General features: G+C 58.3%; 56 protein-coding genes and 1 riboswitch (2 of these 57 cut by a window edge). Of the genes, 29 read left to right on the top strand and 27 right to left on the bottom strand.

The window, feature by feature from the left end:
* On the bottom strand, window positions 1-140 hold the 5' end (the start) of the coding sequence (locus IFU29_RS07610; RefSeq protein ID WP_191933388.1) for a DUF3772 domain-containing protein. 2,293 nt of this gene lie to the left of the window's left edge; 140 of the gene's 2,433 nt are visible here — the first part of the coding sequence; it begins with the start codon at window positions 138-140; its stop codon lies beyond the left edge, outside the window.
* A 187-nt stretch (window positions 141-327) separates the two neighbouring features.
* Here IFU29_RS07610 and IFU29_RS07615 point away from each other — a divergent pair, with 187 nt between their 5' ends.
* Window positions 328-843 (top strand): GNAT family N-acetyltransferase, encoded by a 516-nt coding sequence (locus IFU29_RS07615; RefSeq protein WP_191933389.1) that lies wholly within the window; start codon window positions 328-330, stop codon window positions 841-843.
* Between the two features lie 53 nt (window positions 844-896).
* Here IFU29_RS07615 and pbpG read toward each other — a convergent pair whose 3' ends face one another.
* Both pbpG and IFU29_RS07625 read right to left on the bottom strand, forming a co-directional pair.
* A complete protein-coding gene (gene pbpG, locus IFU29_RS07620) occupies window positions 897-1,850 on the bottom strand; it encodes a D-alanyl-D-alanine endopeptidase (RefSeq protein ID WP_191933390.1) in 954 nt (317 codons plus the stop codon).
* Window positions 1,851-2,017: 167 nt separating this feature from the next.
* On the bottom strand, window positions 2,018-2,605 hold the full coding sequence (locus IFU29_RS07625; protein ID WP_191933391.1) for a Yip1 family protein: 588 nt from the start codon (window positions 2,603-2,605) through the stop codon (window positions 2,018-2,020).
* A 223-nt stretch (window positions 2,606-2,828) separates the two neighbouring features.
* Between IFU29_RS07625 and IFU29_RS07630 the strand changes: the two genes are divergently transcribed.
* Complete coding sequence (locus tag IFU29_RS07630) at window positions 2,829-3,398, top strand: DedA family protein (protein WP_191933392.1); 570 nt, start codon at window positions 2,829-2,831, stop codon at window positions 3,396-3,398.
* 17 nt (window positions 3,399-3,415) lie between these two features.
* Here the strand turns inward: IFU29_RS07630 and IFU29_RS07635 are convergent, their stop codons facing one another.
* Entirely contained in the window at window positions 3,416-4,066 is a 651-nt protein-coding gene (locus IFU29_RS07635) for a DUF1028 domain-containing protein (protein WP_191933393.1), read from the bottom strand.
* Window positions 4,067-4,215: 149 nt separating this feature from the next.
* Here IFU29_RS07635 and IFU29_RS07640 point away from each other — a divergent pair, with 149 nt between their 5' ends.
* The 7 genes from IFU29_RS07640 to IFU29_RS07670 all read left to right on the top strand — a co-directional run bounded on the left by IFU29_RS07640 (window position 4,216) and on the right by IFU29_RS07670 (window position 13,357).
* Entirely contained in the window at window positions 4,216-5,787 is a 1,572-nt protein-coding gene (locus IFU29_RS07640; RefSeq protein WP_191933394.1) for an ABC transporter substrate-binding protein, read from the top strand.
* A 15-nt stretch (window positions 5,788-5,802) separates the two neighbouring features.
* Window positions 5,803-6,750: an ABC transporter permease gene (locus tag IFU29_RS07645; RefSeq protein ID WP_191933395.1), complete on the top strand. Its 948-nt coding sequence runs from the start codon at window positions 5,803-5,805 to the stop codon at window positions 6,748-6,750.
* Window positions 6,747-8,516 (top strand): dipeptide/oligopeptide/nickel ABC transporter permease/ATP-binding protein, encoded by a 1,770-nt coding sequence (locus IFU29_RS07650; protein WP_191933396.1) that lies wholly within the window; start codon window positions 6,747-6,749, stop codon window positions 8,514-8,516. The genes IFU29_RS07645 and IFU29_RS07650 overlap by 4 nt, the downstream gene beginning before the upstream one ends.
* Window positions 8,513-9,328, top strand: coding sequence for an ATP-binding cassette domain-containing protein (locus tag IFU29_RS07655; RefSeq protein ID WP_191933397.1), 816 nt, complete (start codon window positions 8,513-8,515; stop codon window positions 9,326-9,328). The genes IFU29_RS07650 and IFU29_RS07655 overlap by 4 nt, the downstream gene beginning before the upstream one ends.
* Window positions 9,329-9,341: 13 nt before the next feature.
* Window positions 9,342-10,109, top strand: coding sequence for a FadR/GntR family transcriptional regulator (locus tag IFU29_RS07660; protein ID WP_191933398.1), 768 nt, complete (start codon window positions 9,342-9,344; stop codon window positions 10,107-10,109).
* Between the two features lie 40 nt (window positions 10,110-10,149).
* Window positions 10,150-11,970 carry a glycoside hydrolase family 15 protein gene (locus IFU29_RS07665; RefSeq protein WP_191933399.1) on the top strand — a complete coding sequence of 607 codons (1,821 nt, stop codon included), beginning with the start codon at window positions 10,150-10,152 and terminating at the stop codon, window positions 11,968-11,970.
* A gap of 181 nt (window positions 11,971-12,151) precedes the next feature.
* Complete coding sequence (locus IFU29_RS07670) at window positions 12,152-13,357, top strand: L,D-transpeptidase family protein (protein WP_191933400.1); 1,206 nt, start codon at window positions 12,152-12,154, stop codon at window positions 13,355-13,357.
* 366 nt (window positions 13,358-13,723) lie between these two features.
* Here the strand turns inward: IFU29_RS07670 and IFU29_RS07675 are convergent, their stop codons facing one another.
* Window positions 13,724-14,752, bottom strand: coding sequence for a CorA family divalent cation transporter (locus IFU29_RS07675; RefSeq protein ID WP_191933401.1), 1,029 nt, complete (start codon window positions 14,750-14,752; stop codon window positions 13,724-13,726).
* Window positions 14,753-14,806: 54 nt separating this feature from the next.
* Here IFU29_RS07675 and IFU29_RS07680 point away from each other — a divergent pair, with 54 nt between their 5' ends.
* The 4 genes from IFU29_RS07680 (at window position 14,807) to IFU29_RS07695 (ending at window position 18,384) form a co-directional block, all read left to right on the top strand.
* On the top strand, window positions 14,807-14,950 hold the full coding sequence (locus IFU29_RS07680; protein WP_191933402.1) for a hypothetical protein: 144 nt from the start codon (window positions 14,807-14,809) through the stop codon (window positions 14,948-14,950).
* Entirely contained in the window at window positions 14,947-16,548 is a 1,602-nt protein-coding gene (locus IFU29_RS07685; RefSeq protein WP_191933403.1) for an inorganic phosphate transporter, read from the top strand. Before IFU29_RS07680 ends, IFU29_RS07685 begins: the two co-directional genes overlap by 4 nt.
* A 14-nt stretch (window positions 16,549-16,562) precedes the next feature.
* Complete coding sequence (gene ppk2 / locus IFU29_RS07690) at window positions 16,563-17,480, top strand: polyphosphate kinase 2 (RefSeq protein ID WP_062746503.1); 918 nt, start codon at window positions 16,563-16,565, stop codon at window positions 17,478-17,480.
* A 157-nt stretch (window positions 17,481-17,637) separates the two neighbouring features.
* Window positions 17,638-18,384: an SDR family NAD(P)-dependent oxidoreductase gene (locus IFU29_RS07695; protein WP_191933404.1), complete on the top strand. Its 747-nt coding sequence runs from the start codon at window positions 17,638-17,640 to the stop codon at window positions 18,382-18,384.
* Between the two features lie 29 nt (window positions 18,385-18,413).
* Here IFU29_RS07695 and dusC read toward each other — a convergent pair whose 3' ends face one another.
* Both dusC and rhlE read right to left on the bottom strand, forming a co-directional pair.
* A complete protein-coding gene (dusC, locus tag IFU29_RS07700; RefSeq protein ID WP_191933405.1) occupies window positions 18,414-19,358 on the bottom strand; it encodes a tRNA dihydrouridine(16) synthase DusC in 945 nt (314 codons plus the stop codon).
* A gap of 55 nt (window positions 19,359-19,413) precedes the next feature.
* Window positions 19,414-20,853, bottom strand: a complete 1,440-nt coding sequence (gene rhlE / locus IFU29_RS07705) for an ATP-dependent RNA helicase RhlE (protein ID WP_191933406.1) — start codon at window positions 20,851-20,853, stop codon at window positions 19,414-19,416.
* 271 nt (window positions 20,854-21,124) lie between these two features.
* On the opposite strand from rhlE, the gene IFU29_RS07710 reads away from it, so the two are divergent.
* Window positions 21,125-22,264, top strand: a complete 1,140-nt coding sequence (locus IFU29_RS07710) for an MFS transporter (RefSeq protein ID WP_191933407.1) — start codon at window positions 21,125-21,127, stop codon at window positions 22,262-22,264.
* Window positions 22,265-22,297: 33 nt separating this feature from the next.
* On the opposite strand, the gene IFU29_RS07715 is transcribed toward IFU29_RS07710, so the two are convergent.
* The gene (locus IFU29_RS07715) at window positions 22,298-22,687 is read right to left on the bottom strand and encodes a YbhQ family protein (RefSeq protein WP_191933408.1); all 390 of its coding nucleotides are present in this window, start codon (window positions 22,685-22,687) and stop codon (window positions 22,298-22,300) included.
* 182 nt (window positions 22,688-22,869) lie between these two features.
* Here IFU29_RS07715 and IFU29_RS07720 point away from each other — a divergent pair, with 182 nt between their 5' ends.
* Genes IFU29_RS07720 through IFU29_RS07730 form a run of 3 tightly spaced genes read left to right on the top strand, consistent with a single transcriptional unit; the run spans window position 22,870 to window position 25,822 of the window.
* Window positions 22,870-23,631: an endonuclease/exonuclease/phosphatase family protein gene (locus IFU29_RS07720; protein ID WP_191933409.1), complete on the top strand. Its 762-nt coding sequence runs from the start codon at window positions 22,870-22,872 to the stop codon at window positions 23,629-23,631.
* Window positions 23,628-24,872 (top strand): cardiolipin synthase ClsB, encoded by a 1,245-nt coding sequence (gene clsB / locus IFU29_RS07725; RefSeq protein WP_191933410.1) that lies wholly within the window; start codon window positions 23,628-23,630, stop codon window positions 24,870-24,872. Before IFU29_RS07720 ends, clsB begins: the two co-directional genes overlap by 4 nt.
* Window positions 24,872-25,822 carry a lysylphosphatidylglycerol synthase domain-containing protein gene (locus tag IFU29_RS07730; protein ID WP_191933411.1) on the top strand — a complete coding sequence of 317 codons (951 nt, stop codon included), beginning with the start codon at window positions 24,872-24,874 and terminating at the stop codon, window positions 25,820-25,822. The genes clsB and IFU29_RS07730 overlap by 1 nt, the downstream gene beginning before the upstream one ends.
* A 75-nt stretch (window positions 25,823-25,897) precedes the next feature.
* Here IFU29_RS07730 and IFU29_RS07735 read toward each other — a convergent pair whose 3' ends face one another.
* Window positions 25,898-26,608, bottom strand: a complete 711-nt coding sequence (locus IFU29_RS07735) for a Bax inhibitor-1/YccA family protein (RefSeq protein ID WP_062746483.1) — start codon at window positions 26,606-26,608, stop codon at window positions 25,898-25,900.
* A 246-nt stretch (window positions 26,609-26,854) separates the two neighbouring features.
* On the opposite strand from IFU29_RS07735, the gene IFU29_RS07740 reads away from it, so the two are divergent.
* A complete protein-coding gene (locus IFU29_RS07740; RefSeq protein ID WP_191933412.1) occupies window positions 26,855-28,801 on the top strand; it encodes a methyl-accepting chemotaxis protein in 1,947 nt (648 codons plus the stop codon).
* Between the two features lie 113 nt (window positions 28,802-28,914).
* On the opposite strand, the gene IFU29_RS07745 is transcribed toward IFU29_RS07740, so the two are convergent.
* From IFU29_RS07745 to moaA, 6 genes are all read right to left on the bottom strand, one after another.
* The gene (locus IFU29_RS07745; protein WP_191933413.1) at window positions 28,915-30,003 is read right to left on the bottom strand and encodes a DUF1615 domain-containing protein; all 1,089 of its coding nucleotides are present in this window, start codon (window positions 30,001-30,003) and stop codon (window positions 28,915-28,917) included.
* 35 nt (window positions 30,004-30,038) lie between these two features.
* Window positions 30,039-30,497, bottom strand: coding sequence for a molybdopterin synthase catalytic subunit MoaE (gene moaE, locus IFU29_RS07750; protein WP_191933414.1), 459 nt, complete (start codon window positions 30,495-30,497; stop codon window positions 30,039-30,041).
* 1 nt (window position 30,498) lies between these two features.
* Window positions 30,499-30,744: a molybdopterin synthase sulfur carrier subunit gene (moaD, locus tag IFU29_RS07755; RefSeq protein ID WP_191933415.1), complete on the bottom strand. Its 246-nt coding sequence runs from the start codon at window positions 30,742-30,744 to the stop codon at window positions 30,499-30,501.
* A complete protein-coding gene (moaC, locus tag IFU29_RS07760; RefSeq protein WP_191933416.1) occupies window positions 30,737-31,222 on the bottom strand; it encodes a cyclic pyranopterin monophosphate synthase MoaC in 486 nt (161 codons plus the stop codon). Before moaC ends, moaD begins: the two co-directional genes overlap by 8 nt.
* Window positions 31,223-31,738: a molybdenum cofactor biosynthesis protein B gene (moaB, locus tag IFU29_RS07765; RefSeq protein ID WP_191933417.1), complete on the bottom strand. Its 516-nt coding sequence runs from the start codon at window positions 31,736-31,738 to the stop codon at window positions 31,223-31,225.
* Window positions 31,739-31,752: 14 nt separating this feature from the next.
* Window positions 31,753-32,739, bottom strand: coding sequence for a GTP 3',8-cyclase MoaA (moaA, locus tag IFU29_RS07770; RefSeq protein ID WP_191933418.1), 987 nt, complete (start codon window positions 32,737-32,739; stop codon window positions 31,753-31,755).
* Window positions 32,730-32,865, bottom strand: a riboswitch (molybdenum cofactor riboswitch). (Overlaps the previous gene by 10 nt.)
* Window positions 32,866-33,030: 165 nt before the next feature.
* On the opposite strand from moaA, the gene IFU29_RS07775 reads away from it, so the two are divergent.
* Complete coding sequence (locus tag IFU29_RS07775) at window positions 33,031-33,939, top strand: gluconeogenesis factor YvcK family protein (RefSeq protein ID WP_191933419.1); 909 nt, start codon at window positions 33,031-33,033, stop codon at window positions 33,937-33,939.
* 113 nt (window positions 33,940-34,052) lie between these two features.
* Here the strand turns inward: IFU29_RS07775 and uvrB are convergent, their stop codons facing one another.
* Window positions 34,053-36,077, bottom strand: a complete 2,025-nt coding sequence (gene uvrB, locus IFU29_RS07780; protein ID WP_191933420.1) for an excinuclease ABC subunit UvrB — start codon at window positions 36,075-36,077, stop codon at window positions 34,053-34,055.
* Between the two features lie 912 nt (window positions 36,078-36,989).
* Between uvrB and IFU29_RS07785 the strand changes: the two genes are divergently transcribed.
* Window positions 36,990-37,706 carry an ABC transporter ATP-binding protein gene (locus IFU29_RS07785; protein ID WP_191933421.1) on the top strand — a complete coding sequence of 239 codons (717 nt, stop codon included), beginning with the start codon at window positions 36,990-36,992 and terminating at the stop codon, window positions 37,704-37,706.
* Between the two features lie 76 nt (window positions 37,707-37,782).
* Here IFU29_RS07785 and bioD read toward each other — a convergent pair whose 3' ends face one another.
* Genes bioD through bioB form a run of 4 tightly spaced genes read right to left on the bottom strand, consistent with a single transcriptional unit; the run spans window position 37,783 to window position 41,368 of the window.
* A complete protein-coding gene (gene bioD / locus IFU29_RS07790; protein WP_191933422.1) occupies window positions 37,783-38,451 on the bottom strand; it encodes a dethiobiotin synthase in 669 nt (222 codons plus the stop codon).
* Window positions 38,444-39,202, bottom strand: a complete 759-nt coding sequence (bioC, locus tag IFU29_RS07795; protein WP_191933423.1) for a malonyl-ACP O-methyltransferase BioC — start codon at window positions 39,200-39,202, stop codon at window positions 38,444-38,446. Before bioC ends, bioD begins: the two co-directional genes overlap by 8 nt.
* Window positions 39,183-40,337, bottom strand: coding sequence for an 8-amino-7-oxononanoate synthase (gene bioF / locus IFU29_RS07800; protein ID WP_191933424.1), 1,155 nt, complete (start codon window positions 40,335-40,337; stop codon window positions 39,183-39,185). Before bioF ends, bioC begins: the two co-directional genes overlap by 20 nt.
* On the bottom strand, window positions 40,337-41,368 hold the full coding sequence (gene bioB / locus IFU29_RS07805) for a biotin synthase BioB (protein ID WP_191933425.1): 1,032 nt from the start codon (window positions 41,366-41,368) through the stop codon (window positions 40,337-40,339). The genes bioF and bioB overlap by 1 nt, the downstream gene beginning before the upstream one ends.
* Before the next feature lie 89 nt (window positions 41,369-41,457).
* Between bioB and bioA the strand changes: the two genes are divergently transcribed.
* From bioA to IFU29_RS07825, 4 genes are all read left to right on the top strand, one after another.
* On the top strand, window positions 41,458-42,750 hold the full coding sequence (gene bioA / locus IFU29_RS07810; RefSeq protein WP_191933426.1) for an adenosylmethionine--8-amino-7-oxononanoate transaminase: 1,293 nt from the start codon (window positions 41,458-41,460) through the stop codon (window positions 42,748-42,750).
* A gap of 86 nt (window positions 42,751-42,836) precedes the next feature.
* Window positions 42,837-43,883, top strand: coding sequence for an NADP-dependent oxidoreductase (locus IFU29_RS07815; RefSeq protein WP_191933427.1), 1,047 nt, complete (start codon window positions 42,837-42,839; stop codon window positions 43,881-43,883).
* Window positions 43,880-44,560 carry a type 1 glutamine amidotransferase domain-containing protein gene (locus tag IFU29_RS07820; protein ID WP_191933428.1) on the top strand — a complete coding sequence of 227 codons (681 nt, stop codon included), beginning with the start codon at window positions 43,880-43,882 and terminating at the stop codon, window positions 44,558-44,560. The genes IFU29_RS07815 and IFU29_RS07820 overlap by 4 nt, the downstream gene beginning before the upstream one ends.
* A gap of 56 nt (window positions 44,561-44,616) precedes the next feature.
* A complete protein-coding gene (locus IFU29_RS07825) occupies window positions 44,617-45,093 on the top strand; it encodes a kinase inhibitor (RefSeq protein WP_062746450.1) in 477 nt (158 codons plus the stop codon).
* A gap of 56 nt (window positions 45,094-45,149) precedes the next feature.
* Here the strand turns inward: IFU29_RS07825 and ampC are convergent, their stop codons facing one another.
* A complete protein-coding gene (ampC, locus tag IFU29_RS07830; protein ID WP_191933663.1) occupies window positions 45,150-46,265 on the bottom strand; it encodes a class C beta-lactamase in 1,116 nt (371 codons plus the stop codon).
* A 135-nt stretch (window positions 46,266-46,400) separates the two neighbouring features.
* Between ampC and ampR the strand changes: the two genes are divergently transcribed.
* The gene (ampR, locus tag IFU29_RS07835; protein ID WP_191933429.1) at window positions 46,401-47,279 is read left to right on the top strand and encodes a LysR family transcriptional regulator AmpR; all 879 of its coding nucleotides are present in this window, start codon (window positions 46,401-46,403) and stop codon (window positions 47,277-47,279) included.
* Between the two features lie 77 nt (window positions 47,280-47,356).
* Here ampR and IFU29_RS22785 read toward each other — a convergent pair whose 3' ends face one another.
* Together IFU29_RS22785 and pgl are read right to left on the bottom strand one after the other, a co-directional pair.
* Complete coding sequence (locus IFU29_RS22785) at window positions 47,357-47,512, bottom strand: DUF943 family protein (RefSeq protein ID WP_191933430.1); 156 nt, start codon at window positions 47,510-47,512, stop codon at window positions 47,357-47,359.
* A 99-nt stretch (window positions 47,513-47,611) separates the two neighbouring features.
* Window positions 47,612-48,604, bottom strand: a complete 993-nt coding sequence (pgl, locus tag IFU29_RS07845) for a 6-phosphogluconolactonase (protein WP_191933431.1) — start codon at window positions 48,602-48,604, stop codon at window positions 47,612-47,614.
* 147 nt (window positions 48,605-48,751) lie between these two features.
* On the opposite strand from pgl, the gene IFU29_RS07850 reads away from it, so the two are divergent.
* Window positions 48,752-49,570 carry a pyridoxal phosphatase gene (locus IFU29_RS07850; RefSeq protein WP_191933432.1) on the top strand — a complete coding sequence of 273 codons (819 nt, stop codon included), beginning with the start codon at window positions 48,752-48,754 and terminating at the stop codon, window positions 49,568-49,570.
* Here IFU29_RS07850 and modC read toward each other — a convergent pair whose 3' ends face one another.
* From modC to IFU29_RS07870, 4 genes are all read right to left on the bottom strand, one after another.
* Window positions 49,571-50,629: a molybdenum ABC transporter ATP-binding protein ModC gene (modC, locus tag IFU29_RS07855; protein WP_191933433.1), complete on the bottom strand. Its 1,059-nt coding sequence runs from the start codon at window positions 50,627-50,629 to the stop codon at window positions 49,571-49,573.
* Entirely contained in the window at window positions 50,629-51,318 is a 690-nt protein-coding gene (gene modB, locus IFU29_RS07860; RefSeq protein ID WP_191933434.1) for a molybdate ABC transporter permease subunit, read from the bottom strand. The genes modC and modB overlap by 1 nt, the downstream gene beginning before the upstream one ends.
* Window positions 51,315-52,088: a molybdate ABC transporter substrate-binding protein gene (modA, locus tag IFU29_RS07865; protein WP_191933435.1), complete on the bottom strand. Its 774-nt coding sequence runs from the start codon at window positions 52,086-52,088 to the stop codon at window positions 51,315-51,317. The genes modB and modA overlap by 4 nt, the downstream gene beginning before the upstream one ends.
* A gap of 153 nt (window positions 52,089-52,241) precedes the next feature.
* Window positions 52,242-52,406 (bottom strand): AcrZ family multidrug efflux pump-associated protein, encoded by a 165-nt coding sequence (locus tag IFU29_RS07870; RefSeq protein ID WP_072277518.1) that lies wholly within the window; start codon window positions 52,404-52,406, stop codon window positions 52,242-52,244.
* 146 nt (window positions 52,407-52,552) lie between these two features.
* Here IFU29_RS07870 and modE point away from each other — a divergent pair, with 146 nt between their 5' ends.
* From modE to galT, 3 genes are all read left to right on the top strand, one after another.
* Window positions 52,553-53,332, top strand: coding sequence for a molybdenum-dependent transcriptional regulator (modE, locus tag IFU29_RS07875; protein ID WP_191933436.1), 780 nt, complete (start codon window positions 52,553-52,555; stop codon window positions 53,330-53,332).
* Between the two features lie 74 nt (window positions 53,333-53,406).
* Window positions 53,407-54,885 carry a molybdate ABC transporter ATP-binding protein ModF gene (gene modF / locus IFU29_RS07880; RefSeq protein ID WP_191933437.1) on the top strand — a complete coding sequence of 493 codons (1,479 nt, stop codon included), beginning with the start codon at window positions 53,407-53,409 and terminating at the stop codon, window positions 54,883-54,885.
* A 315-nt stretch (window positions 54,886-55,200) separates the two neighbouring features.
* Window positions 55,201-55,229: the 5' portion of a galactose-1-phosphate uridylyltransferase gene (gene galT / locus IFU29_RS07885; protein ID WP_191933438.1), read on the top strand. The gene runs 1,015 nt beyond the window's last position; the window shows 29 of its 1,044 coding nt (coding positions 1-29); the start codon lies at window positions 55,201-55,203; its stop codon lies off the right edge, out of view.

The following is a 55,229-nucleotide window of genomic DNA, read 5'->3' on the forward strand; positions in this document are numbered from 1 at the left end:
GGCAGTTCAACGGCAGCATTGACCTTTGGAGGGGCATCGGTTTGCTGTGCGTCATCGCCCTCCGCAGCCATAACCAGCTGGGGCGATAGCGTCACGAGCGCCAGCAGACAAACGCGAAGAAAAGTTAACAAGCCAGACATGTGCAGGTTCCTGATACTAAGGCAGCGCCGGGCGGCGCCTGACAATTGCCGGCTAGTTTATGCTTTTGCCCTGGCCGGCACTATAGGATTTGTGATGTAAAAATGAGGTCGTTATCATAAGAATATTCTATGACTATCGTCGACGGTGAGTATGGCAAATTAAGAAGAAAACACGCATGGAGAAAACATGTCTCTTCCCCACGCTGACCTGACGGTCCGCGACGCCGTCCTCGCCGATATCGACGCCCTCACCCGTATTTATGCCTGGCATGTCCTGCACGGCTGCGGTTCCTTTGAAGAAACGCCGCCTGACGCGGCAGAAATGGCCGATCGCTATCGAAAAGTCGCTTCATTCGATCTGCCGTGGCTGGTAGCAGAGAGGGACGGACAGGTGGTGGGATATTGCTACGCCGCCCAGTATCGCCCCCGTCCGGCTTATCGCTTTACCGTCGAAGACTCAGTTTATATTGATGCCGATCAGGGCGGACGAGGCATCGGCACCGCACTGCTCGCCGCGCTGATTAGCCGCTGTCAGCAGGGGCCGTACCGGCAGATGCTGGCCATTATCGGCAATGGTGAGCGTAATGCCGGCTCACTTAACCTGCATAAGAAAATGGGCTTTGAGATCGTCGGCAACTTTCGCGCCGTGGGTTTCAAACACGGTGAATGGCGCGATACGTTATTAATGCAGCGGGCGCTATAACCGGGGCTATCGGGGGCGAGTGTAAAAAGGATCGCCCCCGACAGGAGCGCAGGTCACTCTACCGCGCTGTCATCGACCACACGGTTACCTGCCAGCTGTGAGGCTTTTTGCTTTTTATAACTCAAAGCTGCAGGCGGAACCGGGGAAATTTTACCGGTTTCAATCCACTTACGCAGGCGGTTTGCGTCGGCAAAATGCGTGTATTTGCCAAACGCATCCAGCACGACCAGGGATACCGGGCGGTGATTGATCACCGTACGCATCACCAGGCAGTGCCCCGCTTCATCGGTATAACCGGTTTTCGTCAGCTGAATATTCCAGTCCGGTCGATATACCAGATGGTTGGTATTGCGGAACGGCAGGGTGTAATTCGGGTTACGGAACGTTGCCATATCTTCATGGGTGGTGCTCAGTTCACCCAGCAGCGGATAGCGTTTCGAGGCAATCAGCAGTTTACTCAGATCGCGCGCCGTGGAGACGTTTTTAATCGACAACCCGGTGGGTTCCACGTAGTGCGTGTTGCTCATGCCCAGCGAGCGCGCTTTGGCGTTCATCGCGCGAATAAACGCATCATAGCCGCCCGGGTAGTGGTGCGCCAGGCTGGCCGCTGCGCGGTTTTCCGAGGACATCAGCGCCAGCAGCATCATGTTCTTGCGGCTGATTTCGCTGTTAAGACGTACGCGGGAATAGACGCCGCGCATCTCCGGGGTATGGCTGATATCGACTGTCAGCATTTCATCCATCGGCAGATGGGCATCCAGCGTCACCATGACCGTCATCAACTTAGTGATCGAGGCGATCGGCCGCACCAAATCAGGGTGGCTGGCGTAGATCACCTTCTGGGTATTCAGATCGACGATCATTGCACTGCCTGAGGCAATTTCAGGCTGGGCGGCGGTCGTCACAACGGCAGGCGTCTGCGACCGCGCGACAGCCTGAGTCAGAATGCCCTGCGCAGACAGCAGCAGAGCCACACTTAATAGAGACAAACGAATTTTTGCAGGCATCGTAAACTTAACGGCTGGTAAGGTGGGTGTGGAAGCCACACACCGCGTCCCGCACGCGTTGCGGGGGCTGGCCGACGCATAATACGCCGAAGGTTAAGGATTTTCCTACAGGATATTCGTTTCCGGGCGTTACCAGCAAACCGCCGGTTTCCCGGCGGTACCGGTGGTCAGAAAAGCTGATAGCCATAGCCCCAAATCACCACGGTCATCGCCAGTAACACTTCAAACACCAGGATGCCAATAGCCAGGGTGGATCCGGAAAGCCGCAGACTCTCTTCACGGTCAATATTCAGGAACAGCGGGATGCCGACGTACAGCAGGTAGCCGGTGTAGGCTAACGCCAGCGCACCGACCAGTACGCAGAGCCATACCAGCGGATAGAGCGCGACCAGCCCGCTGATAAACAGCGGCGTAGCCACATAGCCGGCGAACACCCGACAGCGGGAGAGCGAGGGCCGCTGCGGGTAATCCCGCGCCATCCACCAGATAACCCGCCCCATCACCGCCACGCCCAGCAGGATCAGGGCATAGAACAGCACAGCCAGTGAGAAGGCGGTGGCCAGCGACAGGGGGATAGTGCGTTCTATCCCTATATCCCAGCCGATCTGTGTGGTGCCGATAAAGGCGCAGAGCACCGGGATCAGCGCCATCAGCAGGACGTGGTGAGTGTAATGGTGCGAGAGCGTTTCATTCTCTTGCTTAATGTCGCGCATCTCCCGACCCGGATGCGCAAGCAGTCCCCAGACATGGTTCATAGCATCACTCCTCTGTACGACGGACCGCCAGCAGGCACTGTTCAGGGCGGCATCTCTTCAAGTATAAGCGGCTCTGAATAGTTTGTTTTTTAACCCGACATGAAATGTATTAAGCACTTCATTACATGCAAAAAATAAAGCGTCTGAAAGCACTGAAGCTGCAAGATCTGTTAAAAGGGTTAGACTTAGCGGCACAAATACAATGAGGAGTACCGGTTCTCTGATGGATGTGAATACGCTGATTTCCCAGTATGGCTACTGGGCATTATTTATTGGTTGTCTGGCAGAAGGCGAGACTTTTACCCTGCTGGGTGGTGTCGCCGCCCATGAAGGTTTGCTGCACTATGGCTGGGTGGTGCTGGTGGCGATGTGCGGTGGGATTCTGGGTGATACTGCCCTGTTCTTTATTGGCCGCCGCTACGGGGAGCCGATCCTCCAGCGGTTCAGAAAGCATCAGCAGCAGATCGATCGCGCTAACCGCTTGATCCGCAAGCGGCCGGTTCTGTTCGTGATCGGCGTGCGTTTTATGTACGGGCTGCGCATTGTCGGGCCGATTATTATTGGTGCCAGCAGGCTGTCGCCGCGTAAGTTTTTACTGTTTAATCTGGTCGGCGCGGCGCTGTGGGCGGTCATTTTTGTCACCCTCGGCTACCTGGGTGGACGGGTGATTGCCCCCTGGCTGCATCAGCTCGATCATCACCTGAAGCATCTGTTCTGGCTGCTGCTGGCGGTGGTCGTCGTATGGGGAGTCCGCTGGGCGGTGAAACACCGCAACAGCAATAATAAACAGTAAAGGTCAGCGATGCGGGATCAGGATGAGGGGCTCCCCGGCAGCTGCCGGAAAAAGTCCGCATAGGCCGGTGCTCTGACCTGCTCCAGCACTTCCGCCAGCTGCGCCAGCGGCGCTTCCGACCAGTCCACGCGCAAATCAATATCCGCATAAGGGCGGCTGTCCCACACCTTCAGTGCCGCAGAGCGGATGCCCCGCCCATCCCCTCCGGCCTGCTGTGCCGCGTTCAGTGCCGCCAGCATCCGGTCCGCCAGCGGCAGGCGTGCGGCACGTTCAAACGCCGCCTGCATCGACACCAGCACACCATCGCCCGCCAGCATATTGCCCGCCACCGCCATCTGCACGCCCGCCACGCTGCTGAACCAGCGCCCGCAAAGGCTGCCGCTCCAGTGCGCCGTCGCTCCGGCATGGTCGACGATCAGCAGCTGACGCCGTTCGCGCGCCTCATCCTCTTTCAGCAGCAGGTGCAGCGTCTGCTCCGCGCTCAGTCCCGCCGTCAGCAGCTCCAGCCCGCGAATGCCGTAAAGGGGGTTGGTCAGGGCCTGGGTGGCAATGGCTCCGGTGCGGGCCCGGCCGTGGATCACCAGCGCCCCCACTGCCGGGCCGCCCGTGGCGGTGGCCGCCGCCAGCGCGCCGCTTTGCGCATCGCGTGCCACAATGGAAAAGGTCATTGCGCCCTCCTTCTGTCAGGCAGATCAAATTTATATGGATAAATTATTGCACTTAACTCTATTTATACGCATAAATAACAAACAGGACAAACTTTGTTCATCCGCATGTCACACAGGTGCGGTGATCGCTCTGCTTAACGAGGACCGCTATGTTCAAATCGCTACGCACCGGGTTGCACTGTCTTACTGCCTGCTTCGCCCTGCTCACCCTCGCCCCCCAGGCCGGGGCTGAGTCACCTCCCGGCGTGCTGGTGGTAGGCCAGGTGGCCGAGCCGCAGTCGCTTGATCCTCAGGTGGCGACCGCCGCTAACGATTCGCGCATTCTGGTGAATATTTACGATGGTCTGGTCCGTAATGCTCCCGGCTCACTCACCATTGAGCCGGCGCTGGCCAGCCGCTGGGAGATCAGCCCGGACGGGCTGCGCTATACCTTCCACCTGCGCGAAGGGGTGACCTTCCAGGACGGCACGCCGTTTAACGCCGGGGCGGTGAAATTCACCTTTGAACGCATGCTCAATAAGCAGCATCCCTACTATCACACCGGCCCGTTCCCGCTGAGCTTCTTCTTCTCCTCTATCGATACCATCACCACGCCGGACGCCCAGACGGTGGTCTTTACGCTGAAGCAGCCTTTTGCTCCGCTGCTCTCCAATCTTGCCACGCCCGCCGGGCTGATTGTCTCCCCGGCCGCCGTGAAAAAATATGATAAAGACGTGGGCCGTCATCCGGTTGGCACCGGGGCCTTCCGTTTTGGTGAATGGCAGGCGAATCAGCGCGTTGTACTGACCGCGAATAAAGATTACTGGGACGGTGCGCCGAAGCTGGAGGCCGTGGTATTCCGTCCGATCACCGATGGCAACACCCGCACCGCAGAGATGCTCTCAGGAGGTATTGATGCCATGGTCGAGGTGCCACCGGATACGGTTAACACCTTTGCCGGTAATCCCCAGTTTCAGCTTCACCAGGCCGTCGGTCCGCACGTCTGGTTTCTGCTGCTGAACACCCGCGAAAAGCCGTTTAACGATAAGCGCGTCCGCCAGGCGGTGAACTACGCGGTCAACAAGCAGGCGCTGGTCGACAACGTGTTGCAGGGATCCGCGCAGGTGGCTGACGGCCCCATTCCCTCGGCGTTTACGTGGGCCGCGAACAAAGATGTCAGTCCTTATCCGTATGACCCGGCCAAAGCCCGCGCGCTGCTGAAGGAAGCCGGGGCCGAAGGTGCCACGCTGAACTTCTCTGTCACCGAGGGCGGGTCAGGCATGCTGGATCCGGTACCGATGGCAACGGCCATTCAGGCCGATCTGAAAGCCGTGGGGCTGAACGTGAAGATCCAGACCTGGGAATGGAACACCTACCTGGCGAAAGTGAACGCCGGGCTGACGCCGCAGACCCAGATGGCAGAGATGGCGTGGATGACTAACGACCCGGATACGCTGCCCTTCCTGACACTGCGACGCGATGCCTGGCCGGATAAAGGCGGCTTTAACTCCGGTTACTACAGCAATCCGCAGGTCGACACCCTGCTGGATGAAGCCCGCAGGACCAGCGATCAGCAGAAGCGTGGTGCGCTGTATCGCCAGGTGCAGGCCATTGTTCACGACGACGCACCCTGGCTGTTTGTCGCCAACTGGAAACAGAATGCCGTCACCACCCGCCAGGTGCAGAACTTTGCCCTGCAACCCAACTTCAACCTGATCCTGCATCAGGTTAGTAAACCCTGACGGAGGAGGCCTGCTATGTGGAGCTTTTTATTACGGCGTCTGATCGGGGTGATCCCGGTAATAATCGGGCTGTCGCTGATTGTTTTTCTGTTGATGGCGATGATCCCCGGCAACCCGGCACAGGCGCTGCTGGGGGCGTTTGCCACCCCGGAGAACGTCGCCCGCGTCAGCGCCGAGCTGGGTCTGGATAAACCGCTGTGGCAGCAGTATTTTATCTGGGTCAACAACCTGCTACACGGCGATTTCGGGCGCTCTTACGTCCTGAATCGCCCGGTGATTGATGAAGTACTGGAGCGTCTGAACGCCACTCTGCTGCTCGGCGGCTGCGCCCTGCTGTTAAGCGTTGTTTTCGGCCTGCTGGCGGGTGTGACCTCCGCCGTACGTCAGTTTGGCTGGGGCGACAGAATCATCACCCTGCTGGTACTGATCGGCATTTCACTGCCCTCTTTCCTCATTGGCCTGCTGATGATTATGCTGTTTGCCGTCAGCCTGCGCTGGTTCCCGGCCTCCGGGATGTTTGCCATTTACGGCGGCGGCGATGCGCTGGATCTGCTGCATCATCTGACCCTGCCCGCTATCACCCTGGCCATTGTCGCAACCGGGGTGATCGCCCGTCTGACACGTACCGCAATGCTGGAAGTCCTGCGCCAGGATTATATCCGCACCGCCCGTGCCAAAGGCGTCAGCGAGCGCCGGGTGATCTGGCGTCACGCCTTTCGCGTGGCCCTGGTGTCGGTGATCCCGGCCATCGGTATTCAGGCCGGGTTTGTGCTCGGCGGGGCAGTGTATATCGAAACCGTGTTCCAGTGGCCGGGCCTGGGGGCCATGCTGGTTAAAGCGGTCTCCACGCGCGATCTGCTGCTGGTGCAGGGCGGCGTGCTGGTGGCGGCCATTTCCTACGTACTGATTAATCTGCTGACCGACATCGTTCAGGCCTGTCTTGACCCGAGGGTAAAATCATGACTGTTAACACCGCCCCTCCCGCACGACGCACCGGCTGGTCGCTGTTGCTGCATAACCGCCTGGCGGCGCTGGGACTGCTGCTGCTGATTGTCACCATCACGGCAGCGCTGCTCGCGCCGCTGCTGCCGCTGCCGGACCCGGATGCCACCGATCTGCTTAAACGGCTGGCTCCGCCGCTGACGCCGGGTCATCTGCTGGGCACGGATGCGCTGGGACGCGATATGCTGTCGCGCCTGCTGTGGGGCACGCGGGTGTCGGTGGCCGTCGGCCTGAGCGCCACCCTGCTGGCGGCGGTATGCGGCACGCTGGTCGGGCTGATTGCCGGTTACGCCGCCGGGCGCACCGACAATATTCTGATGCGGTTGATCGATATGATCATGGCCTTCCCGTATATATTATTGGCCCTGGCGATCGTCGCCGTCCTCGGCCCGGGCCTGCTGAATGCGCTGTATGCCATAGCGCTGGTCAATATTCCTTTCTTTGCCCGCAACGTGCGTGGCCTGACCCTCGGCCTGCGCGGGCGCGACTTTATTCAGGCAGCCAGGCTGTCCGGTAAAAACCACACCCAGATCCTGTTAACGGAAGTGCTGCCTAACGTCCTGCCGCTGATTGTTGTCACCCTCTCTACCACTATCGGCTGGATGATTCTGGAAACTGCGGGGCTGTCATTTCTCGGACTGGGAACCCAGCCACCGGATGCAGATTTAGGATCGATGCTCGGTCAGGGGCGCAGCCAGCTGTTTATCGCTCCCCACGTCGCCCTGGTGCCAGGGGTAATGATCTTCCTGCTGGTGATCGGCTTTAACCTGCTTGGCGACGGCGTACGCGACCTGCTGGATCCGCGCCTCAAGTCCGGTGCCCTGCTGCGTTCGCAGGCCATGACCACCGTTGACCGCGCGCAGATCCCGGCACGCACCCACCCGGAGGCGCTGCTAGAAGTGGCCGGTTTACAGGTGGCCTTCAGCCGGGGTCAGCAACGCGTCCCGACGGTAAAAGGCATCAGCTTCCATCTACACGCCGGGGAGTGCCTCGGTCTGATCGGTGAAAGCGGCTCCGGCAAAAGCGTCAGTGCGCTGGCGATTATGGGGCTGGTTGCTTCCCCGCCCGGCGTGATCACCGGCGGTAGCGTCTGGCTGGGCAACGAAGAGCTGCTGTCGCTCTCACCGGCAGCCATGCAACAACGCCGTGGCGTGCGGGTGGCCTATATATTCCAGGATCCGCTGACGTCACTGCATCCGCAGATGCGCATCGGCCAGCAGCTGGTTGAGGCTATCCAGTGCCACCAGCCGCTGAGCGCAGCGGCGGCGCGGGCTAAGGCGATTACCCTGCTGGAGGATACCGGCATTCAGCAGGCCGCAGAGCGCTTTGACGCCTGGCCACATCAGCTGTCCGGCGGCCAGCGCCAGCGCGTCGGTATTGCCATCGCCCTGGCCAACGATCCGCAGGTGATTATTGCCGACGAACCCACCACCGCGCTGGACGTGACGGTACAGGCACGCATTCTGGCGCTGCTGAACGATCTGCGCCACAAACGCGGGCTGGCGCTGCTGTTTATCACCCATGACTTTGCTGTGGTCAGCGAGATGTGCGATCGGGTGGCGGTGATGCGTCACGGGGAAATTGTTGAGAGCGGCAGTACCGCCTCGGTACTGCAGGCTCCGCGCCACGACTACACGCGGCGGCTGATTGCCAGCGTGCCGCAGCGCGGCCAGGGCCGGGCCTTCCTGCAACAGATCCGTCAGCTGCACGCGCGGGAGACATCATGAAAAAAGTGATTGAAATACACGATCTGAAGAAAACCTATCACGGCCACGGTGGCTGGTGGCAGCGCAGCGCTTCCGTCGATGCCGTAAAGGGCATCAGTCTGGATCTCTGGCAGGGGGAAACGCTTGCCGTGGTGGGGGAAAGCGGCAGCGGGAAAAGCACCCTGGCACGGATGCTGGTCGGGCTGGAGTCTCCGACTTCAGGCAGCCTGACCCTGCAGGGCGAGGATGCCCGCGTTCTGGCGCAGCGCGGCGTTCAGGCCTTTGGCAAGACCATCCAGTATGTGTTTCAGGACCCGGTGGCCTCACTGAACCCACGCAAAACGATTCAGCAAATCCTCAGCGTCCCGCTGCAGCGCCTGTGCGGCTATCAGGCCAGTGCCTGTCTGCCCCGTCTGCAGCAGCTGCTGACGGCAGTCAATATGCCTCACGACGCCCTGCACTGCTATCCTCATGAGTTTTCAGGCGGTCAGGCCCAGCGGCTGGCCATTGCCCGTGCCCTGGCGGCAGAGGCCCGGATCCTGGTGCTGGATGAGCCCGTCAGTGCGCTGGATGTCTCCGTACAGGCCCAGGTTCTACTGCTGCTGGAGGATCTCAAACAGCAGTTTGGCCTTTCTTACCTTTTCATCAGTCACGATCTGGCGGTAGTGGAATCGATTGCCGACCGCGTGGCGGTGATGAATTCTGGTACTATCGTCGAGTGCGCCGCCACGCAAACGCTGTTCAGTGCCCCCAGGCATGAGTACAGCCGCCAGCTGCTGGCCAGCGCGCCGGCCTGGCAGGCCACGCCGCCAGGCGTTCAGCCCACTTTCTGATATACAGGTGACCATGTCCTCAGTCTCCACGCCGCCCGATGCGGTAAAGCGTAAGCGAACCGACACCATTATCGATGCCATTAAGCAGAGCATTGTTGATGACAATCTGCTGCCTGGCGATCGCCTGCCCCAGGAGAAGGATTTGATGACCCGCTTCTCTGCAGGAAAAAGTACGGTGCGCGAGGCGTTAAAAGCGCTGGAAGCCCAGGGGCTGATCCGCACGCGTACCGGCCCCGGTGGCGGCGCATTTATCGACAGCATGCCGGAGGCCCGCGCCATGAGCCTGCTGTCAAACTACCTGTTTACCCGGGAACTGAGCATCAGTCATATCTACGCACTGCGTAAAACGCTGGAACCCCAGGTCGCGGTCAGCGCCATCGGCCAGATTGACGAAGCTGGTTTTCAACATTTGCATCAGTTGATCCGCGTCTACGATCATGCGCCCACCAGCGAACAGGAGCGCTGGGATCAGCGTATGGCGGAGCTGGACTTTCACAGCGTGGTCGCCAGTTATTCCGCAAACCCGCTGCTGGCCTTCTTCTGCCGCTTCCTCCAGCGGCTGCTGAAAGATCTGGCGGTCTGCAAGGATATCTATCAGCAGCCGCAGCCGGTGGATCGTCGCCAGGGGATTGAGTATCAGTATCAGCTGATTGATGCGCTGCGACGTCAGGATGCCCCGGCGGTGGAACGCATTATGCGTGACCACATGCAGCATGCCGAACAGGCAATGCTGACCCTGCAGGCCACGCTGGAAGAACGTTTTTTGCGTGACGATAGCTGACTTTCCGCTTCGCTTTCTCAGAGGCCGCTATAGTTAAACAATGAAAACGATAAAACGACCTATTGAAGACCACGGCGTCATTGGCGATTTGCGTACCTGCGCCCTGATCGCTACTGACGGTTCCCTCGACTATTTCTGCTGGCCCAACCTGGACAGTCCCTCAGTGTTCACCGCGCTGCTGGACAGTGATGACGCCGGGCTGTTCAGCCTCAGTCCGGACTGGCCAGATGCCCGCCGGATGCAGATCTACCTGCCCGATACCGCCATCCTGCAAACCCGCTGGCTGGACGACCAGGGTGTGGTGGAAGTCACCGACTATATGCCGGTGTGCCAGCGGGAAGACCGCCTGCCGCGCATCATTCGCCGTATTAAGGTTGTTCACGGCACCGCAACACTGAATCTGCGCTGTGCCCCGGTGCATAACTATGCCCGGGCAGAAACCACCGCCACCCTGTATGACGGTGCGGTAACGTTCCACGCCGACGGCCAGCCGACGCTGCGGCTGACGGGCGGAGCTGATTTCCAGCTGGATAAGGCGGCGGCGGTGGCGCAATTTACCCTTGATGCCGGCGAATCGCGCGAGTTTGTCTTTGGCGCAGATGAGGACCCCCACCTGGATCACGCTGATGAAAACAGCAGTGACAGCTGTTTCGACGCTACCCTGGCTTACTGGCGTCACTGGAGCAGGCAGAGCAGCTATCAGGGTCGCTGGCGGGAAATGGTGACTCGCTCGGCAATTACGCTGAAGTTGCTGACTTCATGGCAGCACGGCTCCATCGCAGCGGCGGCGACCTTCGGCCTGCCGGAGGAACTGGGGGGAGAACGCAACTGGGACTATCGCGCATCGTGGATCCGCGATGCCTCCTTTAGCATGTATGCCCTGATGCGCCTCGGCTATGTGGACGAGGCCAAGCATTTCACCCACTGGGTGGCGCGCTGCGTGGAGAACAGCCACAGCGACGTGGAAAAACTACAGATAATGTACCGCCTTGACGGCGGAACAGAGTTGCATGAGAGTGAGCTGCTTAATCTGTCCGGCTATGCCGACTCACGCCCGGTGCGCATTGGTAATGATGCGTGGCACCAGTCGCAGCTGGATATCTACGGCGAACTGATGGATGCCATCTACCTGGCAAATAAATACGGGGAAGCCATTTCCCAGCGCGGCTGGAACCACGTCAGCAGGATGATTGACTACGTAGCAGAACACTGGAACCAGACCGATGCCGGGATTTGGGAGATGCGCGGTGAACCCCAGCATTTTCTCCACTCGCGCCTGATGTGCTGGGTGGCGATGGATCGGGCGCTCAGGTTGGGGGAAAAGCGATCGCTGTCGATGCCTGCCGAACGCTGGGCCGCCGCCCGCGATGCCATCCGCAGTGATATCTGGCAGAACTTCTGGCATAAAAACGGCCACTTTGTCGCGACCCGCCACGGTGAGTTTGTCGATGCCTCTATGCTACTGATGCCGCTGGTGCGTTTCGTCGGGGCTACCGATCCGGACTGGCTGGCGACGCTGGACGTTATCAAAGACAAGCTGGTGAGTGACGGGATGGTGCGGCGTTATAACGTGAGTGAGACCCCGGCTGACGGGCTGCAGGGCGAAGAAGGCGCGTTTGCTGCCTGCTCGTTCTGGTACGTAGAGTGCCTTGCCCGTGCGGGTCGCCTTGATGAAGCACACTTTGAGTTTGAGAAGCTGTTAAATTACGCCAATCATGTCGGCCTGTACGCCGAAGAGTTTGACAGCCGGGGACGTGCGCTGGGCAATACGCCGCAGGCGTTAACCCACCTGGCGCTGATCAGTACCGCTTTCTTCCTTGACCGTAAGCTCAGCGGAAAAGATCCGCTATGGCAACCCTGATAACAGAGTATTGCATCGCTGAAAGGGTGGCATTGCAGACAATTTATCGTAAAGATAGTTCAACAGGGAAAATGCTGGTTTCTTCTGGGACCGTTATGCACATATAATGTGCAGCCGGTCACAGTTGGCCAGTATTGGGTCGTTTATCAACAGTCTACATGGCGCTACACCTGAAATTACTATGAAAAAGAACATTCGTGCGTTCGTCACCCTGATTCTGGCGGCAGCGGCTTTCAGCCACTCTGCCTTCGCTGTGGTTTACCCGCTTCCGGCCGCGAACAGCCGCCTGATTGGGGAAAATCTGGAAATTACCATCCCGCAGGATAGCAAGCTTCCTCTGGAAGCGTTCGCGGCTCAGTACCAGATGGGTCTGAGCAACGTGATGGAAGCTAACCCGGGCGTTGACGTCTATCTGCCCAAAGCTGGCAGTAAACTGATCATCCCACAGCAGTTGATCCTGCCTGACGCCCCGCGCGAAGGTATCGTGATCAACAGCGCGGAGATGCGTCTGTATTACTACCCGAAAGGCACCAAAACCGTTGTAGTTCTGCCGATCGGCATCGGTGAGCTGGGGAGAGATACTCCGGTGAACTGGACTACCACGGTTCAGCGTAAAAAAGATGGCCCAACCTGGACGCCAACTAAAAAAATGCATGAAGAGTACGCGGCACGTGGCGAATCAATGCCTGCGGTGTTCCCGGCTGGCCCGGATAACCCGATGGGTCTTTACGCCCTGTATATCGGTCGCCTGTATGCCATTCACGGTACCAATGCCAACTTCGGTATCGGTCTGCGCGTAAGCCACGGCTGCGTGCGCCTGCGTGCGGATGATATCAAATGGCTGTTCGACAACGTGCCGGTGGGAACGCGCGTGCAGTTTATTGACCAGCCGGTGAAAGCCTCGGTAGAGCCAGACGGTTCACGCTACGTGGAGATCCACAACCCGCTGTCGCAGACCGAAGAGCAATTTGCTTCACGTGAACCAGTTCCGCTGACGCTGACCCCTGCCGTCAATAAGGTGGTTTCCGATGCCAGCGTGAACACGACGGCAATGGAAGACGCGCTGAAAGCACGTTCAGGTATGCCGGTGAAGGTGAACGGAACCGACAGCCAGCCTGCAGCCCCGGTAGTGGTGCCTGAGCAGGCAAACGCGCAGCCTGCAGAAGCGCCTGCTGCCCCGGCTATCCCGGAGAGCAGCGATGCCTCAGCCCCTGCGGTCCCGGTTGCTCCGCAGAGCGGCAGTGACGCAGCACCTGCCACCCCGACCGACCCGCAGAGCACGGAAGCGCCGGCACCGACCGCTGCGCCTGCTGAGGCAGACACCTCAGCACAGGCAGCACCGACGCTGACGCAGCCAGGCCCGATTTACAGCACACCGAAATCCTGATTTTCTGCTGTCGATCGTCAAACCCCTGCCCCTTACGGTGCAGGGGTTTTTTTATGACTGCCGCTCCATCAATGCTCACCACCCGCATAATATCTGTTAAAACAGTGATATTTTATTATTTAAATCATTTATTCAAACCAATAACATCCCAATTCAGGCACTAAAATCCCGTTTACACAGCATTAAATGTTCCTAACAGCAGGGCGCATTGGACTACCCTTGTCCTTGTGTTAGCAGTCTCTTGCTAACGCTCTCGACAACAAATAGGTCTTAGAAAATATCCATTGTTTTCACTACTGTTTACTGGCTAAGTTGCCACTCACCAGTATTCCACCCGGGGACGGCGCAAGCCTTTCCCCGCTTTTTTTATTCCCTGTCGCGACGTCGCAGCACCAGCCAGGCGGCAGCGGCGGTAAAAATCGTCACTAACACCACCAGCAGTAAAAAACCGTGCGGATTCGTCGCCAGCGGCACGCCGCCGACGTTCATGCCGAAGAAACCGGCAACGAGGTTAATCGGCAGCGCCAGCACGGTGATCAGCGTCAGGGTAAACAGGGTGCGGTTGCTCTGCTCCAGCTGTTGGGCAGCGATCTCTTCCTGCAGCAGACGTATGCGCTCCGTCAGCCCGTTGAGATCGTTCAGTACCACGGTAAACTCTTCAGTAAACTGACGCAGATCCTGGACGACATGTGGATGAAGCCAGCCGGGTGGCCGGTTAATCAGACGAAACAGCGCCGCCGGTTCGGGTGCCAGCAGGCGCTGAAAGCGCAGCAGCGTGCGCCGCAGACGCCCCAGCTCACTGCGGTTACTTTTAATATGCTGCCCGAGCAGCCGCTCTTCTATCTGATCAACATACTGGTTTGACTGACGTACGATCAGCGCCAGCACCTCTTCCTGCTCCGCCAGCAGCTGGGTCAGCAGGCCGGTGGAGGAGCGCAGCCCCAACGTATCCAGCTTGGCAACAAGCCGCTCAACCAGGCGCAGCGGCTTAAAGCGGGCGCTGACCACCAGTCCGTCGCGACACCAGATCCACAGCGTGGCGCTTTCATCGCTGGTTTCACGCGCGTTAAAGGCCACGTCATTCAGCACCGCCATCAGCGCGTCATTCTGCGGTTCAATACGGGTACTGTGTGAACCGTGCTGGATCTCATCAAAAAAATCATCATCCACGTCGAAGTGGGTTTTCAGCCAGCGGGCCGCCGCCGCGTGGTTCAGGTTGACGTGCAGCCAGAGAAAACTGCCCTCCTGTGGCCCCCCGCTCCACGCTTCACAGGACTGCTGAACTGTCAGGCTTTCCGGTGCCAGGCCATCGGTAAAACGGTAGCCGTAAATCAGGCCCGACACATCGTCACTGAAGTCAGGTTTTTGCCGGAGTAACGGCAGGTGTTGCGTCATCGTTTTTTCCGGGTTACGTACGTTATCGCGATACTCCTATCCTGCCGCAGCCTGATGACCGTTTTGTTACCGTCAGCACCGCGCCTGGCACTATCCCACCCTGACGTCATTGTTCTGTCACATAACCTGCGTATCACCGAGTGTGGTTATCCCCTGTCCCACTTCTGCCGCTTTGCCGATGCCAGTGAGGTTATATGAGTGATAATGCCGCCCTGCAACGAGGCCAGCCCGCCCGCCCCGTTTATCCTGAAAACAGCCGTCGTTCGGTGATCATTTTTCTGCTGCTGTTAATCCTCGGTATCGCCTTTGCCGGGGTCAATCTGTTTAACGACGTCAGCGACTCCGGCGCGACCTTTACCAGTTACGTCCCTTTTTTGTTACTGGGTATGGCGCTGCTGATCGCACTCGGCTTTGAGTTCGTCAACGGCTTTCACGATACCGCCAACGCTGTAGCCACCGTGATTTACACCCACTCAATGCCACCGGGACTGGCAGTAGTCTGGTCCGGCTTCTTCAACTTTCTTGGCGTACTGCTCTCCAGCGGCGTGGTCGCCTTCGGCATTATTTCCCTGCTGCCCGTAGAGCTGATCCTGCAGGCCGGAACCGGCGGCGGGTTTGCCATGGTCTACGCCCTGTTGTTCTCCGCGATTATCTGGAATCTGGGGACCTGGTGGTTCGGGCTGCCCGCCTCGTCATCACATACGTTAATCGGGTCAATTATCGGCGTGGGGGTGGCGAACGCCCTGATCCACGGCCGCACGGGCACCAGCGGAGTAGACTGGGGGCAGGCGCTGAAAGTGGGCTACGCGCTGGTTCTGTCGCCGGTGGTCGGTTTTGTCTGTGCCGCCGGGCTGCTGCTGTTAATGAAAAAAGTGCTTAAAAATCGCGCGTTGTACACCGCACCGGAGGGTAATACACCGCCACCTGGCTGGATCCGCGGGCTGCTGATCCTCACCTGCACCGGTGTCTCCTTTGCTCACGGTTCAAACGACGGTCAGAAAGGCATGGGCTTAATTATGCTGATCCTGGTCGGCACGATGCCGATCGCTTACGCCCTGAACCGCTCGATTCCGGCAGACCATATCCCCCAGGTGGCTGCACTGGCGACGGTCACGCAGCAGGAGCTGCGTGCGCTGACGCCGGACCGGTCATCCAGCATTTCCCCGCGTGAGGTACTGACGGAGTATGTACGCACCGGGACCCTCGTTCCGGCCGTACTGCCTGCGCTGGCAGACTTAACCGGCCGCATCGGCCAGGAAATTCGCCAGTACGGCGCGGTGGATAAGATCCCGGCGCAGGCGGTATCCAATACCCGTAACGATATGTACCTGGCCTCAGAAGCCATTAAGCATCTTAAAAGCGATGAAAAGGTGCAGATCCCCGAGCAGACCCGGCACAACCTGGATGCCTTCAGGGGCGAGCTGGATAATGCCACCCGCTACATCCCGTGGTGGGTGAAGGTGGTGGTGGCGATAGCCCTCGGGCTTGGCACCATGGTCGGCTGGCGGCGTATTGTCACCACCGTCGGTGAGAAAATTGGCAAGACTCATCTGACCTACGCCCAGGGGGCCAGTGCAGAGCTGGTGGCGATGACCACCATTGGCGCGGCCGATATCTTCGGTCTGCCGGTCTCTACCACGCATGTCCTCTCCTCCGGCGTGGCGGGGACGATGGCGGCTAACCGTTCCGGCCTGCAGATGTCCACGCTGCGCAACCTGATGATGGCCTGGATACTGACCCTGCCCGTATCCATTTTACTTTCGGCCAGCCTGTACTGGCTGTTTACCCATTTCTAACCGGGAGATGACGTATGGCAATGCAAGGTAACGATTTTTCATCTGAGACCTTTCACCACCGCTTACTGCAGGATTTTTACGACAGCTACGATGAAGAGCTGGAAATGGAGCTGGACGACCTGCGCTTCGGCAGTGAAGAGAAAATGGAGCCGGACGAAAAAGCCTGGCGTAAGCACTATTTCCGCGAGCTGCTGCGGCTTCAGGGCGAGCTGGTGAAAATGCAGGACTGGGTGATGCGCACCGGTCACCGCATGGTCATTATTTTTGAAGGCCGCGATGCCGCAGGCAAAGGCGGGGTGATAAAACGCATCACCCAGCGCCTGAATCCGCGCACCTGTCGCGTTGCCGCCCTGCCCGCCCCGAACGATCGCGAACGGACCCAGTGGTACTTCCAGCGCTATATTGCTCACCTGCCAGCGGCGGGTGAAATGGTGCTGTTCGACCGCAGCTGGTACAACCGCGCGGGGGTGGAACGGGTGATGGGTTTCTGCAACGAGCAGGAGGTGGAGGAGTTCTTCCGCAGCGTGCCAGAGTTTGAAAGGATGCTGACGCGCAGCGGCATTCAGATCGTCAAATACTGGTTTTCCATCACTGACGAAGAGCAGGAGCTGCGTTTTCTCAGCCGCATTCACGACCCGCTTAAGCAGTGGAAACTCAGTCCGATGGACCTGGAAAGCCGCCGCCGCTGGGAAGAGTACACCGAGGCCAAAGAGGTGATGCTGTCGCGCACCCACATTGACGAAGCGCCGTGGTGGGTGGTTCAGGGCGTGGACAAGAAAAAGGCCCGTCTGAACTGCATCAGCCATCTGCTGCGCCAGGTGCCGTATGAAGACAGCGAGATAAAACCGATTACCCTGCCTGTGCGTGAACGCAGCGAGGACTATCACCGCGCCCCGGTGCCCAACGAGATGATTGTGCCGGAAGTGTATTAACCCTGACGGGGCAACGCGCTGTTGCCCCCTTGTTACAGGCAATAGCGGGTGGAAAAGTGACGGCCTGCCGCAGAAAAATACCTTACGCAGTCGATGCCAAACGGCGGGAGAGGTTTCTGATTAGTGTGAGGGGGTCATCACACAGGGAGAACCCACCATGAGATTTCGTAATAAGGTTGCCATTGTCACAGGCGGGGCCAGCGGTATTGGTGCCGCTACCGTCACCCGCCTTGCCGATGAAGGGGCCAGCGTAGTGATTGCCGACCTCAACGACAAAGCAGGCCAGGCCTTCGCTCATCAACTGACCGGTCAGGGGTACAGCGTGCTGTTTGTTCATACCGACGTCACCGATCCGGCGCAAAATAAGCAGCTGATTGAAAAGACCCTGGCCCACTTCCAACGGCTGGATCTGGTCTTTGCTAATGCCGGCATCGACATCGACGCGCCAGCAGATCGTCTGGCCGTGGAACACTGGCAAAAAACCATTGATGTGAATCTGACCGGCGTGTTTCTGCTGAATCAGGCGGCTATCCGCTACTGGCTGGCGCAGCAGCAAACCGGGATCATCGTCAACTGCGGTTCGATTCACAGCTGGGTAGGCAGACACGGTCTGACCGCTTACAGTGCGGCAAAAGGGGGCGTCCGGCTGCTGACGAAAACGTTATCCAGCGACTACGCGGCGCACGGGATCCGCATCAATGCGGTGTGTCCCGGCTATATTGAAACGCCGCTGCTGGAGAATCAGAGCGCGGAAGAAAAAAAGATCCTGAAGAAACGCCACGCTATCGGCCGCTTTGGCCGACCGGAGGAGGTAGCCAGCGTGGTGGCGTTCCTGTTCAGCAACGACGCATCATTTGTTAGCGGCGCGGCGTTACTGGTGGACGGAGGTTATGTCGCGCAGTAATACGTCAGTCGGGTTGACCGGCAATCAGGTCAACCCTGTCCATCAACCGCGCTAATCACCCGCGCAATCTCAGCCGAAGTTTGCTGCATCCTGACCTGCATAAATACATCGGTCGCCTCGCTATATTCCTTGCGCAAATACCCCAGCCACTGTTTGATGCGCGCCATATGGTACAGACCGGTATCGCCCTGCTTCTCCAGCCGGACATATTTTTGCAGCAGTTGCACCACCTGCGACCACGGCATCCGCGCTTCGTTATATTTAATCACCCGGCTGAGGTTAGGCACATTGAGCGCCCCGCGTCCGATCATCACCGCGTCACAGCCCGTCGCAGCCATGCAGTCCTGGGCACTCTGCCAGTCCCAGATCTCGCCGTTGGCGATCACCGGAATGGACAGCCGCTGACGAATATCGCCTATCGCCGCCCAGTTGATGGCCTCCGCACGATAACCGTCCGCTTTGGTACGGCCGTGTACGGCGAGCTCCGTCGCCCCGGCCTGCTGCACCGCATCGGCAATTTCAAACTGACGTGCGCCAGAATCCCAGCCCAGACGAATTTTCACCGTCACCGGCAGATGAGCGGGCACCGCCGCACGCATGGCCTTCGCGCCCTGATAAATCAGCTCGGGGTCTTTTAACAGCGTGGCACCGCCGCCGCTGCCGTTAACAGTTTTCGACGGGCAGCCACAGTTGAGATCCACGCCCCAGGAACCAAGTGCCACGGCGCGGGCGGCATTCTCCGCCAGCCACTGTGGGTACTGACCCAGCAGCTGGATACGCACGCGAGTGCCTGACGGCGTTCGGCTGTCATGATCAAGTTCGGGGCAGAGGCGCTGAAAACATTTCACCGGCAGGAGTGCATCCACCACCCGCAGAAATTCGGTAATACAGAGGTCGTAGTCGTTAACGTCGGTCAGCAGTTCACGCACCAGCGAATCGAGAACGCCTTCCATCGGGGCAAGTAATACGCGCATGGTAAACCTGTGGAGAGTGAAATACAGGGGGAAGCGGGCGCCTCCCCCCGATTAATTAGCCGTTGTTACTTGGGGTAGAACGGCGCGGACGGGTTTTGTTGACGCGCGGTGCGCCAGCGTTGCCGCCCTCAGGACGGGCACCGCGTGCGGCACCGGTGCTGCTGCCGTTGGCATTACCCTGACGACGTTCGCCGCCGTTGCCGCCACCGCCATTACCGCTACGGTTGCCGCTGGCGCTGCGATCGCCGCCGCTGTTGCTACGCTGCCCCGGCGCGCCGCGACCGCGTCCACCGCCGCCACCGGCCCCGCCACGCTGCTGCTGGCGACCGTTAACGATCGGTTCTGCTTTGATGCTCGGGTCGGGCTCATAGCCTTCAATCGCCATACGTGGGATTTCACGCTTCAGCACGCGCTCGATATCACGCAGCAGCTTCAGTTCATCGACGCAGACCAGCGACAGTGCTTCACCGACGGCCGCCGCACGACCGGTACGACCGATACGGTGAACGTAGTCTTCCGGTACGTTTGGCAGCTCATAGTTGACCACGTGCGGCAGTTCTTCAATGTCGATACCACGGGCAGCGATATCGGTCGCCACCAGCACGCGGATTTTGCCTTCTTTAAAGTCGCTCAGTGCGCGGGTACGTGCGCCCTGGCTCTTATTACCGTGGATCGCTGCGGCAGTAATGCCGTCTTTATTCAGCTGCTCGGCCAGATGGTTAGCGCCGTGTTTAGTGCGGGTAAACACCAGCACCTGCTGCCAGTTATCACGACCAATCAGGAAGGATAACAGCTCGCGCTTACGCTTTTTATCAACCATATGCACATGCTGCGTTACCTGCTCAGAAGCGGTATTGCGGCGGGCCACGGAGACCTGCTCCGGGTTGTGCAGCAGTTTTTCCGCCAGAGTTTTAATCTCATCAGAGAAGGTGGCGGAAAACAGCAGGTTCTGACGCTTTGCAGGCAGTTTTGCCAGCACGCGACGGATATCGTGTATAAAGCCCATATCAAGCATGCGGTCTGCTTCATCGAGGACCAGGATTTCAACCTGTGACAGGTCGAGCGCATTCTGATGCTCAAGGTCCAGCAGGCGACCCGGGGTCGCGACCAGCACGTCCACACCGCCGCGCAGCTTCATCATCTGCGGGTTGATGCTGACGCCACCGAAGACCACCAGCGAACGCATATCCAGATACTTACTGTATTCCTGCACGTTTTCGCCCACCTGAGCCGCCAGTTCGCGGGTCGGGGTCAAAATCAGTGCGCGCACCGGGCGACGGCCCTTAGGGTGCGGGTTGTGGCTGCTTAACAGCTGCAGCAGTGGCAGGGTAAACCCTGCCGTTTTACCGGTACCGGTCTGGGCGCTGGCCATCAGGTCGCGGCCTGCCAGTACTACCGGAATGGCCTGACGCTGGATTGGCGTCGGCTCGTTGTAGCCCTGTTCTGCAACAGCGCGCAAAATATCGGCATTAAGGCCGAGAGAATCAAATGACATAAAGTTGACTGACTCCGGATCCGCCCTGACCGCATAGCGGTGTAGTTTCCAGGGGGAGAGTTGACGCCAGGATTACGCCTGACGCTTGAATGAGAGCACAAACCACGGTGCGGAAGCTCGGGATTATAACAGATCCGCCAGCAACACAGGGAGTTATTCTTGTCGGGTTATCCGAAAATGCGCTACAGGCTGTAACAGCACACAAACGATCACTTGCCGATCTGCACAACATATTAACGTAGAGAAACATTTTGTCATAAAAGGATCGTTTATGAGGCTGTTACTTCCCCTGCTCGCCCTGCTGCTGCTGGGACTGAACCTGCGGCCGGTGCTGGCCCTGCCTGGCCCGCTGCTCGATGCCATTCAGCAGGATACACCGTTAACCAGCAGTGCGGCCGGGTTACTCAGTATGCTGCCGGTGATGGCCATGGGGCTGTGTGCGCTGGCGGGCAGCTATTTACAGCGCTGGCCGGGAACCTTTCGCGGCGTGCTGCTGGGGGCGTTAATTATTGCCGCTGCCTGCGCGCTGCGCGGCATCTGGTGGCAGCCTGCAGGACTGATCGCCACCGCCCTGCTGGCGGGCATCGGTATTGCACTGGTGCAGGCCCTGCTACCCGGCTGGATAAAGCAGCATTACCCACAGCACAGCAGTCGCCTGATGGGGCTGTACACCACCGCGATCATGGGTGGGGCCGCACTGGCAGCAGCAAGTGCGGCCCCGCTGGCGCAGGCGATAAGCTGGCAGGGCACCCTCGCCCTCTGGGGACTGCCCGCGCTAATCGCAGCGGTGATATGGTATCGCGGCGGACAGGCAAGTGCGCTGCCTCAGGCCCCGACGGCCCCGGCCCCGCTCCACCGGCGTGCCTGGCTACTGATGTTTTACTTCGGCATTGGCACAGGAGCCTATACGCTGGTGCTGGCCTGGCTGCCGCCTTTTTTCGTGCAGCAGGGCTGGTCCCCCCAGGCCAGCGGCTATCTGCTGGCCGGACTGACGCTGACCGAGGTCGTCGCCGGGCTGCTGGTAGCGGCGCTGATCCCACGCTTTCACGACCGTCGCCGACTGCTGCTGCCGGTTCTCGGGCTGCTGCTCTCCGGGCTGATTTGCCTGATGCTGGCCCCTTCCACTCTGGCGCTGCTGGCGATACTCCTGCTGGGGCTGGGCATCGGCGCGCTGTTCCCTCTTTCGCTGATTGTGACGCTGGATCACGCGGCAACCCCGCAGCAGGCGGGAAAACTGATGGGTTTTGTCCAGGGCGGGGGCTATATGATTGCCAGCCTGATGCCGCTGCTGGCAGGCGTGATCCGCCAGATACTGGGCGATTTACAGCAGGCGTTTAGCGTGATGGCGGCAGGTGTGGTGGTCTTGCTGATCATGACGCTGTGGCTGAAACCGCAGGGAGAGGGAGAATAAACGAACGGGCCACCGAAGTGGCCCGTTGAAGGTTTAGCGTGGACGCTGGCTTGGCTGCGTCCGCTCTTTGACCAACAGTGACACCAGCGCAGGACCCGCCAGCATCACGACACCCGCCACGCACAGCAGCAGGTTGTTATGGATAACCCGTGACAGCACCAGCAGCACCAGCATCGCGGCACCAAAATAGTATGTGGTGGTCACGTCTTCCAGGAAATCGCCAATACGCCGCAGGCGCGGCATGCGCTGGGTCAGTAACATCGCGGCAAATACGCTGGCATACATCGCCAGTAAAATCATGCTGACCTGCAGCAGGGCCTGATGTTTCCACCCCCACACCAGCGCGGCGATCAGCAGCAGGTGCAGTGCGATATGTACGCAGGTTTGTCCAGTGACAATCTGAATACGATTAGACCATTTCATGCTTTTCTCCCGGCATCCTCAACAGAGGTTGCCCAAGCGGGTTACTGACACCGGCCAGTAACAACTTTCCTCAGACTAACGTAGTTTTCGGAATATGCTGCAAATTAACGCATATCTCGCCACACTTTTGTGACAAAGACTACACTTTATCCTTCATTAATTCTGAAGGTAGTTTCATTAGTATGTCACAAAAAACGCAAGGATTTTCATTTAAAGTCCTGACGATAAACACACATATGGGTTTCAACGCCTTTAATCGCCGCTTTATTCTGCCCGAACTGCGCGATGCGGTGCGGGCGACCGGCGCGGATATCGTGCTGTTGCAGGAGGTGATGGGCAGCCACGCGCTGCACGAACTGAAGGTGGAAAACTGGCCTGAAACCCCCCATTACGAATTTCTGGCAGATACCATGTGGGAAGATTTTGCCTACGGGCGCAACGCGGTCTACCCGGAAGGGCACCACGGTAACGCCGTGCTGTCACGCCTGCCGATCGTTGACTATCACAACCGGGATATCTCGGTTGAAGGAACGGAAAAACGCGGGATTTTACACTGTCAGATACAGGTGCCAGACTCTACAGTCATACTGCATATTTTCTGCGTGCATCTTGGCCTGCGCGAAGCCCATCGCCAGCAGCAGCTGAAAAAAATGTGCCAGTTGGTTAACGCGCTGCCGAAAGATGCCCCCGTGGTGATTGCAGGTGATTTTAACGACTGGCGACAAAAAGCCAATGCGGTCCTCAAGCGTGAAGCCGGGATGGAAGAGGTGTTCAGCCGCAAAAATGGCCGCCCGGCGCGCACCTTCCCGGCCCGTTTCCCGCTGCTGCGCCTTGACCGTATCTATGTCCGTAACGCGGGGATCAGTCATCCGCAAACCATTCCGTTACGGCCCTGGTCACACCTGTCTGACCATGCCCCCCTTGCCGTGGAGATCCACTTATGAATATGGAATGGCGTGAAGGCAACCACATCAAACTGCTGGAAAATGGCGAAGAATTTTTCCCACGGGTGTTCGGCGCAATCCGCCGTGCAGAGCACAGCCTGCTGCTGGAAACCTTTATCCTGTTTAATGATGAGGTCGGCAAGGCGCTCCATGCGGAGCTGCTGGCGGCCGCAGAGCGCGGGGTAAAAATCGAGATGATGGTGGACGGCTACGGTTCACCGGACCTGCCGGACGACTTTGTTCACAGCCTGACGACGCGGGGCGTACGGTTTATTTATTACGACCCACGCCCGCCGCTGATGGGGATGCGCACCAACCTCTTCCGCCGTCTGCATCGCAAAATTGTGGTCATCGACGGCGTGATTGCCTTCGTCGGCGGGATCAACTACTCCGCCGAGCATAATGCCAGCTATGGCCCGGAGGCCAAGCAGGACTATGCGGTGGAGGTGAAGGGCCCCATCGTCGATGACCTCGCACAATACGTGCAGCAGCAGATGGGCAGTGAGCAAAAACTGCGTCACTGGTGGGATCATCGTTCACACCGTCCGGCGCGAAATACCAAGCCGGGCGATGCGCAGGCGCTGCTGGTCTGGCGCGATAACGATCAACACCGTGACGATATCGAACAGCACTACATCGAAATGCTGAAAAGTGCGAAACGGGACGTGATCATCGCCAACGCCTACTTCTTCCCCGGCTACCGCCTGCTGCGCGAGATGCGCCAGGCTGCGCGCCGGGGGGTCCGCGTGCGGCTTATTGTGCAGGGTAAACCGGATATGCCCATTGTAAAGGTGGGCGCGGAGCTGCTGTACAACTACCTGGTCGAAGGCGGAGTGGAGGTCTATGAATACTGTCGTCGCCCCCTGCATGCCAAAATTGCGGTACAGGATGCGCAATGGTCGACCGTTGGATCCAGCAACCTTGATCCCCTCAGCCTGTCGCTCAATCTGGAGGCCAACCTGATCATCCACGACCGTAATTTCAACCAGCAGGTACGCGACAACCTTGAGGGCCTGCTGGCTTCGGACTGCCAGCGGGTGCTGGAAAGCCAGCTTCCAAAGCGGAACTGGTGGCAGTTAAGCAAAAATATTGTGGTGTTCCATTTCCTGCGTCACTTCCCGGCCATCGCCGGGTGGCTGCCTGCGCACACGCCGAGGCTCACCCAGGTGCCGACCCCGGTCCAGCCGGAAATGGAAACCCAGGATCGTATTGAAACCGAAAACGGTGAGGCAAAATCCTGATGGCCAACTCTTCTCTGCTGTGGAAACGCACCCGCAAAGTCCTGACCGGGCTGTTCTTCCTCGCCGTTATCGTGCTGCTGGTGGTCTATGCCCGCCAGGTAAACTGGGGCGACGTATGGGACGTGGTGATCAATTACAACCGCGTAGCCATTTTTGGATCGGTGGCGCTGGTGGTCATCAGCTACCTGACCTATGGCCTGTATGATCTGATTGGCCGCGCTTACTGCGGGCATAAGCTGGAAAAGCGCCAGGTGATGCTGGTGTCGTTTATCTGCTACGCCTTTAATTTGACGCTCAGTACCTGGGTGGGCGGCGTGGCGATGCGCTACCGCCTCTACTCCCGGCTGGGGCTGGAGGGCAGTACCATCACCCGCATCTTTTCACTGAGTATTGCCACCAACTGGCTGGGATATGTGCTGGTCGCCGGCGTGGTCTTCAGCGCAGGCATGGTCAGCGTGCCCGGTGGCTGGTTTATCGGCGCAGGCACCCTGCGCATTACGGGCATCGCCCTGCTGGCTTTTGTTGTGGTCTATCTGGCGCTGTGTGCATTTTCCCGACGCCGTCACTGGACCGTTAAAGGGCAAAAACTCGCCCTGCCGTCGCTGCGTATGGCGCTGATCCAGTTTGCGGTATCCAGTGCTAACTGGCTGGTGATGGGGGCCATCATCTGGCTGCTGCTGATGCAGAAAGTCGACTTCCCTCAGGTGCTGGGCGTGCTGCTGATCAGCAGTATTGCGGGCGTGATTATTCATATCCCTGCCGGGATTGGCGTACTGGAAGCAGTGTTCCTTGCGCTGTTACAGGGGGAGCCCATTTCACACGGGGCGATCATTGCGGCACTACTGGCCTACCGGGTGCTCTATTTTATTGCTCCCCTCCTGCTGGCACTGGTGCTGTATCTGTGGCTGGAAAGCCGGGCGAAGTCACTACGGGCAAAAAATCTGGCATAAAAAAAGGGCGACCTGAAAAAAGGTCGCCCGTTGCAGCGCTGATGCAGGGGAGACCGTTTCCGGTCCCCCACCACGTTAACGGCGGTTGCCGAAAATACGCAGCAGCATCAGGAACAGGTTAATGAAGTCAAGGTACAGCGTCAGCGCACCCATAATGGAGAAGCGACGCAGATTTTCTTTGTCCTCAACGTCAATCCCCTCACCGATGTTTTTCAGCTTCTGGGTGTCATAGGCCGTCAGACCCACAAATACCACCACTCCGATATAGGTCACCGCCCACATCAGCGCGGTGCTCTTCAGCCAGATATTGACCAGCGAGGCCAGTACAATCCCAATCAGTGCCATAAACAGCATGCTGCCCATGCCGCTCAGGTCACGTTTGGTGGTGTAACCCCACAGGCTCATCGCCCCGAACATGCCGCCGGTCACCAGGAAGGTGCTGGCAATAGACGAGTAGGTGTAAACCAGGAAAATACTGGCCATCGTCAGCCCGGTCAGCGCCGAATAGAGCATAAACAACCCGGTGGCCACGGCCCCGCTGAGCTTATGCACCATCCCAGACAGGACGAAAACCAGCCCCAGCTGCACAATAATCAGACCAAAGAAGGTGATGCGATTGGCAAAGACCAGTTCCATCACCTGCGGCGTATTGGCCGCAAACCAGGAAACAAAGGCCGTCAGCAGCAAACCACAGGTCATCCAGCCGTAAACCTGCGCCATGTAAACAGACAGGCCGGTGCTGGCACGCTGTACGATTGAATCACTTGGACGTGGATATCGGTCCATGATGCTCCCCTTGAAAGGTGAATGAAAAAAACGGTTATATCTTTGCAAGTCTGGCACAGACTGCCCTGCCAGCGCCAGCCTGATGCGTCCCTCTTTTTCACATGTTGCATGCCCATTGAGGATGCAAAGAAATAAATCCAGGGCGGATAAAGATTGTGCATTTGTTGCCGATAGATCGTTCACAGGGAAGATTTTGTTACAGGAAGTCACAAAACGATCACATTATTGTTTATCGGGGGAAGTCAGATGCAAAGTCAGTCGGTTCCAAAAAAGAAAATGAGTACCCGTACGCTGATGCTGCTGACCGGGGTGCTGACTATCACCCTCGGTTTCAGTATAACCATCGGCCTGCTCAGCTGGCAGTCGAGCCAGCAGCAGAGGAAGCTGGCGGAAGATTATCTCGGGCAGATTGCCCAGAGCCAGGCACTGGCTGTGCAGAATGAACTGGATTATGCGCGCACCGTGGCCACCTCGATGGGGCAAAGCCTGGTGGCCCTGCGCGCTTCCGGCATTACTGACCGTGCCGCCGCCGAGCAGCAGATGATCTACTCCCTGAAACTGAACCCTGACTACCTGTCTATGTCCGTGGTCTTTGAGCCGGATGCCTTTGACGGCCGTGATGCCGAGTTCGCCAGCCAGCCGGGTTCACCGCCTGCGGGACGCTTTGCCCGCTTTGTTGACCGTGATCAGGCGGGTAATTACAAAGCCCACTTCATGGGCTCTTTCCTGACGCCGGGCCAGGGGGATTACTACCTGGTGCCGCGCAAACTTGAACGTGACACGCTGGCCGAACCCTACAGCTATGCCTATAACGGTGTCCCTACCCTGCTGACCTCCGTCTCTGCGGTGATTATCGATGATGGAAAGCTTAAAGCAGTGACCACCTCCGATATCTCACTGGCCTCGTTGCAACAGCGCGTCAGTAAAATCAAACCCTGGGAAGGCAGCGGCTACGCGATGCTGATTTCCACCGGCGGGAAAGTCGTCTCCAGCCCGGTGAAAGAGGATGCCGGTAAGCAGTACAAAGGCGAGACCGACGGCTTCAGCAGCAAAATGATCCAGCGCTTTGATCCGGTACTGGGGGAAGAGGTATTGCAAACCTGGCGTCCGATCACCATCGGCAACAGCCAGACTTCCTGGTATCTCAGCGTTGTAGCCCCGGTGGATCTGGTGATGGCCGCCGCTAACCGTCAGCTGATGTATGCGCTGATCATGATGGTCGTCAGCATCATCGTCGTCTGCGGGGTACTCGGCCTGATCTTCAGCCGTAAAGTGGCCAAGCCGATTGGCGGTGAACCGCGGCAGGCTGCTGATATCGCGCTGGCCGTAGCCGAAGGCGACCTGAGCGCCAGTATCCCGGTGAAGCAGAATGACCAGCAGAGTATTTTCTTTGCCATGCACACCATGCAGCATCAGTTGCGCAATATGGTCGGTGAAATTATCTCGGCCAGCGATTCGGTACGTCAGGGTGCAGAAGAGATTGCCAGCGGCAACCTTGATCTGGCCTCCCGCACTGAACAACAGGCGGCCGCGCTGGAAGAGACCGCAGCCAGTATGGAACAGCTGACGGCCACGGTTAAACACAACGCCGATAACGCCCATCAGGCGACGGCGCTGACCGAAAATGCTACCGATATTGCCCAGCGCGGTGAACATCTGGTGTCGCAGGTGGTGCAGATCATGCAGCAGATTGATGAAAGCTCGCAGAAGATCGGCGCTATCACCAGCATCATTAACAGCATTGCCTTCCAGACCAATATTCTGGCCCTGAACGCCGCCGTAGAAGCCGCCCGCGCCGGAGAGCAGGGGCGCGGGTTTGCCGTGGTTGCAGCAGAAGTGCGCAATCTGGCCCAGCGCAGCGCCGATGCAGTAAAAGACATTTCGGCGTTGATCAGTGAATCCACCCAGCGTGTCGATCACGGGGTGACGCTGGTACAGAGCGCCGGGAAGACGATGCAGGAGATGACGCAGGCGGTTAACTCGGTGAAAACCATTATCGGAGAGATTGTTCACGCTTCGGATGAGCAGTCACAGGGTATTGGTCAGGTCACCGTGGCGGTAAACCAGATGGATGGTGCAACCCAGCAAAACTCCGCGCTGGTACAGCAGATGTCTGCCGCCGCCGCGTCGCTGGAAGACCAGGCGAAGACCCTGGCGCAGACGGTGCAGATTTTCAAACTGCAAACGATATAAACCGGAGTGTTGATCAGGGCTGCCCCGACAGAAGGTCAGCCCCACATCCAGACAACAGGCCAGCCCCCTGGCTGGCCTGTTTCCGTACAGCCGGGCATATCCACTCTGCCCTTTTAGTGACGCTGCAGGCAACGCTGATAGCGGCTGTTCACGCGTTGGGCAAACCACGCGGTGGTCAGGTTACGCGTAATCTTCGGACTTTCCAGCTTGATCCCCGGCAGCACTTCTCGCGGCAGCTTTTTCCCGGCATCTTTATCGGCCAGGGCAAAAACAGACTGCCACAGATCGGTTTTCTCGAAGTCGATACTCTCCCCTTTTTCCAGCGCGCGGCGGATCGCCCGGTCGCTGTAATCCAGCTGCCCGATGGTACGCACCGCCTTTTCAGTCGAACCTGCGCTGTCCGATCCGTAGTTAATCAGGTCACCGTCCAGCGCCAGCTTAATGCCGCTCAGGCGCGAAACGGCCGCCTGAAATGCCGCATTGCGGCTGGCATACCATCCGGCATTGAAGTCAGCAAAACGGTACAGCGGTGAGGGATAGTGTGTCGGGTAGCCGAGCAGATGTCGGGTGCCAAACCACAGGCCGCCCCGGCGGGAAAACACTTCACGCCGCAGGGATCCGTCTACCTCGTACGGGTAGCCTTTGGCATTAGCCTCGGCAAACGCGATGCTGACCTGCATCGGCCCGCCGGTATGGATCGGATTCAGGTTGCCAAACAGTTTCTGACCCATCGGTACCATATCAATGAAGTCATCAAATACTGCACTCAACTCTTTCTCACTTTTGACGTGATCCAGCCGGTACGCATAGCTCTTGCCGTCCGGCGAGTTGATCAGCAGCGCGGTGCGCACCAGAAACGACGGGATATGCAGCTGCGCGGCGCGGCGGTCAATTTCGGCCCAGGCTATCCTGGGCAGGCCCGGCACCGTGGCGTCTGCGCTGAAGTTAGACTCCTGCGCGGTCACCGCAATCACCGCACACAGATTGCTGGCATCAGGGGGGATCGCCTGGCTGTTAAAAGCGACGTAGATATCACGCGACCAGCCCTCGCGGTCGCTGACGTCCGGAGGCAGCAGGCGGGATATCTGTGCTTTGACATCGGCTGGTCGTGCGGTGGCGGCCGTCTCTGAGGTTTTATTGCTGCAGCCCGCCAGCACCAGCAGCGCCAGCGGCAGAAGAGCCGGTCTGAAGAAAAAGCGCATGTCGCTCCTTAAGCCTGCAAATAATGAAAGGGGCTTTATTTCCAGCGATCCGCGGCCTGACGATCGCTGTCGCGCGAGTCAACCCAGCGGTCGCCTTCGGGTGTCGCTTCCTGTTTCCAGAACGGCGCACGCGTTTTTAGCTGATCCATAATAAACTCCGCCGCGCTGAATGCGGCACCGCGGTGTGCACCGCTGATGCCGACCAGGACGATTTCGTCGCCGGGGAACAGCTCACCAATACGGTGAACCACCGTCACGCGCTGCACTGGCCAGCGCTGCCGCGCTTCTTCAACAATTTCCGCCAGCGCTTTTTCGGTCATGCCGGGATAGTGTTCCAGCCTCAGCGCGCGGACGTTATCGCCCAGATTGTGATTGCGCACTTTACCGGTAAAGGTCACCACCGCACCGTCAAGATCAGACGCGGACAGCCATTGATACTCGTCGCTCATGCTGAAGGGCGCACAGCCCACGCGAATACGGGTCTGCTCGTCCATATCAGCCTCCCGTGACCGGCGGGAAGAAGGCCACTTCATCCCCGGCCTGCAGCGGATGTTGCAGGGATACCAGCGTCTGATTAACCGCGGCGAGCAGCTTGCCGGACGCCAGCGCCAGCGCCCAGCGATCGCCCTGCTGCGCCAGATGGTTGCGCAGCGCTTCAACATCAGGATAGTTCGCAGGTATTGCCAGATGATCGGTGCCAACCAGCTCACGCACCTGCGCAAAAAACAGCACATTAATCATGAGGTACCGCCTGAAAATCGCCGGATTTCCCGCCGCTTTTACTCAGCAGGCGGCACTGTTCGATGGTGATATCTTTCTGCACGGCTTTGCACATATCGTAGATGGTCAGCGCAGCCACCGAGGCAGCCGTCAGCGCTTCCATCTCCACGCCGGTTTTCCCGGTCAGACGGCAGAGCGACACGATCCGCACACGCTGGTGTTCGGGCTCGGCACTCAGTGACACTTCCACCTTACTCAGCATCAGCGGATGGCACAGCGGGATCAGCTCCCAGGTACGTTTAGCGGCCTGGATACCGGCGATCCGTGCGGTGGCAAATACATCCCCTTTGTGATGGCTGCCGTCGATAATCATCTGCAGCGTGTCAGGGTGCATCACCACAAAAGCCTCTGCCCGTGCTTCACGCACGGTGTCCTGTTTGGCAGAAACATCCACCATATGCGCCTCTCCGGCAGCATTAATATGCGTTAATTTAGACATTTAAAATTTCTTCACGTGCGAGACAAAATGACAGGGGCGGGTACGGGCATCCAGCTGGTCCTGGATGATGCGCTCCCAGGCCAGCTGGCAGCCCCCGGTGGATCCCGGCATGGCAAAAATCAGCGTTTCATTGGCCAGGCCCGCCACCGCGCGGGACTGCAGGGTAGACGTGCCGATATCTTCATAGGAGATCATGCGGAACAGTTCGCCAAACCCTTCGATTTCGCGGTCAAACAGCGGCAGCAGCGCTTCCGGGGTACAGTTTTTTTCGTTAAAGCCGGTGCCCCCATTAATCAGCACCACCTGCACGTCACTGCTGGCTATCCAGCGGGACACCACAGCACGGATGCGGTAGCGGTTATCGGCGACAATGGCCCGATCCACCACGTGGTGCCCCGCTTCCGTCAGCGCTTCGCGCAGGTAGTCACCGGAGCTGTCAGTTTCAGCGGTATGGCGATCGGAGACGGTTAACACCGCCACGTTAAGAGGGAGAAAATCCGTTGTACTTTTGCCCATAAAAACTCCTTAGCTTAACCGCCGATAAATGAAAGGTTTTGGGTAATGCCGGTATTCCCCTGATGCAGAAAGTGCGTCTCTTTTTTGCTCGTCAGGCTGCCGGCAATCCGCGCCTGCAGCTCCGCCTGCTGGCTGTCATCGGCCAACAGATCGCGCAGCGGCACGCCGCCGTCGCCAAACAGACAGAGATGAAGATGACCGGTGGCGGAGACACGGAGGCGGTTACAGCTGGCGCAAAAGTCTTTTTCATAGGGCATGATCAGGCCAATTTCACCCTGATAATCGGTATGACGAAAGACCTGCGCCGGGCCGTCGCTACGCGCACGCTGCTGTTGCACCCAGCCCTGACGCAGAAGCTGGTCGCGGATCACCTGGCCGGAGACATGGTGCTGGCGAAACAGCGCGCCGCCATCGCCCGTTTCCATCAGCTCAATAAAGCGCAGCTGAACAGGACGGTCGCGCACCCAGGCAAGAAAGGTATCAAGGCTGTGGTGATTAACATCCCGCATCAGCACGGTATTGACTTTCACCTGACTGAAACCGGCATCAAAAGCCGCATCGATACCACGCATCACTTCGTCAAATTTATTCTGCCCGGTGATGGCATGAAACTGCCGCGCGTCAAGGCTGTCCACACTGACGTTCAGCGCCGTCAGGCCAGCGGCCCGCCACTTGCCGATATCCCGCTGCAGGCGGTAACCATTGGTGGTGAGGGCAATCTGACGAATCGAGGGGTTATCACGCACGGCCGCGATGATATCGGTGAAGTCACGACGCATTGAGGGTTCGCCGCCGGTGAGACGCACTTTTTCCGTCCCCGCCGCTGCAAAAGCACGGGTGACGCGACGGATCTCATCCAGCGAAAGGAAGGTTTTATTCTGCGCACCCTGGGGTTTGTAGCCGTCGGGCAGGCAGTATGTGCAGCGGAAATTGCACACGTCAGTAATCGACAGACGCAGGTAATAGAACCTGCGCGCGAAGTTATCAGTAAATTGTGGCACCTGTGACACCTTTCCAGATAGGGAGATGCAGTCATTTCTTTCTGCACCCTGGCAACCCGGAGGTTGCGGCCAGGACACCATATCCCAAAGGACCCAGGTGTCAGGGCTTAAGTGTGACTTACCGGACATCGGCAAATCGTGATGGGCAAATGTTAGCGCTATTATTCCGTCGTTACCAGTAAGGTTTTTCGCTATATATTATGATATATAACGTATTTTCCCGGCCTTTTCCCGCAGGAATAGCGTAAAATAAACGGCATAAACAGTGGCCGAACATAACAAATGGATATTATGCGAAATCGCACCTTAGCTGACCTCGACCGCGTGGTGGCATTAGGGGGTGGGCACGGCCTGGGCCGTGTGATGTCTGCCCTCTCGCCTCTGGGTTCCCGTCTGACCGGGATTGTCACTACCACTGATAATGGTGGCTCCACCGGGCGTATCCGCCGTTCAGAAGGGGGTATCGCCTGGGGCGATATGCGCAACTGTCTGAACCAGCTGATTGCGGAACCCAGCGTGGCGTCAGCCATGTTTGAGTACCGCTTTGCCGGCAATGGCGAACTGGCCGGGCACAATCTGGGCAATCTGATGCTGAAAGCGCTCGATCACCTCAGCGTCCGTCCTTTTGAGGCGATCAATCTGATCCGTAATCTGCTGAAGGTAGATGCGTTTCTGATCCCAATGTCCGAGCAGCCGGTCGACCTGGTGGCGCTGGATAACGAAGGCCATCTGGTGTACGGCGAAACTGAAATTGACCAGCTGACGCAGCCACCGCAGGAGCTGATGCTGTCCCCCAAGGTCAGCGCCACGCGCGAAGCGGTCGAGGCGATTGGTGAAGCAGACCTGATCCTGATTGGGCCAGGCAGTTTTTATACCAGCCTGATGCCGGTTCTGCTGCTGCCCGAGATTGCCCAGGCCATGCGCCGGACGCCGGCCACCATGGTGTTTATTGGTAATCTGGGCAAAGAACTCAGCCCGGCGGCAGCCAGACTGACGGTCCCCGATAAGCTGGCCATGATGGAGAGAGCGATAGGTAAACGGGTGATTGATGCGCTGGTGCTGGGGCCGAAAGTGGACAGCAGCCAGATTGACGGACGGCTGATTATTCAGGAGCCGCTGGAGGCCGGAGATATTCCTTACCGCCACGACCGCCAGCTACTGCGTCTGGCGCTGGAGCACGCCGTGCAGGCCATGGTGTGACCGGCTGCCAGCCGTTATGCTGCGGCCTGGGTGAGCGATAAAAGAGTTACCCCCGACAAAAGGAACGGGGGCAAACAGGCGGGGCCGATCGTTTGTCCGATCGGCCCTTTGCATTATGACGCGGCAATAAACAGCTCGCGTACCTGATGCAGCTGATCGCGAACCTGAGCGGCCTCTTCAAACTCCAGGTTTTGCGCATGCTTCTGCATCTGCGCCTCGAGCTGATGGATGCGTTTTTGCAGCCCCTGTGGCGAGAGATCAACATAGGCCGGATCGTCCTCAACAATGCTGCGCCCCTTCATGCTGCGCACTTTCGCTTTGTTTTTCGCCAGCCCCTGCCCTAACTCCAGAATATCAGCAATCTTCTTGTTCAGGCCCTGCGGGACAATACCGTGCTCCAGGTTGTATTGCTCCTGCTTCTCACGGCGGCGTTCCGTCTCACTGATGGCGCGCGCCATTGACGGGGTGATTTTGTCACCGTAGAGAATCGCTTTCCCGTTAAGGTTACGTGCTGCACGCCCGATGGTCTGGATCAGTGAGCGCTCTGAACGCAGGAAGCCTTCTTTATCCGCATCAAGGATCGCCACCAGCGATACCTCAGGCATATCCAGCCCTTCACGCAGCAGGTTAATCCCCACCAGCACGTCAAATTCACCCAGACGCAGGTCGCGGATAATTTCCACGCGCTCAACGGTGTCGATATCCGAGTGCAGGTAGCGCACACGCTCACCGTGCTCTTCCAGGTACTCCGTCAGGTCTTCGGCCATGCGTTTGGTCAGCACTGTCACCAGCACGCGCTCGTTAATCGCCACGCGTTTGCGGATTTCCGACAGCAGATCGTCAACCTGGGTCCCAACGGGCCGGACTTCGATTGTCGGATCCAGCAGTCCGGTAGGTCTTACCACCTGATCCACCACGTCCCCGCCCGACTTCTCCAGCTCATAGTTACCGGGTGTAGCCGAGACATAAATCGTCTGCGGGGCCAGCCCCTCGAACTCTTCAAATTTCATCGGACGGTTATCCAGCGCCGACGGCAGGCGGAAGCCATACTCGACCAGCGTCTCTTTACGCGCCCGGTCCCCGCGATACATCCCGCCGATTTGCGGAATAGTGACGTGGGATTCGTCAATTACCAGCAGGCCGTCGGCGGGCAGGTAGTCGAACAGGGTCGGCGGGGCTTCGCCCGGCCCGCGGCCTGACAGATAGCGGGAGTAGTTTTCGATACCGGAGCAGTAACCCAGCTCGTTCATCATTTCCAGATCAAACTGGGTACGCTGGCTGAGGCGCTGCTCTTCCAGCAGCTTATTGTTAGCCAGCAGCACCTGCTTGCGCTCTGCCAGCTCGACTTTGATCTCCTCCATCGCCTGCAGGATACGCTCACGTGGCGTCACATAGTGCGTTTTCGGATAGATGGTATAACGCGGGATCACGGAGTTAATCTGGCCGGTCAGCGGGTCGAAGACAGACAGACGCTCAACTTCCTCATCAAATAACTCCACGCGCAGCGCATAGTCATCAGACTCTGCCGGGAAAATATCAATGACCTCACCGCGCACGCGGAAGGTGCCGCGCTGGAAGGCCTGATCATTGCGGGTATATTGCAGCTCCGCCAGGCGGCGCAGGATTGCACGCTGGTCAATCACCATGCCACGCGTCAGATGCAGCATCATCTTCAGATAAAGGTCAGGATCGCCCAGACCATAGATCGCCGAGACCGAGGCCACCACAATGACATCGCGTCGTTCCAGCAGGGCTTTGGTCGCTGACAAGCGCATCTGCTCAATATGTTCGTTTACCGAGGCGTCTTTTTCGATAAAGGTGTCAGAACTGGGGACGTAGGCTTCAGGCTGGTAATAATCGTAATAAGAGACAAAGTACTCTACGGCGTTATCCGGGAAGAATTCCTTCATTTCGCCGTACAGCTGGGCCGCCAGCGTCTTGTTCGGTGCCAGTACCATCGTCGGCCGGTTAAGGTCGGCAATGACGTTGGCCACGGTGAACGTTTTACCCGATCCGGTTACGCCCAGCAGCGTCTGATGCGCCAGCCCGTCTTCCAGCCCCTCTTCAAGGCGGCGGATGGCCTCCGGCTGGTCGCCAGAAGGTTTGAAATCGGAGTTGAGTTTAAAGACTTTGCTCATTAACAGGCTACCTGATGAAGATGTGCGCGAACCGGACTCTAATTCTACTCTGCCGTGACGATTTTGCCAGAAAAAAAGACTGGATAAATTCACAGTTGTTTTTCATACTGCTTCAGGGAACAGCATACCCGCCCTTTTGCCGTTCGTTGCGCAAACGTATGCGGAAAGTGCCTGTACGGCTTATCCCCAGATAGTTTCGTTTTTTAACATTTGTCAATAGTGTCAAGGCAAAAGCCAGGCGGGATGAGGGAGGGAAACCCAGCCATATTGATTTTAAATAACCAATTGATTTTAATTGATATTAATCATAAGACGAGTTTCGCAGCAACCGGAGCCTAAGCCGCGTCCGCTCTCGCCTTGCGCAGGTTTTCAGACGCTAATGCACAAGGTTATCCACAGGAATAGTGGATAACTGTTTTCAGCGCCTGACCCGACTGATATGTATAAATCGTCCCCATGCTCTCTTCCGCCAGCCAAATATTTTTTTTTCCTTTTTTTTTGCCCCCATCACGGCCATTTTCCAGGCATATAGTCAGAGTTATACACCGCCTTATCAGCGATCGGCCCCATCCCCTCTTCGCGTAGGGCCCTGGCCCCGATCGGGTGACGAGCCATTGCACCATCACCGCCCAGGCACCAGCACTGCCCCGGTGCAGAACGCCCTCCGCCAGCATTAAATGTTTAGCGCCGCTGACCTTTTCGCCGCGCGAAGACGATCGCAGTCTCTGTTTCTGGCCTTTATCCGAACTGGCCTGCTATTTGCAAGATTAGCGTTACCGCCTCACCTGTCAGGACACCAGAGCGAGGCGCATAAAGCCGCGGGCGTCAAAGTGACGCCGGACTGTTTGCCAGACGTCACAGAGCGTAAGCAATACAGATGCGATCGATAACTGTCTGGATGGAGAGTATCAGATGCTCAGTTTACGTTCTGTTAATCAATTCTATGGGCAAAACCATATTTTGTGGGATGTCGATCTGGATCTGCAGCCCGGTACCTGTACCGGAATTATCGGCCGTCAGGGCATGGGGAAAACCACCCTGGTTAACTGTATTATGGGGCACCTGCCCATCAACAGCGGGTCGATGATCTGGCAGGAAGATAACGGGCCGCCTCAGGATCTGCTGTTGCAGCCCGTCGAGCAGCGTGCTTCGCTGGGGATAGGTTATGTGCCGCAGGGCCGCCTTATTTTCTCGCAGATGACCGTGGAAGAGAACCTGCAAATCGCCCTGCTGGCGGATGCCGGCATGGCGCGTCATCGGGCGATACCACCGATGGTTTACGACCTGTTTCCGGCGCTCTATTCCCTGCGCCACCAGCGTAGCGGTGAGCTGCTGATTGACCTGCAGCAGCAGCTGGCGCTGGCGCGTGCGCTGGTGCTGCAGCCAAAACTGCTGATTCTGGATGAGCCAACGGAGGGGATGTCGCCGTGGCTGGAGGAGGAGATGGGTAACCTTATCCACCGTCTGAACCACGACTTCGGCATGACCATCCTGCTGCTGGAACAGCGCCTGTCGTTTATCCGTCGGGTGGCAGACTATTTCCTGCTGCTGCATCGCGGGCGCAATGTCGCTCACGGCACGGTGGCCCAGCTGGACGACATCACGGTAAACACCTGGCTGACGGTGTGATGACAGCACACAGTACGGAAAAAAGAGGAAGGGCAACAGCAGAAATGATCGCCCCGACCAGCTCATACCGGACGTATCAGGGTAAGGTGATAAAGCGCCCCACGTCGGTAAAATCCCGTCCTTGCAGATGTGGGATTTTCCCCAACAGCGGGGCGTCGATACGCCGGGCCAGCGTATCCAGATATTCCTGATGCCGTTTCCCCGGCGGCTGGATGCCATTGGCGATCCAGCCGGCCAGCGGCAGTCCCGCCGCTTTTACCGCCAGAACGGTGAGCAGCGCATGGTTGATACACCCCAGCTTGATGCCCACCACCAGAATGACCGGCAGCTGCTCCTGCTGGACCCAGTCGGCAAAGGTCAGGGTAGCAGAGAGCGGCGTAAACCAGCCGCCCGCCCCTTCCGTCAGTACCCAGTCAGCCTGCTGTGAAACCACCTCAAGGCCCGCTGACAGCTGCATACTGGTGATCGGCCGGTGCTCTTCCGCACTGATGATATGAGGCGAGGTCGGCTCAATAAAGGCCAGCGGATTGACCATCGCATAAGGCAGCCTGACCGCACTGTAGTGCTGTAAGGCCAGGGCATCCTCATTACGGATCCCGTCCGGGGTCATTTCACTGCCGGAGGCAACCGGCTTATACCCGGCACAGCGATAGCCCGCCGCCTGCGCTGCCTGTAGCAGCGCACAGCTGGCGACGGTTTTTCCCACTTCCGTATCCGTTCCGGTGACAAACCAGCGTTTACTCACGTTCCATGACTCCTGAAACCAGTTGATAACTCAGTAGACAGCCGCGCACATCGCGCGGCCAGACGGCTTCCAGCCGCTGCAGTTGACCCCTGCTCAGCCCCTGCCCGCCACGTCCCTGGTGCAGATGGGTCGCGCCGATGCCTTTTAATGACCGCAGCAGACTGAGGACGTCCGGAAACGCCAGCGTCAGCGTGTAAGGGGTCAGGGTCAGGTTCATCCCCGCCGCCGCCTGTTCCAGCTGCCGCAGCCGGGCAAACTGGTTGACCGGCGCGCGTTCGCCCAGCGCCTGCCAGGCGTGCTGAACCTCGTTCAGAGAGCCGTCGAGCAGCGTGGAAAACAGCACCTGCCCGCCGGGGCGGGTTACGCGCCACAGCTCTTTCAGCGCCTGGGGCAAGTCGCTGCACCACTGGATGGCCAGACTGCTCCAGCAGCGGTCAAAGCTGCCCGCAGCAAACGGCAGTGCCTCAATATCCCCGGGCTGATAGCAGTCAGCGACCTGGCTGAGTGCCGCCTGCTGCAGCATTTTCTCTGACAGGTCAAGTGCGGTAACGTGGTGCCCGGCGCTGCGCCAGCGCTGGCTGAACCAGCCGGTGCCGCAGCCTGCATCGAGCACCCGCAGCCCCTCACCGGGGCGGGCCAGGGCCAGCAGATGCTCTCCGCACTGCCGCTGGAGGTCAGCGTACCGGTTATAGCTTTGCGCCGCACGGCCAAAGGCCGCGGCCACAGCCTGTTTATCCACGGTCTGCTGCATACAGCGCCTCCAGAAGCTGATCGATGTCGTCCCGGCGATGGGCCGCGCTGAGGGTAATGCGCAGCCGTGAGGTACCGGGCGGAACGGTAGGCGGGCGGATGGCACTCACCCAGCAGCCACGCTCGCGCAGGTGCTGCGACAGCCCCAGCGCGGCCTGCTCCTCTCCAACAATCAGGGGCTGAATTGCACTGTCAGACGCTGACAGGGGCCAGGACAACCCTTCCGCATGCTGACGAAAGTAGCGGATATGCTCCGTCAGTGTCTTGCGGAGATCTTCCCCCTGCCGGACCGCATGCAGCGCAGCATGGATAGCGCAGACCTGCGCCGGGGGCATGGCGGTGCTGTAAATCAGATGGCGGGCAAACTGCAGCAGATACTCCGCCGTATCATCATCACACAGCAGTGCCGCCCCGCTTACGCCGAAGGCTTTGCCAAAAGTGACGATCAGCAGCTCCGCTTTCACGCCCTGCTGCCAGCCGCTACCGCGCCCCTGCTCACCGCAGACGCCGACACCGTGGGCATCATCCACCAGCAGCCAGCTTCCGCTGCGTTGTGACAGCGCATGCAGCGCCGCCAGCGGTGCGCGGTCACCGTCCATGCTGAAGATGCCCTCCGTCACCACCAGCGTTTCGCCCGGGGTGTCGCCGGCCAGCAGCGTCGCCAGCGCACCGGGCTGATTGTGGGCAAAGCGGCGCAGCGTGGCCGGACTGAGGCTGGCCGCCTCCAGCAGCGAGGCATGACAGAGCTTATCGGCGAATATCCGATCGTTTTTCGCCAGCATTGCCGCGATCACCGCCTGATTAGCCGAAAACCCTGACATAAACAGCAGGCTGCGGTCGTAGCCCAGCCAGTCGGCCAGCGCCTCCTCCAGGTCAGCCTGCGGTGCCCGGTAGCCAGTGACATGCGTCGATCCCCCTGCGCCGACGCCATAGCGTTCAGCCCCCTGCTGCCAGGCGCGGACGATGCCGGGATCGTGGCTCAGCCCGAGATAGTCGTTCGCGGAGAAATTGAGGTAGTCCGTCCCGGCTACCCGCAGGCGGCGCGCATCGCCCTGCTGGCTGGCGTGGCGCTGACGATACTGACCGCGCTGGCGTCTGGCGCTCAGGGCCTGTGTCAGGCGTTGTGACCAGGCCATTACACTGCCGCGTTATAAAACAGATCGGTATCGGCCTGCATCAGCTGCGCTGCCAGCGCCTGCTGCTGCTCGTTATCACCGCTGTCGGTCACGCTGTCCTGGGGGTTGAGGCCCAGCTTGCGGAACAGTATCCGGTCTTTGTCCTCCTCCGGGTTAGGCGTGGTCAGCAGCTTGCAGCCGTAGAATATCGAGTTAGCCCCGGCCATAAAACACATCGCCTGGGTCTGTTCGCTCATCTGTTCGCGCCCGGCAGAGAGCCGTACGTGGGAGCGCGGCATCATGATGCGCGCCACCGCGATGGTGCGGATAAAGTCGAACGGATCGACATCGTCATTATCCGCCAGCGGAGTGCCTTTCACTTTGACCAGCATGTTAATCGGCACGCTTTCCGGCGGGGTCGGCAGGTTGGACAGCTGTACCAGCAGCCCGGCACGGTCGCTGACCGTTTCGCCCAGCCCGACAATGCCGCCGGAGCAGACTTTGATACCGGCGTCACGCACCTGCCCGAGGGTGTCCAGCCGCTCCTGATAGCTGCGGGTGGTGATAATACTGCCGTAAAACTCCGGCGAGGTATCAAGGTTGTGGTTGTAGAAATCCAGTCCGGCCTGCGCCAGGCGCTGCGCCTGTTGCTGGCTGAGGGTGCCCAGGGTCATGCAGGTTTCCATGCCCATCGCTTTGACCCCCTGCACCATCTGTTCCAGGTAAGGCATGTCGCGCTCATGGGGATTTTTCCACGCGGCCCCCATGCAGAAGCGCCCGGATCCGGCCGCCTTCGCTTTACGCGCTGAACTGAGCACCTCTTCCACCTCCATCAGGCGTTCCGACTCCAGCCCGGTTTTGTAACGCGCGCTTTGCGGACAGTATTTGCAGTCCTCCGGGCAGGCCCCGGTTTTAATCGACAGCAGCGTGCTGACCTGCACCTGGCGCGGGTCAAAATGCTGACGATGCGTCTGCTGGGCTTCAAACATCAGTTCGAGAAAAGGCTTATCAAACAGCGCCTGTGCCTGAGAGAGGGTCCAACGTGTTGCCATTGCTTGCTCCAAAAAAGTCTGTCATTTGTCTTCACGGCCTGGTTATACTTGTAAACTAAATTTTTTACTTTTGGTTTACAAGTGATTTTATGACCCCAGACGATCTCGCCTTTGACCGTGACCATATCTGGCACCCGTACACCTCCATGAGCCACCCGCTGCCCTGCTATCCGGTGGTGGCCACCGCCGGCACGTCGCTTCAACTGGAAGACGGGCGGGAGCTGGTCGACGGCATGTCCTCCTGGTGGGCTGCGATCCATGGCTATAACCATCCGCGCCTGAACCAGGCGCTGCAAACCCAGATGGCGCAGATGTCTCACGTGATGTTTGGCGGGATCACCCATCCGGCTGCCGTGTCGCTGTGCCGCCGTCTGGTGGCGATGACACCTGCCCCGCTGTCGTGCGTGTTCCTTGCGGATTCGGGATCGGTAGCGGTCGAAGTGGCGATGAAAATGGCGCTGCAGTACTGGCAGGCAAAAGGGGAAAAGCGTCAGCGCTTTCTCACCCTGCGTAACGGCTATCACGGGGATACCTTTGCCGCCATGTCGGTATGCGACCCGCAGAACAGCATGCACAGCCTGTATCAGGGCTACCTGCCGGAGCACCTGTTCGTTCCCGCTCCGCCGCGTATTGACCAGCCGTGGCAGGAGCAGGACGCCGACGCCCTCGAACAGGCCATAGTGGCCCATCATCACCAGCTGGCGGCGGTGATCCTTGAACCCATCGTGCAGGGAGCAGGCGGCATGCGCTTTTATCACCCGCGCTATCTCCGTCGGGTGCGTGAGCTGTGCGATCGTTACCAGCTGCTGCTGATCACCGATGAAATTGCCACCGGTTTTGGCCGCACCGGTAAACTGTTTGCCTGTGAACATGCGGGTATCAGCCCGGACATCCTCTGCGTGGGCAAGGCGCTGACCGGGGGCACAATGACCCTGTCGGCCACCCTGACCACCCGGCAGGTGGCCGAGACCATCAGCAATGGCGAAGCGGGCTGCTTTATGCACGGACCGACGTTTATGGGGAACCCGCTGGCCTGCGCCGTGGCGTCGGAAAGCCTGGCCATGCTGCAGGAAAATCACTGGCTAACGCAGGTTAGTGCCATTGAGCGACAGCTCAGTACCGCGCTTCTGCCGTTGCGTGCCAGCCCGGAGGTGGCTGATGTGCGCGTGCTGGGTGCGATTGGCGTGGTGGAGACCCACCGGCCGGTGAATATGGCGGCGATGCAGCAGTTTTTTGTGCAACAGGGCGTGTGGATCCGCCCCTTTGGCCGGCTGATATATCTGATGCCTCCCTATGTGATCTCACCCGGGGCGCTGGCCCGGTTAACGGACGCGGTCGCCGCCGCCGTAGCACATCCTGCCCTGTTTAATTATCTGAAATAAAGGCACCCTCCAGGCAGCCATCTCTGTGATGGGCTAGACTTTTACCAGGTTTTTTTGCGGCTGACTGCCGCATATCAGGAGATAACATGCCACAAGATAAACATACCAATCGTCGGCTGTTGCTGGCATCGCGCCCGCACGGTGCGCCGACCCCAGCCAATTTCCACCTGGAATCTCAACACGTTCCCACCCCTGCTCAGGGCGAGGTACTCCTGCGCACCATCTGGCTGTCGCTGGACCCGTACATGCGCGGACGGATGAGCGATGCCCCTTCTTACGTCCCGCCCGTTGCCGTCAATGAGGTGATGTGTGGCGGCACGGTGTCGATAGTAGAACGTTCAGAACACCCTGACTTCGCCGCAGGCGACTGGGTGCTGGGCTACAGCGGCTGGCAGGATTTTGCCCTGTCCACCGGTGAAGACCTGGTGAAACTTAGCGGCCCGGTGCTGAAGCATCCTTCATGGGCGCTGGGTATGCTCGGCATGCCGGGCTTCACGGCCTATATGGGACTGCTGGACATCGGTAACCCGCAGGCCGGGGAAACCGTCGTGGTGGCGGCCGCCACCGGAGCCGTGGGCTCGCTTGTCGGTCAGATTGCCAAACTGAAAGGCTGTCATGTTGTCGGGATCGCCGGTGGTGCCGAGAAATGCCGTTATGCCGAAGAAGTGCTGGGCTTTGACCGCTGCCTCGACCACCGCGATGACAACCTGGCTGAACAGCTTGGCCGCCACTGTGCCGATGGCATCGACGTCTACTTCGAAAGCGTGGGAGGCAAAGTGTTTAATGCCGTCCTGCCGCTGATGAACACCAAGGGACGTATTCCGGTCTGTGGGCTGATCGCCGACTATAACAGCACCGGCGCAAGCGACGGTCCGGATCGTCTGCCGCAGCTGCAGAGTGCCATCCTGCGCAAACGCCTGCGCGTGGAAGGCTTTATTATTAATCAGGATTACGGCCACCGCTTTGATGAGTTCTTCCGTCAGATGAGCAAGTGGGTCGCTGAAGATCGTCTGGTCTTCCGCGAAGATATTATCGATGGTCTGGATAATGCGCCGGAGGCCTTCATCGGCATGCTGCAGGGCAAAAACTTTGGCAAGCTCGTGGTTCGCGTGGCAGGAGATAAACCGCAATGAAACTGTTAATGGTACTGACATCACACGACAAACTGGGCGATACCGGCAATAAAACCGGATTCTGGCTGGAAGAGTTTGCTGCCCCCTATTATGTCTTCCGCGATGCGGGGATTTCAGTGGTGCTGGCTTCCCCTGCCGGAGGGCAGCCGCCGCTTGACCCGGTCAGCGATGCGCCCGATGCGCAGACCAGCGATACCGAGCGTTTTCGCAATGACATTGCTGCGCAGCAGGCACTGGCCAACACCCAGCGGCTGGATGCTGTCGACCCCGGCGAATTTGACGCCGTATTCTATCCCGGTGGTCACGGCCCGCTGTGGGATCTGGCCGAAGACCCGACCAGCATTCAGCTGATCGAAACGCTGTTCGCCAACGGTAAGCCCGTCGGCACCGTCTGCCACGCTCCCGGCGTGCTGCGTCACGCGAAAAAGCCGGACGGTACGCCGCTGGTCGCTGGCAAACGCGTCACCGGCTTTACCAACAGTGAAGAACAGGCCGTTGGCCTGACGGATGTGGTACCTTTCCTGGTGGAAGACGAGCTGAAGAAGCTGGGCGGTCAGTTTGAGCGCACCGATGACTGGGGCGTGTACGTGCTGACCGATGGCCATCTGGTCACCGGACAAAACCCGGCCTCTTCCGCTGCCGCAGCCGAAGAGCTGCTGAAGTTACTTCACCAATAACAGGGTGCTCACCCCGGCAGCGGGGTGACATCATATCGGAAGGTTAAGGAGATGGAATGAAGCTAGTCAGCCAGGATTTCAACGACGGCGATAAATTACCGGAACGCCAGGTGCTGAATGCCATGGGTTACCAGGGGGAAAATCTGTCGCCACATCTGGCCTGGGACGAGGTGCCTGCAGGGACGAAAAGTTTTGTCGTCACCTGCTACGATCCTGACGCGCCAACCGGTTCCGGCTGGTGGCACTGGGTGGTAGCTAACCTGCCCGCTGACACGCGGGAACTGGCTGCGGGTGCCGGTTCCGGCAAAGCGGATCTGCCAGCCGGTTCGGTGCAGACCCGCACCGATTTTGGCAGCGCAGGCTACGGCGGCGCGGCACCGCCAAAGGGCGAATCTCACCGCTATATTTTCACCGTTCACGCGATAGACACTGACCGGCTGGAAGTGGATGAGAACGCCAGCGGTGCGATGGTGGGCTTTAACGTCCATTTCCATTCGCTGGGTAGTGCATCAATTACGGCGATGTATTCGTAATTTTCCGGGTAAGAGGCGGGGGCGTTTCCCTTCCGGGCAATGCCCCCGCCTCACTATTACTCTAAAGCCTTGACTATTTGCATGGCGACTTTTACCCGCAAGGTGTTGGGATAGTTTTTATTCGCCAGCATGACAATACCGATCTGTTTTTGTGGGATAAAGGCCACATAGGCTCCAAAGCCCCCCGTAGCACCCGTTTTGTGTACCCATGATGCCTTCACCCGTGGATGCGATTGCGCATCCCGCACCTGCTGGGGCACCAGAGCCACCGGACTATCAGCGCCCCTGATGGCCAGCGCTGACTGTTCTGGCCAGTCAAGCATCTCCCAGCCAAGTCCCTGATATAACGCATCAGTGCGATAATAACGCGTCTGGGCAAGTGCCAGCCCCTGCTGCAATGTCTTATCCCCGACCTGTTCAGGATTCATATTGGCCTGCATCCAGCGCAACATATCTTTTATGGACGACTTTACACCGTAGGATTCGGCATCCAGCATGCCAGGCGATACGCGGACGGGTTTCCCATCGCGATAACCCCACGCATAATCATTTTCGCTGGCTTCTGGTACGGTAATAAATGTGTGTGTGAGTTTTAGTGGCGTCAATACACGCTGCTGCATCACCTGTTCAAAGGAGAGTCCCGTTGGCTTTACCGCCAGCATGCCAAAAAGCCCGATACTGCTATTCGCATATTGCCGCGTCTCTCCCGGTGTCCACTGAGGTTGCCACTGTTGATAGAAGTTTTTCAGCCTGTCTTCATCCGTAACGGCATCCGGAACCTGGAGGGGCAAGCCACCTGCCGTATACGTTGCCAGTTGCAGTAGCGTAATGTTGCGCCACTGTGGAAGATTAAGTGCCGGCCAGTATTGAGTGGCACGATCGTTCAGCGCGATCTCACCTTTTGCCACCGCCACGCCCCCCAGCACACCGGTGAACGTTTTACTTACCGAACCCAGTTCAAAAAGGGTGTCCTGGGTCACCGGGAGATGCTGCTCTTTATCTGCCATACCCCAGGTAAAATAGTAAGGTTTGCCTTTTACCAGGACCGCCACTGCCATACCCGGAATGTTTTGCTGATCGATAAGGGGTTTAATGGCCTGGCTGACCGTTGTTTCCACATCAGGAGCCGCCACAGCACCCAATGAGTATGCCGATGCCAGTACAGCCACCATCACAGCCTGAGAATGTAATTTCACTCTTTTCTAACCTTCCATATTCTTGAACAGCAGACAGTTTGACGGGTTTGACAAACAGCAACAAACTGTTAATTTTTACACCTGATAAAAGAAAATCTTACAGGTAGATCTGTGACCCGTCCTTACATCCCCCTCAATGCGCTAAGAGCGTTTGAAGCAGCTGCACGACATCTAAGTTTTACTAATGCTGCAGTTGAACTGAATGTAACGCATGCGGCCGTGAGCCAGCAGGTAAAGTCGCTTGAGCAGCAGTTGGGCTGCTCGTTATTTTTCCGCGTTGCTCGCGGTCTGATGCTGACCACGGAAGGCGAGAATTTGTTACCGGTCTTAAACGAGTCTTTTGATCGTATTGCCAATACGCTGGACCGTTTCTCTGCGGGTAAAATGCGCGAAAAATTAAAAGTGGGGGTGGTTGGCTCCTTTGCTACCGGTTTGCTGTTGCCGCGCCTGGAGGATTTCAACCACCGTCATCCGCATATTGAGCTGCAACTGTCCACGCACAATAATCGCGTTGACCCCGCAGCCGAAGGTCATGATTACACCATCCGCTTCGGCAGCGGTGCCTGGCACGGCACCGAGGCGACGTTAATTTGTGATGCCCCGTTTTCTCCGCTCTGTCATCCCACGATAGCCCGTCAGTTGCAGCAACCGGCGGACGTGCATAAATTTACGCTGTTGCGGTCATTTCGTCGTGACGAGTGGAGTCACTGGTTGCACAGTCTTAACGAACCTCCACCTTCGCCCTCACATCCGGTGATGATTTTCGACTCTTCGCTGACGATGATCGAGGCGGCCTTGTTGGGAGCGGGCATTGCGCTGGCGCCGGTTAAGATCTTTCATCACCTGCTACAAACAGAGAAGATTGTTCGCCCTTTTGACGCTGAAATCCACCTTGGAGGCTATTGGCTGACACGGTTACAGTCCCAGCCAGAAAGTGAGGCAATGACGATGTTTTCCGACTGGCTTAACCGGCAGTTTAAAGAGAGTTAATGAAGAGGAAGCGGACCTGCCAGATGATTACCCGCAGGTTAAGCACTCTTCTTTTAGTTATCTATAACAACATGTCTTTAATCCGATTTTGTTTTAACAATGATCCCGTTCTTCTTAAGAACGTAAACGCCATCATCAAGTGTAAAATCTGTAACGTTGTATTTATCGCGACTGACAGTCATCATCACATTTTTATCAATACAGTTGATGTTACCTAAGCGGTAATCAATCATCTTTAATAATGCTTCATGTGATATCGCTCTGGCCAATAAAAAAAGGCCAGCCAGAATATGGCCGACCCTTGATATTGACTGCCAAAAAAATTAACGCGCTTAATCCAGCTGGTGAACCACCACCCACATTGGTCCCTGCCCTACCGCATAGCGTGCCAGCGGTTGTAACAGGCCACGGTCAGGAGTGATTTTATACACTTCGATATGGTGTGACTTCTGCCCTGCCGCCACCAGATACTGGCCGCTATGGTCGATGTTGAAACCACGCGGCTGCTTTTCCGTCGGCTGATGGCCTTCAACGGTCAGGGTGGCGCCATCCGCGCTGATGCTGAACGAGGTAATAATGCTGGCGGTACGGTCGCAGCTGAACAGATAGCGGCCATCAGGGGTGATGTGAATATCAGCCGCCCAGCGGGTATCACTGAATCCTTCTGGCATCATATCCAGACTCTGTACTTTCTCCACGTCACCCTTGCTTAAATCCCAGACGTCAACGGTGCTGTCCAGTTCGTTCACGCAGTAGACGTAACGCTGATTCGGGTGGAACGCCATATGACGCGGGCCGGCCCCGGGCTTCGTTTTCAGTTCAGACTGTGCGCACGGCGTCAGTTCACCGCTGTCAGACAGGCTGAACAGCGCGATCCGGTCCTGCTTCAGCGCCGGGACAAACAGCGTCTGGTTCGTCAGGTCGATATTCGCGGAATGACAGCCATCCAGACCGCTCACGGTCTGCACGGGGGCACCCGGCAGGCCATCGGTCCCGATCGGACTGACGCTGACGAAAGCATCGTTGTAGGAGCCGACAAAAATAAAGCGGCCCTCACGATCGGTCGAGATATGCGTCGGGCTGCCCGCCAGGGGCGCATGACCGGCTTCTTTCAGCTTGCCGTCGGCCTCAATGCGGTAGGCTACGATGCGAAAATCCGGGCGTACGCCCACGTAAAGAAACTTTTTATCCGGGCTAACCACCATGGGCTGTACCTGGCCCGGAGCATCGACAACCTGTAGCAGCGTCAGTGCGCCCGCATCATTCATCTGCCAGGCGTGGATCTGATGGCTCTCAGGGCTGGCGGTATAAACAACTTGTTTCATGAATGCTCCTTGTTCTGAACGGAAAATCGGTGAGTGGCAAAGTATTCACCACCGTCGTCGGACTTACTTGCCATCTGTACCGTCAGTTTTGTCGCTGACGTCACAAGGTGTACACTTATTGACTTCTTTTGAGCCACGGGAACTGTTATGAGCTATCGCATCATCGCCCTCGATCTGGACGGCACGCTGTTAACCCCTACCAAAACCATTCTGCCAGAATCACTGGAAGCCCTCAAAAAAGCGCAGCAGGCGGGCATAAAAATCCTGATCGTGACCGGACGCCATCATGTGGCCATCCATCCTTTTTATCAGGCGCTGGCGCTGGATACACCTGCAATCTGCTGTAATGGCACTTATTTGTATGATTATCAGGCGAAAAAGGTTTTAGACAGTGACCCGCTGCCGAAAGATCAGGCACAGCGTGTGATTGAGATGCTCGACAGCGCCGGCATCCACGGCCTGCTGTATGTGGATAACGCCATGCTCTACCAGACCGAAACCGGTCACGTGACCCGGACGATTAACTGGGGGCTGTCGCTGCCGGAAGCCCAGCGTCCGACATTCTTGCAGGTCAACAGCCTGAGTGATGCAGCAAGAGATGCGCAATCGATCTGGAAATTCGCCCTGTCGCATGCCGATACTGCCGCACTGCAGCAGTTTGCAGAAACAGTCGAAGCCGAAATGGGGCTGGCCTGCGAATGGTCATGGCATGACCAGGTAGACATTGCGAAAGCGGGTAACAGTAAAGGGAAACGGCTGGCGCAGTGGGTGGCCGCCAGCGGCTATCAAATGAGCGATGTTATCGCCTTTGGGGATAATTATAACGACCTGAGTATGCTGGAAACCGTCGGGCTGGGCGTGGCGATGGGCAATGCCGATGACGCCATCAAAGCGCGGGCGAAGCGCGTTATCGGCACGAACCTGGAGCCCGGCATCGCGGAAACGATCTACCGGGAAGTATTGTAATCAGGTTGTGATTGAAACGCTTTTGATTTGAGCAAACAGCCACATATTCGGTTTGATCATCAGTTCGTCGCGAGCCCAGGGCGTGATCCGCGCCCACAGTTCGCTCTGCCCCACCAGCAGTTTCACTTCAACCTGATTGTCGATCTCCAGCAGTTCGCCAACCTGTGCGGGGATCACGTTGCGAATGCTGCTGTTCACCGGTGGCTTCAGCACCAGCGAAACATCAGCCGCCTGAATGCGGATACGCATCGGCGTGCCCGCCGGAGCGTCAACGCGGTTGACCCAGATATGCTGATCGCCCAGCGACAGCGCCGTCATCTGATAATGCGGGTGCTGCTCCAGCACCTGCACGCGCAGAATACTGCTCTGCTCACTTTTTGGCAGCCACGGGCGCATTGCGCTGCTGCCCCAGACGCGCTCCAGCGGCCCCAGCGCCTTCACTTCTCCCCGATCCAGTACCATGACGTTATCGGCCAGATGCAGCAGCTCATCCAGACTGTGGCTGACGTAGAGGATCGGGGTAGCGACCTGGCGTGCCAGCTTTTGCAGCCAGGCCAGCAGTTCCCGTTTGCGCGGCAGATCTAGCGAAGCCAGTGGTTCATCCATCAGGAGCATTTCCGGTGCGGTCAGCAGCGCGCGGCCAATGGCAACGCGCTGTTTTTCACCGCCTGACAGTGACCACGGGAAGCGGTCAAGCAGCGCTTCCAGCCCCAGCAGCTGCACCAGCGCATCAAACTGCGGGCGCATACTTTTTGCCATACCGTATTCCAGATTGCCACGCACGCGGTAGTGCGGGAACAGGCGCGCATCCTGGAAAACATAGCCAATGCGGCGCTTTTCCGGCGGTAGCCAGAGCGCGGTGGCGGTATCGCTCAGCACCCGATCGTTAAGCGTGATGCTACCTTGCTGGGGCACGGTCAGCCCGCCGATGGCATTGATCAGTGACGTTTTTCCGGCACCAGAAACGCCAAAAATGGCCGTTACGCCGCTGGCAGGCAAGCTGGCCTTCACTGTCAGGGTGTGGTCGCCCTGTCGTTGGATAAAATCAAGGATCAGCATCAGAGCCCTAAACGCTTACGACCCCAGCGGGTCAGCCATTCGGAAAGAAGCAGGGAGATCAGCGCCAGCAGAATAGCAATCACGCACAGGCGTGCCGTTGCCCCCTCCGCGCCCGGTGTTTCAATCAGCGTATACATCGCAGACGGCAGCGTGCGCGTCTCCCCTGGAATATTCGACACGAAGGTGATGGTGGCACCAAATTCGCCCAGCGAACGGGCAAACGCCAGCACCGTACCGGCAATAATGCCCGGTAGCGTCAGCGGCAGGGTGATGGTTAAAAACACCCGCCAGCGTCCGGCCCCCAGCGTACGTGCCGCCTGCTCCAGTTTACTGTCAACCGCCTCCAGCGCCAGGCGAATAGCGCGCACCATCAGCGGGAAAGCAATGACTGCCGAGGCCAGGGCGGCTCCGCGCCAGCTGAAAGCAAAGCTGAAGCCAAACCAGTCATACAGGTATTCTCCAATAAACCCGCGGCGTCCGAACCCCAGCAGCAGCAAGTAGCCCACCACCACCGGCGGCAGCACCAGCGGCAGATGGATCAGGCTATCGAGCAGAGTTTTTCCCGGGAACTGACGACGCGCCAGCAGCCAGGCCATCAGGATCCCAAAGGGCAGGCTGCAGGCGACCGCCACCAGGGAGACTTTCAGGCTCAGGGCGACGGCCTGCCATTCGGGATCGCTCAATATCATCTTTCAGGTGCAAATCCATATTGTCTGAACACGGCCGCAGCTTGCGGGCCTTTCAGGTAGTTGTAAAAAGCCGTGACGCTGGCACGGTGATGACCTTTTACGATCGCCATCGGGTACTCCACGGGTTGATGACTGGCCTCCGGGAAGAGGCCAACCACGGTGACTTTTTTGCTGGCCACCGCATCTGAACCATACACAATGCCATAAGGCGTTTCATCCCGCTCAACCAGCGCTAGTGCCGCCCGCACGCTGTTGCTGCGCGCCATCAGTGGCGAAAGCTGATCCCATGCGCCCAGGCTCTGCAACGCTTCCCGGGCATAAATCCCGGCGGGAACATGATCCGGATCGCCGACGGCCAGGCGCTGGCCTTTCAGCAGCCCCTTCCAGTCGGTATTTTTACTGATGCTGACCGACTGCGGATGACTGGCCGTCGGTGCAATCAGCACCAGATCGTTACCCAGCAGTGTCACCCGGCTGCCCTCTTCGATGGTTTTTTTCGCCACCGCATAGTCCATCCACTGCTGGTCAGCAGAGATAAACAGATCCGCCGGTGCGCCCTGTTCAATCTGGCGCGCCAGCGTAGACGAGGAGGCAAAGGAAGAGACCACCTTGACCGACGTCTCCTTCCCGTACTGGCTGGCGATAGCGTCCAGCGCATTGGTCAGTGAGGCGGCAGCAAAGACAGTGATTTTCTCTGCGGCCATCGCGTGGCCCCCCAGGCTCAGGCCCACCGCCACAGCGGCGATCCTGTGATTCCATTTTACAGACATGTCTTTTCTCCAGCGGGTTCGTTATGTAATGAATAATATAACGATAGCCAGGGAGCTGTAACGGTATTTATCGGCATGAGGCGGGAGAAGTTTAGCGGAGTGAGCAATGAAAACGCCCGGCAGCGCCGGGCATTATAAAGAGAGGGGTGAGATTTACTGGATGGTCTGGCTTTTCTTCGCCTGCTGGTCATCGCGATGACCAATTTTAGAAATAACGTTAAACACTTCGCCCAGGCCCCAGATCAGACCAAGGATAATCGCCATTACAATCGGCACCATGATAATGGCAACGGCCAGGCCTTTAAGTAACTCCAGCATGGAAACCTCATCTTGCTGATCAAAAAAACCATTGTAGCGACAGCCGCTAATAAAGCACTGACCTTTTGTGCCTTCGTGCGCAAATTATTTCGCCAGGGCTGATAGAATCAGCAGAGACTTTTTACATTTTCCCTGGCGGAGTTCCTATGCAGGCCGATATTTCCCTGATCCTTAAACACCAGCAACGGCTGTTTGCCGACCCGCGCCGCATTGAACTTCTGCGTCAGATCAAAGAGAGCGGCTCGATCAGTCAGGGCGCAAAACTGGCAGGCATCAGCTATAAAAGCGCCTGGGATGCCATCAATGAGATGAACCAGCTGGCCGATCGTACGCTGGTCGATCGCGCCACTGGCGGTAAAGGCGGCGGCGGCGCGGTGGTCACCGCCTACGGTGAACGGCTGATCCAGCTCTATGCGCTGCTCGGGCAAATCCAGCAAAAAGCATTTGATGTACTACAGGACGATGCGCCGCTCGGCAGTCTGCTGGGAGCCATTGCGCGTTTCTCGCTGCAGACCAGCGCCCGCAATCAGTTTTTTGGCACCATCGTGGCGCGCGACAGCCAGCCCGTGCAGCAGCACGTGATGGTGCAGCTGGCCGGTGGGGCCACGCAGATCCAGGTGGCACTGACCGCACAGAGCGCCGATCGCCTGCAGCTGGAAAATGGCAAGGAAGTGCTGGTATTGATTAAAGCCCCGTGGATTGCAGTCAGCAGCGGGAACGCAGAGGCGGACAACCAGCTGCCCGGTACCGTGAGTCAGATTGAACAGGGTGAGACACACAGTGAGATCCTTATCGCACTGACCGGTGGAGAAACCCTCTGCGCCACCGTGGAAAATCAACATATTGCCCAGCAAAAACTCCAGCCGGGCGCGGCGGTAACAGCATATTTTAATGCCGATCGCGCTATCATCGCGACGCTGCTCTGAATCAGTGGCCCGCGTTTGACATCCAGCAGCTGGAAGCCCCTAATGGATTAATGATGCAAATAATGGGATTAACAATGGCAATGTTGCAAATTACGCAAGGTATCTTTCGCCTGAACGATACCCGGACGCTTGATCTTCCTGACCTGACCGTGACCGCTGGCGAGAGCTGGGCTTTCGTGGGAGCCAACGGCAGCGGTAAGTCCTCCCTTGCACGGGCCCTTTCCGGCGAACTGTTGCCCGCGAAAGGACGGGTGGACAGTGCATTTCTGCGCACCACCCGCCTGTCGCTGGAGCAGTTACAGAAACTGGTGGCCGACGAATGGCAGCGTAATAACACCGATATGCTCAGTGCGGACGAAGAGGATACGGGCTTAACGGCCGGAGAAATCATTCAGCAGGAGGTGCGCGATCCCGCCCGCTGTCAGCAGCTGGCGGCACAGTTTGGTATCGAATCGTTGCTGACCCTCCGCTTCAAGTACCTCTCCACGGGTGAAACCCGCAAAACACTGCTCTGTCAGGCGTTGATGGCGCAGCCCGATCTGCTGATCCTCGATGAGCCTTTTGACGGTCTGGACGTGGCGTCGCGCGCCAATCTTGCCAGCGTGCTTGGTAGCCTGCAACGGCAGGGCATCACCCTGGTTCTGGTCCTTAACCGCTTTGATGATATCCCCGATTTCATCGATCGGGTGGGCGTGCTGGCGGAGTGTACCCTCACGCATACCGGCGACCGCCAGGCTATCCTGGCAGAGGCGCTGGTGGCCCAGCTGGCGCACAGCGAGCAGCTGGCAGGGATGACGCTGCCGGAAGTCGATGACGCCACGGCTATTCCCGTACTGGCGGAAGATGCCCCGCTGATCGCATTGCGCGATGGCGTGGTGTCTTACAACGACCGACCGATCCTGCATCACCTCAGCTGGCAGGTCGGGCGTGGCCAGCACTGGCAGATTGTTGGCCCCAACGGTGCCGGAAAGTCGACGCTGCTCAGCCTGGTGACCGGCGATCACCCTCAGGGGTACAGTAACGATCTGACGCTGTTTGGCCGCCGCCGGGGCAGTGGCGAAACCATCTGGGATATTAAGCAGCATATCGGCTATGTCAGCAGCAGCCTGCATCTGGATTACCGCGTCAGCAGCAGCGTGCGCAACGTCGTGCTGTCCGGCTTTTTTGATTCGATCGGCATTTATCAGGCCGTCTCTGACCGCCAGCAGGCGCTGGCCGGGGAGTGGCTGGCGCTGCTGGGGATGAGCGGTGCCGTTGCGAACTCGCCTTTCCACGCGCTCTCGTGGGGTCAGCAGCGTTTAGTGCTGATCGCCCGTGCGCTGGTCAAACACCCGGCGCTGCTGATCCTCGACGAACCCCTGCAGGGACTGGATCCTATTAACCGTCTGCTGGTGCGCCGTTTTGTCGACGTGCTGATTGGTGAAGGACGTACGCAGCTGCTGTTTGTCTCACATCATGCAGAGGATGCGCCGCAGTGTATCACCCACCGTCTGAGCTTTATCGCCGAGGGTGAAGGCTACCGCTACGCCCAGGAACAGCTGTCACCTTTTTGACGCCTGCACGGGTCGGCCGGAACAAAAGGTCGCCCCGTCGGCTGCGCTGAGCGGAAAAAGAACGGTCCCCTCTCCCCCCTGATGGGGCCGACCTTCTTTTTCGGCCAGCCCTCCATGAGAGTGTAACCGCTACCATTATTAACCTCCCCCTGCCTGATTATCTTTTAGCGTCGTGCTATCTTTATTGATAGTTAGGAATATTCAGCTTGTGTAAACGATTCCATTTATACAGACTTGATCACGCTTTCCGCCTGCGCATTGTGCTATTTTTCTTTACAACATATACAGGCATAAACCCGGTTATCAGGACTCATCATGCAGAAATTTAATCCGGTCGATCACCC

Origin of the sequence: Erwinia persicina (genome assembly GCF_014838825.1) — a bacterium.
In the GTDB taxonomy this organism is placed as follows: domain Bacteria; phylum Pseudomonadota; class Gammaproteobacteria; order Enterobacterales; family Enterobacteriaceae; genus Erwinia; species Erwinia persicina_A.

What these genes read in the sequence shown, in the direction of transcription:
- IFU29_RS07615 (WP_191933389.1), top strand. Translation starts at nt 328, where the DNA reads ATGTCTCTTCCCCACGCTGACCTGACGGTCCGCGACGCCGTCCTCGCC.
- pbpG (WP_191933390.1), bottom strand. Translation starts at nt 1,850, where the DNA reads ATGCCTGCAAAAATTCGTTTGTCTCTATTAAGTGTGGCTCTGCTGCTG.
- IFU29_RS07625 (WP_191933391.1), bottom strand. Translation starts at nt 2,605, where the DNA reads ATGAACCATGTCTGGGGACTGCTTGCGCATCCGGGTCGGGAGATGCGC.
- IFU29_RS07630 (WP_191933392.1), top strand. Translation starts at nt 2,829, where the DNA reads ATGGATGTGAATACGCTGATTTCCCAGTATGGCTACTGGGCATTATTT.
- IFU29_RS07635 (WP_191933393.1), bottom strand. Translation starts at nt 4,066, where the DNA reads ATGACCTTTTCCATTGTGGCACGCGATGCGCAAAGCGGCGCGCTGGCG.
- IFU29_RS07640 (WP_191933394.1), top strand. Translation starts at nt 4,216, where the DNA reads ATGTTCAAATCGCTACGCACCGGGTTGCACTGTCTTACTGCCTGCTTC.
- IFU29_RS07645 (WP_191933395.1), top strand. Translation starts at nt 5,803, where the DNA reads ATGTGGAGCTTTTTATTACGGCGTCTGATCGGGGTGATCCCGGTAATA.
- IFU29_RS07650 (WP_191933396.1), top strand. Translation starts at nt 6,747, where the DNA reads ATGACTGTTAACACCGCCCCTCCCGCACGACGCACCGGCTGGTCGCTG.
- IFU29_RS07655 (WP_191933397.1), top strand. Translation starts at nt 8,513, where the DNA reads ATGAAAAAAGTGATTGAAATACACGATCTGAAGAAAACCTATCACGGC.
- IFU29_RS07660 (WP_191933398.1), top strand. Translation starts at nt 9,342, where the DNA reads ATGTCCTCAGTCTCCACGCCGCCCGATGCGGTAAAGCGTAAGCGAACC.
- IFU29_RS07665 (WP_191933399.1), top strand. Translation starts at nt 10,150, where the DNA reads ATGAAAACGATAAAACGACCTATTGAAGACCACGGCGTCATTGGCGAT.
- IFU29_RS07670 (WP_191933400.1), top strand. Translation starts at nt 12,152, where the DNA reads ATGAAAAAGAACATTCGTGCGTTCGTCACCCTGATTCTGGCGGCAGCG.
- IFU29_RS07675 (WP_191933401.1), bottom strand. Translation starts at nt 14,752, where the DNA reads ATGACGCAACACCTGCCGTTACTCCGGCAAAAACCTGACTTCAGTGAC.
- IFU29_RS07680 (WP_191933402.1), top strand. Translation starts at nt 14,807, where the DNA reads ATGACCGTTTTGTTACCGTCAGCACCGCGCCTGGCACTATCCCACCCT.
- IFU29_RS07685 (WP_191933403.1), top strand. Translation starts at nt 14,947, where the DNA reads ATGAGTGATAATGCCGCCCTGCAACGAGGCCAGCCCGCCCGCCCCGTT.
- ppk2 (WP_062746503.1), top strand. Translation starts at nt 16,563, where the DNA reads ATGGCAATGCAAGGTAACGATTTTTCATCTGAGACCTTTCACCACCGC.
- IFU29_RS07695 (WP_191933404.1), top strand. Translation starts at nt 17,638, where the DNA reads ATGAGATTTCGTAATAAGGTTGCCATTGTCACAGGCGGGGCCAGCGGT.
- dusC (WP_191933405.1), bottom strand. Translation starts at nt 19,358, where the DNA reads ATGCGCGTATTACTTGCCCCGATGGAAGGCGTTCTCGATTCGCTGGTG.
- rhlE (WP_191933406.1), bottom strand. Translation starts at nt 20,853, where the DNA reads ATGTCATTTGATTCTCTCGGCCTTAATGCCGATATTTTGCGCGCTGTT.
- IFU29_RS07710 (WP_191933407.1), top strand. Translation starts at nt 21,125, where the DNA reads ATGAGGCTGTTACTTCCCCTGCTCGCCCTGCTGCTGCTGGGACTGAAC.
- IFU29_RS07715 (WP_191933408.1), bottom strand. Translation starts at nt 22,687, where the DNA reads ATGAAATGGTCTAATCGTATTCAGATTGTCACTGGACAAACCTGCGTA.
- IFU29_RS07720 (WP_191933409.1), top strand. Translation starts at nt 22,870, where the DNA reads ATGTCACAAAAAACGCAAGGATTTTCATTTAAAGTCCTGACGATAAAC.
- clsB (WP_191933410.1), top strand. Translation starts at nt 23,628, where the DNA reads ATGAATATGGAATGGCGTGAAGGCAACCACATCAAACTGCTGGAAAAT.
- IFU29_RS07730 (WP_191933411.1), top strand. Translation starts at nt 24,872, where the DNA reads ATGGCCAACTCTTCTCTGCTGTGGAAACGCACCCGCAAAGTCCTGACC.
- IFU29_RS07735 (WP_062746483.1), bottom strand. Translation starts at nt 26,608, where the DNA reads ATGGACCGATATCCACGTCCAAGTGATTCAATCGTACAGCGTGCCAGC.
- IFU29_RS07740 (WP_191933412.1), top strand. Translation starts at nt 26,855, where the DNA reads ATGCAAAGTCAGTCGGTTCCAAAAAAGAAAATGAGTACCCGTACGCTG.
- IFU29_RS07745 (WP_191933413.1), bottom strand. Translation starts at nt 30,003, where the DNA reads ATGCGCTTTTTCTTCAGACCGGCTCTTCTGCCGCTGGCGCTGCTGGTG.
- moaE (WP_191933414.1), bottom strand. Translation starts at nt 30,497, where the DNA reads ATGGACGAGCAGACCCGTATTCGCGTGGGCTGTGCGCCCTTCAGCATG.
- moaD (WP_191933415.1), bottom strand. Translation starts at nt 30,744, where the DNA reads ATGATTAATGTGCTGTTTTTTGCGCAGGTGCGTGAGCTGGTTGGCACC.
- moaC (WP_191933416.1), bottom strand. Translation starts at nt 31,222, where the DNA reads ATGTCTAAATTAACGCATATTAATGCTGCCGGAGAGGCGCATATGGTG.
- moaB (WP_191933417.1), bottom strand. Translation starts at nt 31,738, where the DNA reads ATGGGCAAAAGTACAACGGATTTTCTCCCTCTTAACGTGGCGGTGTTA.
- IFU29_RS07775 (WP_191933419.1), top strand. Translation starts at nt 33,031, where the DNA reads ATGCGAAATCGCACCTTAGCTGACCTCGACCGCGTGGTGGCATTAGGG.
- uvrB (WP_191933420.1), bottom strand. Translation starts at nt 36,077, where the DNA reads ATGAGCAAAGTCTTTAAACTCAACTCCGATTTCAAACCTTCTGGCGAC.
- IFU29_RS07785 (WP_191933421.1), top strand. Translation starts at nt 36,990, where the DNA reads ATGCTCAGTTTACGTTCTGTTAATCAATTCTATGGGCAAAACCATATT.
- bioC (WP_191933423.1), bottom strand. Translation starts at nt 39,202, where the DNA reads ATGCAGCAGACCGTGGATAAACAGGCTGTGGCCGCGGCCTTTGGCCGT.
- bioF (WP_191933424.1), bottom strand. Translation starts at nt 40,337, where the DNA reads ATGGCCTGGTCACAACGCCTGACACAGGCCCTGAGCGCCAGACGCCAG.
- bioB (WP_191933425.1), bottom strand. Translation starts at nt 41,368, where the DNA reads ATGGCAACACGTTGGACCCTCTCTCAGGCACAGGCGCTGTTTGATAAG.
- bioA (WP_191933426.1), top strand. Translation starts at nt 41,458, where the DNA reads ATGACCCCAGACGATCTCGCCTTTGACCGTGACCATATCTGGCACCCG.
- IFU29_RS07815 (WP_191933427.1), top strand. Translation starts at nt 42,837, where the DNA reads ATGCCACAAGATAAACATACCAATCGTCGGCTGTTGCTGGCATCGCGC.
- IFU29_RS07820 (WP_191933428.1), top strand. Translation starts at nt 43,880, where the DNA reads ATGAAACTGTTAATGGTACTGACATCACACGACAAACTGGGCGATACC.
- IFU29_RS07825 (WP_062746450.1), top strand. Translation starts at nt 44,617, where the DNA reads ATGAAGCTAGTCAGCCAGGATTTCAACGACGGCGATAAATTACCGGAA.
- ampC (WP_191933663.1), bottom strand. Translation starts at nt 46,265, where the DNA reads ATGGTGGCTGTACTGGCATCGGCATACTCATTGGGTGCTGTGGCGGCT.
- IFU29_RS22785 (WP_191933430.1), bottom strand. Translation starts at nt 47,512, where the DNA reads ATGATTGATTACCGCTTAGGTAACATCAACTGTATTGATAAAAATGTG.
- pgl (WP_191933431.1), bottom strand. Translation starts at nt 48,604, where the DNA reads ATGAAACAAGTTGTTTATACCGCCAGCCCTGAGAGCCATCAGATCCAC.
- IFU29_RS07850 (WP_191933432.1), top strand. Translation starts at nt 48,752, where the DNA reads ATGAGCTATCGCATCATCGCCCTCGATCTGGACGGCACGCTGTTAACC.
- modC (WP_191933433.1), bottom strand. Translation starts at nt 50,629, where the DNA reads ATGCTGATCCTTGATTTTATCCAACGACAGGGCGACCACACCCTGACA.
- modB (WP_191933434.1), bottom strand. Translation starts at nt 51,318, where the DNA reads ATGATATTGAGCGATCCCGAATGGCAGGCCGTCGCCCTGAGCCTGAAA.
- modA (WP_191933435.1), bottom strand. Translation starts at nt 52,088, where the DNA reads ATGTCTGTAAAATGGAATCACAGGATCGCCGCTGTGGCGGTGGGCCTG.
- IFU29_RS07870 (WP_072277518.1), bottom strand. Translation starts at nt 52,406, where the DNA reads ATGCTGGAGTTACTTAAAGGCCTGGCCGTTGCCATTATCATGGTGCCG.
- modE (WP_191933436.1), top strand. Translation starts at nt 52,553, where the DNA reads ATGCAGGCCGATATTTCCCTGATCCTTAAACACCAGCAACGGCTGTTT.
- modF (WP_191933437.1), top strand. Translation starts at nt 53,407, where the DNA reads ATGGCAATGTTGCAAATTACGCAAGGTATCTTTCGCCTGAACGATACC.